Genomic DNA, 57,671 nt, shown 5'->3' with positions numbered 1-57,671 from the left:
TTGACCTATTGATGCTGAAACAAGTGAACCTGGGGATCTTACTTGTCCTGGCATATCATTAGTTGCAAATTGAGCTAATTCTTCTGCTACTATTGTAGCCTGGGAATCAATATTTACGCTTCTTCCAGATATACTTGCCTTATACTCATCAGAATTATTCATTAGGTTTAAAACATCTTTTTTTATATCCTTGGCAAAAAAATCATGGCTTACTGCTTGCTGATTATCAGAATTCTTATCTATAGCATCTTTGACTTTATCTTTGATTGCTTTCTTAGCTGCCTTAACTGCATCATTATCATTATCAGAATCTTTTAAATGAATTGGAGCAAAAAACACTCCGTTGTATTCACCGTTATCTAAAAATGTAATTATGTTATCTGTCGACATTGCTAAGAAATTCTTTTTATTATCAGTAAAATTGTACGTCTGACCAAAGCTTTCTCCAATTTCTATTCCTGTTGACTTCTTTGCATTACTATTTGGATCAACTCCTAATCCAAATTGCCAAGCATATTTAGCAAGAGAATTTAGAGCTTCAACATTATTAGCCTTACCTCCTGCTTGTATATACATTCTAGTAGCAGTTTCATAGAAGTAGAAGTTAATAGATTTTGCTATAGCTGTTGTTAAACTTATGTTCCCTTGTGCAGCTTCTAATCCTCCTGGCTTAAAAGCTTTACCAAAAATCTCTGGATGAATATTAAATACTCCTGTATCATTTATCATTTCACCTGGAGTTATTACCCCTGATTCTAAACCTGCAACAGCTGTAAGAGGCTTGAATGTAGAACCCGGTGGAATTAATGACTGAGTTGCATAATTAAATGTTGCTTTTGGGTATAAATCAAATTTATCCCATCTAACTCCATTTCTTACTGGGAACAAATCATCAACAGTTTTATTAAGTCCCATTCTTTTAATAAACTCCTGTCCAAACTTTTCTAGATCAGGATTAAAATAATCTTTATACTGCTCAGGAGTTAACTGTCCTGGAACTGTAAATAAATTTGGATTCAAATTAGGATAACTTGTTAAAGCTAATACCCTTCCAGTTTTAACTTCAACAGCTACCAATGCACCTCTGGTTGCATTCAATAGTCTATTTCCTTTATCATCTCTTCCGGTAGCCTGCATATCAGCAATTTTATCTGCCAATGCTTGCTCTGCTGCATATTGAATATCTCTATCTATTGTAAGATGAACATCATCTCCCGGATAAGGTTCAAGTTTAAATAATTCTTGCGAAACACTTCCTTTAGAGTTAACTTTAACAGTTGTTCCACCCTTAACTCCTTTTAATTGTTCTTCGAAAGCCGATTCTATTCCAGACTTTCCTACAGAATCTGATGAAACATCATATCCTTTAAGTTCATATGTTGATTTTTGTGTATCATTAATTGAAGATACATACCCTAAAACTGAAGATGCTAAATTATTATATGGGTATGATCTTATAGGTGCCGAACTCACATTTATTCCTGGCAAATCGTATTTCTTTTGCATTACTATTAATGAAGTATCTTTCTTAATATTCTCTGCAATAGTTACTGATTTATATCCTTTAAAACTTTGCATTTTTATAGCATCTTTTACAAGCATAAATTTTCTAATATCATTTAAAGAATACCCTTCTTTTAAAATCATATCTGTTAAATCCTTGCCTTCCATTTTAGAATAGACATTCTTCTTTTCTTTTGAGTCATAATCTGGATCTACAAGGCCAATTAAATTATACGATTTAACTAATGCATAAAATGCATCATCAGGAGTTATTTTCAGAAGTTCTTCATCTAGTTTTGCATTTTGTTCATCCGATAATTCTTCAACATCCTTGAACATTTTGTTTTTTAGAGTGTCATTCAGTCCCCTATCCTTTTTAAATCTCAATTCCTCTATATTTTGGGATTGTTTCTCATTAGTTTTATACTCAAAATATATATTATTATTACCATCAATTTTTAAAGGTAACGAATCCTGAATGCTTTCTCCATTTTCATCCAATATTTTAAAAAGTTCTTTCATAGTTATATAAAACTGTTTATCAGCATCTTTTGTTTCCGTATATGTAATAGTGTATGTTTGAATATTAGTTGCTAAAACATTTCCTTTGTCATCATATATTTTACCCCTTGGGGCTTTTTCTGATATAAATCTTGTTGATGTTACATCTGCTTTATCCTTATATTCATCATAATTAAATACTTGAATATATAACAATTTTAGAATGATCACTGAAAATATAGCTATCATAATTATAGATAAAACTGTATATCTAGAAATCTTCTTTTTCTTTTTATTAGTTGGTTTATTTACTATCATCTAAACCTCCATCTTTGCTTTGAATACTCATCATCATAAACATTCATTACTAATTTATACACAAAAAACATTATTACTCCGTTGTATACCCCCATAATGATACTTTTAGAAAATTGTATTTCAATATTAAAAAAATTAAATATCAACATAACTCCTGCGTATTTAATTATTGTTATAAAAAAAGCCGAGATCACAGGTATCAGTCTCTTAGTCTTTATTATTCCTGCTCCAATAAAACTTGCTAGAAGACATAGAAATAAATTCAATAATGAATTTACACCAAAACCATTAAAAAAGAAAATATCTTGAAGTATCCCACTCACAACACCCATAAATACAGCTCGTTCTTTCTTATTGACTAATGAATAAGCTATAGCAAAAGTAAATAGTAAACTGGGATAAGCTCCCTTTATTGAAAAAAACGGAATTAGTGAGTTATCTAATATAACCAATCCTATAGAAATCAAAATAATAATTAATTTTTCCATTATAAACCTCTAATTATATTTAATTTCTCTCGTATCCTTTGGAGAGACAATAAATAATTCTTCTAACTTATTAAAATCTACATATGGTTTTACAACTGCATTCTTCATTACTTTTACTTTATCTTCTTCTACTGAAATTACTTCACCAATTCTAATTTCCTTTGGATAAAGCATTCCTACTCCAGATGTCATTATTACATCGCCTTCCTTAACATCTGAATTCATTGGAAGATCATATACCTTAGCTAAGTTTTCTCCCGTACTATCTTTGAAACCTTTTATATAACCTGTAGCATCTCTAGTACTTTGATCCATAACACTTACTGCTATATTTTCATTAATCAGAGATTGAACTATGCACCAATTACTTCCAACACTGGTTACTTGTCCCACTAGACCTTGAGCCGCTATAACAATCATACCCTTTTGTATATTGTCATTTTTTCCTTTATTTACCACATAACCATCTAAAAAGTTTCCACCACTATATCCTATAATATCACATGCTACATAGTTATAATTGTTTCTTTCTTCCTGAAAATTCAACACTTGTCTTAATCTATCATTTTCTTCTTTTAAATCTGAATAACTAGCCAACTCATTTTCAAGTTCTTGATTTTCTTTAATTAATTCTTTATTTTGCGCTTTTACTTCTGAAAAATTCAAGAAAAAATCTAAGGTCTCTTTAATCCTACTAGTTCCTGAATATAAGAGACTTTGCACTGGATTTAAAGTACTACCGGCACCACTTTCAATAATACTTCTATTTTCCTTTCTAACTGTATAAACTATTAACCCTAAAAAGCTAACTGACAGTACTATAATAGTTACTGCCAGTTTATTCTTAAGAAGCTTCATATTTAACCTCTTTGATCTCTGCTAATTTTATCAAAATCTTCTAGTGCCTTCCCTGCTCCAAGTACTACGCAATCAAGAGGTGCCTCCGCAATATGTACAGGCATGTTTGTTTCTTTATTTATAAGTATATCTAATCCTTTTAGATATGCCCCGCCACCTGCTAACATTATACCTTTTTCCATAATATCTGCTGAAAGTTCTGGTGGAGTCTTTTCCAATGTTGTCTTAATTGATTCTATAATAGCATATACTGGTTCTTTTAAAGCTTCTCTAACTTGAGTTTCTGAAATTTCAACAATCTTTGGAAGCCCAGTAATCATATCTCTTCCTTTAATCTCCATGACTGTTTCTTCATCTGAAGTCCTATAAGCTGAACCTATTTCCATTTTAACTTGTTCAGCTGTTCTTTCTCCAACCATTAAGTTAAATTCTTTTTTAATATAAGATATTATTGATTGATCTAACTCATCACCAGCTATTCTAAGTGACTTACTAGTTACTATACCGCCTAATGAAATAATAGCAACTTCTGTTGTTCCACCGCCAATATCAACTATCATACTTCCTGTTGGTTCGCTTACTGGAAGCCCTGCTCCGATTGCTGCTGCCATTGGTTCTTCCATTAAAATAACATCTCTAGCTCCTGAAAGTTTTGTAGCTTCTTCGATAGCTCTTTTCTCAACTTCTGTAACTCCTGATGGATAACAAACTATTATTCTTGGATTTTTAAATGCATTCTTAGTTGATACTTTTTCTATTAGACTTTTCATCATTGTTTGAGCTGTATCAAAATCTGCAATTACTCCATCTTTTAATGGTCTTATAGCTACTATATTTCCTGGGGTTCTACCAATCATAAGCTTAGCTTCTGATCCAACCGCTAATGTCTTTTTAGTCATAGTGTTCATTGCAACAACAGATGGTTCTCTTAAAACTATTCCTTTACCTTTTACAAATACTAGGGTGTTTGCAGTTCCCAAATCTATCCCCATATCTTTTCCTGATCCAAAAAATCCCATTTATTTTTCCCCTTCCAATTCTATATTAGTCCTCTTTCTTTGAGGCTAACAAATTTATTATTTCCTATTATAATATGGTCTACTAATTGAATTCCTATAATATTTCCACATTCTTTAATTCTTAGTGTTATATTTATGTCTTCTCTGCTAGGCGTCGGATCGCCTGACGGATGATTATGACATATAATTATCGATGCGCTATTCTTACTTATAGCTTGCTTAAAAATTTCTCTCGGATGCACAACCGACGTATTTAAACTACCCTTAAAAACATCTTTAATACCAACAACTATATTCTTGGTATTTAATAAGACAACTTTTAATACTTCTTGATTTAATTCGTTCATTTCTCCCATGAGAAGACTTGATAAGTCTTTTGGTGAAGTTATTTTGATGTCATTATTTATTGCTTTCAATGTTCTAAATCTCTTAAAAAGCTCAGCTAAAGCTAAAATTTGTGAAGCTTTTCCTTGTTTAATACCTTTTATAGATACTATATCATCAAAACTTGCATCTAAAATACCATTTAGCCCTTCTAGCTCAGATAAAAGCCTGCTACACAATTGAAGAACATTCTCTCCTTGTGTTCCAGTCCTAATTATTATTGCTAATAATTCCGAATTACTTAAAGATTCTGCTCCATAAGTTAATAATTTCTCTTTAGGTCGTTCATTTTGTGGTATATCTTTGATTTTAAGGCTACTTTCCATATAATATATTACCTCCAAATATATGATTTCCCCTCTATCCCTAAAATATAATTATTGTATCTCTTTAAGCATAAACTTTAGCTTATTCAGTGGCAGTCCAACAACGTTGTAATAACATCCTCTTATCTCTTCAACAAATATTCCACCTATCCCCTGGATTCCATAAGCGCCAGCTTTATCTAAAGGCTCACCAGTTTTTATGTATTCTAATATTTCATCGTCGCTTATTTCAGAAAAAGTAACTTCAGTAGATAAACTCTCTTGAATCGTCAAATTTTTAGCTGTATTAATCACAACAACACCAGAATAAACCAAATGTTTTCTACCTTGAAGTGATTTTATAATATTAAAAGCATCTTCTTCATCTCTTGGTTTTCCTAGTATCATATTGTCTATGGTGACTACAGTATCAGCTGAAATTATAATCGCATCCTCATCTAGCTTATTCTTAGCATTCAGTGCCTTTCCTAAAGCTATGTCTTTAACATATCTATCTATAGAGCCCTCAAAAATAACTTTACTCTCATCAAAATTACTGACAATAACATCAAAATTCTTAATTAATCTACTTAAGAGTTCTTGTCGTCTTTCTGAAGCAGAAGCTAATATTACTTTCATATATTCACATCCTAAAATAAAGAATTTTGGCACATGAAAAATAATAGGCGAGCATAATGATCTCCCATTCTTTGAATGTACCTTATTATATATCATTGACAAATAATATATATTGTAGACATGTTAATTTTTTAACCAAAAACTATTAAATTTTAAAGGTGTAGAAATGATATTCTACCATTTCTACACCTTATAGTTTATCATTTAAGATGTTCTTAAACAAGTGTGTTATATTAAGTTATAAGTTTTTTTATATAAATGTAATTTTGTTGTAATAATTATTAACTAAATCTTTCAGTTTTTAATAAGTTTATATAACTCCTGCATATCATTGCTGCTGTTCGTTTTATCCATTTCATCAGGCAGATTTTTTACATAATCATATAATTGGCTTATCTTATTTGATTTGGCTGTGCTTCCTTCATTTACAATTCCATCCGTCCAGGCTTTAAATTCTGCTGTTTTTATACTTTTCACCTGATTATCTTGTAACTTATTCACAATTGTCAAAAATCCATTCATAATTTCTATGAGCTTTTTATTTTCCAAGTCATCACTAGAAGCACCTAAACTAATTTTAGCGACATCAATATTATTGGACTTGAATTCTTCTATCTTTTTTAAGCCATCTTCCTCATTATATATTCCTGCTAAAACTCTATATTTACCATCATCTTCTACTATAAATGGCTGACAGTATTTTGATATTGCAGATAGCGACTCTTTTGCATTCTCCTCTTTTGAATAATAACCACATTGCAGTGCGATGATATTTTTTATTGTACCGTTATAGTCACCTTGAGTTGAAGATTTTGAACTATTTATGCCTACGTTTTGTACACTCTTCCCATCAAAGATAACATTGCTAATAAACACTCCTCCAACTATAGATATCCCAACGATAACGACAACACTACATAAGAATTTCATCCTGCCTGATTTTTTATATTCATATCTTGTGTATCTCATAATCTCCCCCCTTTTGAACATTCTAAAAATAGCGTGTCAAAAGTTAAGTTTTATATGTCATCAAAACTTATAGAAAACATTATAAAACAGAATAATATTATATATATTTGACCTGCTATTTTTTCAGATTTCTTATATATTAATATTTATTCTGTAAGTTACACATATATGAATTATGTTAAATAAAAAAATATTATATAGGGCATATTTTAAAAATCTAAACTTATATATTTGCAATATTAAGGCTATAGAAAGTCATATTCCTACACTCCTAAGCATACTTATATATCATTTCTAACTATATTATATTTACATTTAGCATCTTAAGTTAACTATATCCATTAGCAAAAAATTCTTCTTGCAGTAGCATATCTTTCTGAATAGTATCCATCACACAATGAACTTACCATTACTGGTTTTCCAGACCTTGGCGCATGTATAAATTCTCCGTTTCCAATATAAATTCCCACATGGCTAATTGATCCTTCTGTATTAAAAAAAACTAAATCTCCAGCTCTTAAATTACTTTTATCCACTTTAGTCCCTACATTTACTTGTGTATATGTAGTTCTTGATATATCTACACCAAATTTATTATAAACATATTGTGTTAATCCTGAACAATCAAAAGCATTTGGACCAACCGCTCCATAAACATATGGCTTTCCTAAAAACTTATATGCATAATTTACGACTTCATTTCCCTTACTAATTGCTCCTCTTGATACTGAATCTTCACCATTTGATACTGTTTCTGAATCTGATGGTGCTTTTATCACTTTAGCTGTTTTAAGTTCACTAGTCTTAATTGTAATTCCTCTATTATGTGTTAATGTAGTATCAGCTTTGGCATGTTGCATATTAATAAGAAAAACTCCCGAAAAAATAAAAGTTGTAATTACACATTTCATAAGCCTATTATTTTTAATTTTCATCTTAAATTCCTCTCCATACCTAATCTATATTACCATAAAAGGCACCTTAGTTATCGTTTACACTTTGCTGTAAATTTTAAAACATGTATCTAGTATAGTGATAAGCTAGGTAAAGGTCAAACCTTTTATACTTTTATATTCTTATTTATACCGAAATATCTCTAATTTCCTCAATATTACTATCAATAATGGTCATTTACTGTAAATTTATAATTTTCTGACTTTTGTTTTACATTTTGTTATTTCTTACTCATTATCTTTTCTATAAATAAACCTAAAACTCAAAATTTTGAGAGTAACAAAAAAACAGTAAGTTATCCAATAAATTTTCTGGTTAACTTACTGTTCTAATTAATTTTTTATACTAATTTCTAATTTCCTTAAGAACTTCTAATAAATATTCAAAGCATCTACAAGCAGATGATATACTTAAATGTTCATTTGGAGTGTGTATATCAATTATATTAGGACCAAAACTAATCATATCTAAATCTCCAAGTCTTTCCTTAAGTATTCCACATTCTAATCCAGCATGGATAGCTACAACTTCTGCTTCTTTTCCATACATTCTAAGATATACATCTTTGCATATATCCCTTATTTTTGAATCACTTTTATATGGCCATTCTGGATATCCTGCCGCAGACTCAAATGTACCACCCATAATTTCAGTTAAACATTTATTTCTTTCAACTATTTCTTCTTTTAATGAAAACACAGAACTTCTGACAGCACTATGATATTTTATATCACTTTCATCAGTTGTTACCACTCCAAGATTTGATGAACTCTCCACTAATCCTTCTATTTCAGAACTCATTGTGTTTACACCATTTGGATACAAATATGATAAACTAATTGCTTTAGTTGTAGTATCATCTGAAAATACTTTTTCTATTTTATCTTTACTTTCAGATAATTTTATCTTAAGTCCTGGATCTTTTGTGCTAAATTCTTTAGAAATATCATTATCTACCTTTGTTTTAGCGTCAATTAATTCTTTTTCCTTAGACTGATCAATTGAAATAACCGCCATAGCTTCTCTTGGTATTGCATTATCTTTTGCTCCACCATTTAATGAAACTAAATTAAAAGCTACTTTGTTAAAGATTTCTCTTAATACTCTTGCCATTAATTTGTTTGCATTTCCTCTTTCTAAATGAATTTCAGCTCCTGAATGTCCTCCAATTAATCCCTTAACTTCAATTACATATTCTTTTGTATTTTCTTTTTTCTTCATCCATTCAATAGGTAAAGTAGATTGAGTTCTAATTCCACCAGCACAGCTTACCCAAAGTTTTCCTTCTTCTTCTGAATCTAAATTCAAAACAATTTTTCCATCTAAATCTTTTGATTGTACAGCTTTAGCTCCAGTCATTCCTGTTTCTTCATCTGTTGTTATTAATACCTCAATAGCAGGATGTTCTATCGATGTGTCCTCTAATATTGCCATCGCATAAGCAACAGCAATTCCGTCATCTCCTCCAAGAGTTGTATTATCTGCATATATATAATCATCTTTGACCACTAAACTTATTGGATCTTTTTCAAAATCATGAATTTTATCGCTATTTTTCTCACACACCATATCCATATGACCTTGGATTATAACTGTTGGAGCTTTCTCATACCCTTTTGATGCAGGTTTTTTAATAATAACATTTAGGGCATCATCTTGAATACATTCTAATCCTAAACTCTTTCCAAAGCTCAATAAATAATCACTTATTTGTTTCTCATTTCCAGAACCTCTTGGTATCTTACTTATTTCATTAAAATGATAAAAAATTCTTTTCCCCGTAATATTCTCTAAATTTTTCATTCTACTCTCTTCCTTTCATCAATTATATGATAGAATATGATTATACATATCTTTTCTTAGTTTATCATAAAATATTGCTATATTATGTATATTTTTATTATTTTATGATTAATTATTTCACACACTATAATATATATACAAAATTTTAATGTGAGGTGTTTATATGCAAAAAACAAAAATGATTTTTACTATTGGTCCAGCAAGCGATAATGAGAAGACTTTAAGAAAGTTCATTGAAATTGGGATGAGCGCTGCAAGATTAAACTTTTCTCATGGTACACATGAAACACACAAAGAAAAAATCGAACTAATCCAACGTCTAAGTAAAGAAATGAATTCTGCAACAGCTATAGTTCTTGATATTAAAGGTCCAAAAATCAGAACTCATAACTTTGTAAACGATGGTGTAACTCTTAATGACGGTGACGATTTCGATTTCATATGTGGCGAAGAAATTCTTGGTGATGAGAAAAGATGCTCAATCTCATATGATGTGCTTTATCAAGATATAAAAGTTGGCGGAAAAATTCTTGTTGATGATGGTCTTCTAAAATTTAAAGTTACTGGTGTTGAAGGTAAAACAATTCATACAAAAGTTGTTGTAGGTGGTGAAATTAAAAATCATAAGGGTGTAAATGTACCTAATGTAGTTATTAAATTACCATCAATTACAGAAAAAGATATAGAAGATATAAAATTTGGATGCAAAATGGGCGTTGATTTTATTGCTGCATCTTTCATAAGAAAAGCCAGTGATATCTTAGATGTAAAGAAAGTTCTAAAAGAAAACCATGGGGAACATATAAAGGTAATAGCTAAAATTGAAAACCAAGAAGGTGTAGATAATATAGATTCTATCATCGAAGTAACTGACGCTGTAATGGTTGCCAGAGGAGATATGGGTGTTGAAATTCCAATTCAAAAAGTGCCTATAATACAAAAAATGATAATTAGAAAATGTAATGAAGCTGGTAAAGTTGTTATAACTGCAACTCAAATGCTTGATTCAATGATTAGAAATTCACTTCCAACTAGAGCTGAAGCAAGTGATATTTGTAACGCTATTTTTGATGGAACTGATGCAATCATGTTAAGTGGAGAAAGTGCTTCTGGTTGTTTCCCTATAGAAGCAGCAAAGACAATGTCAAAAATTGCTCAAGAAGCTGAAGAATACTTAGATTATAATCACTTAACTGCAAGACTTAGAGAACCATCACTTACTGACTACGCAGCTGCAATAAGTTATTCAGCATGTAGAACAGCTAACATATTACATGCAAAAGCTATAGTGGCAGCAACTAAGAGCGGTGCTACTGCAAGACTACTTTCAAGATACAGATCAAAGGCTCCAATCATAGCTATAACACCTTATGAACAAGTAAGAAAAGGATTAAGCTTAAACTTTGGAATCTTCCCAATGCCTTGTAAAATGTTTAACTCAACAGATGAAATATTAACAGAAGCTAAAAACACAGTATTTAGTTTAAATTTCACACAACCTGGAGACGATATAATAGTTGCTGCTGGAATGCCAACAACTCAAACTGGTGGAACTAATATGTTAAAAATAGAAAAGATTTAATCAAAACATTCAAAATAAAACAAGTATGGATTATTATCCATACTTGTTTTTCATATTTAAACTTCTGTTAATTTACTCAAATTTAAACCCTTTAAGTAAGTCTCCTAATGAAGTTCCACTTTCATCGCTATTGTCAATGTAATCAAGATATTCTTTATTAGTTTCTACAGCTTCCTTTATGCTCAATGCTATTCTTTTTTCTTCCCTATTGATACTTAGCACCTTAACCTTTACTTTTTGATTAGCTTCCAATACATCTGAAGGCTTTGCAATATGTTCGTCTGTAATCTCTGTTATATGAACTAAGCCTTCTATACCATCAAATAACTCAACAAATGCACCAAATGTAGTAAGACGTACAACCTTTCCTTCAAATATATCGCCTTCATTAATATCTTTACCATGAACTATCCATGGTTCTTTAGTTACATCTTTTAATATTAATGATAGTCTTTCATTTTTTCTATCTATATTACCTATAAATACTTCTACCTTATCTCCCTCTTTAACTATATCTTCCGGCTTATTTACTCTTTCCCATGATAAATCCGAAAGGTGAATTAATCCTTCTACTCCCCCAATATCAACAAAAGCTCCAAACTTAACTATTTTCTTGACAACTCCGTTTCTTTTCTCTCCCTCTTTTAAATTATCCCATATATTTTTCTTATTTTTATTATATTCTTCTTCTTCAATAATTCTTCTTGATGCTATAACTTTTTTGTTCTTAAAGTCTAATTCAGTGATTCTAACATCTAAATCTCTTCCTATTAAATTATTAAGTTGAATTCTTTCTCTGCTTGCAAGAGAGCCTGGAATAAACACTCTTACGCTGCCATAGTATGCAATTACTCCACCTTTGGTTTCTTCTTTCACATGTACTTTAACATTCTTTTTTTCTTTGAAACATTCACTTAATTCTTCTCTTTCCTTTATTTCTAAGGCTTTTATTAAAGAAAGTTCAACATACCCCTCACCATCATTTGGAGATATGACATAAACATAAATTTCATCATCTTTGCTGACTACTTCCCTTGGATCCCTGCCATCTATAGATACTTCTTCTTTAGCTATTAATCCATCGAAAGCATAATCTATATTAACCGAAACCTCCTTATCGTTTACATCTATAACCTTACCTTTTAATACATCTCCTCTATTTAGTCTTTTTACATCGTATTGATTTAAAAGTTCACTCATATTGCTTTCTAATTCTTCATTGGACATAGTATAATTCACTCCTCATTATAATTTTTCTTACTTACAATAATAGTCTAATAGAATCTTTTACACAAGTACGGTTTGCTGTGCTACAAATATAATTATAATATATATGTTACCAAAATAATTCTTCATGATAATTCTAAAAATATTGCAAGAAATTTAGCCTTAATTGTTAATTGCAACATATATACAATCATTTTAAAATTTAATCCTCATATTATCTTAATATAAAAATACACATTGTTTTAATCTAATTATTATCAAAATTATTTACAATTTTGATATGCAGTATATAATACCATTTAAAAAGATAAGAAATAACCATTATAAAAGAGATATAATAACCTTTGTTGCGATATACAATTATAATCATCCTTTTTAGTCTTTTTTCATTGCTTTTCCATATTGTGTATAAGGAATCTTTTTTATATAATAAGTACATAATCTTTTAAGGGGTGATCACTATTCGTAAGATTAAAAAAAAATATGCTTTAACTATATTTTTAACATTCATATTTATATTTTCTAATTTATCTTTAGATGCTATGTCATTTATAGGTATAAATACATCTAACAATACTACAGTCGCCTTTGCTAAATCAACTGGTAGTAGCAGTCGATCAAGCTCTAGCGGCAGCAAATTTAGTTCTAGCAGTTCAAAATCAAGTAGTGGATTTAGTTCAGGATCTTTTAGTGGATCAAGTTCATCTAGTAAATCCTCAACAAGCACAAGTGGTGATTCAAGTAGTTCAAAGAACGGTGAAGGATTTAAATCTGGTAATTTTTCGAATAGTGATTCTTCAAACTCAAATTCAAAGAATTCTTCTTCATCTTCAAGTAGTGGTGGATCACAAGGATTTAGTAGCGGTTCTTATTCTACAACTGATAAAAGTAGAACCACTGACCCCTCAACTTCTTCTAATACAAATGATAATAAAAATACTAATACTCAAACATATAATAGTGGTTCCAACAGACATTCATTCTGGCCGTTCTTTGGTGGAGGATACTTTTACAGACCATTTTATTTTGGTTCACCAACAAGCTCATTAATTAACACCTTAGTTTTAGCTGGAGTATTCGTACTAGCTATTATATTAATAAAAAAATATTTAAATAATAAAAGAAAATAATAATTATTTGGAGGTATAGGCATGGGAATTTTTTCAAGGATGTCAAATATGATCAAGGCAAAAGTAAACAACTCATTAGATGAAATGGAAAATCCAGTTGAATTATTAGATCAAAAACTAAGAGATATGGATGAACAATTCAATAAAGCAAAATTGAGTTCAGCTCAAATTTTAGGTAATGTTCATGAAATTGAGAAAAAACTAGATTCTGCTAAAAAAGAATCTGAAGATTATGATCAAAAGGTTAGATTAGCACTAAGCAAGGGAAATGAGGAATTAGCAAAAAGAGCATTAGCTAAAAAAGTTGAAACAGATAAAAAGGCTGCTTCTCTACAAGCAAGCTATGATAATGCTAAAATACAAGCAGATACTTTAAAGGCAAATTTACGTGCTTTGGAAGAAGAAATAACAAAGACTAGAAGTTACAGAGATGAGGCAGCTGCAAGATTTGCAAATGCTGAAGCCTCTCAAAAAGTAAATGAGGTTCTAGCTAATGTTCAAACTAAAAGTAACTCAATACAAATTGATAGTATAGAAAGAAAAATTCAACGTAAAGAAGCTCTTGCTCAAGGTTTAGGTGAACTAAGAGACCTAGATGATTTTGATAGTGAATTTAAGAAATTAGATGAAGTTGATTTAGATCTTGAATTAGCAAAATACAAATCTAATTAGGTGATAAAATATGGATAGTGATAAGGACCTAAATTTTATTAACGAAGAACGAAGGTATTGGGGAAAGATTTATACTGATATAGCTTATGCCATAAGTGAAATATCCCCATTTATTTCAGAAAGAGATTCAAAAATAAGAAAATATTTCTCTAAATCACCTATTCTTAAGGAATATATGAAGCTTTTGGATTCTGCAGAAACTGACTGTAAGAAAAAATCTTTATTTTCAATGTTCAAATCTAGTCCTAGCATAAGCTTACTTCAAGATTTCAAAACTAAAAATAGAGAAAACTTTAAACAGTTAGAAAAATGTTCTCATTGTGAATGCTTAAACTGTGCATTTGATTGCAATTTCAAAAAATGTTCAAGCTGTAGAAGCGGTTCTTTAATTTGCTCTTGTGATAAAGAAAGAGTCAATGTAAGAAAGTTTGATAATTTTACGCTAGATCTTACTAACAACGATACTCGAGTTTCTTCAAAATATAATGTTTTAGCTGTCGTTGAAGACTGTACTTTAGATAATTTATATATTCTTCTAGAAAATTTCAACAACTCTAATGATAAGCTAGTACTATACTATTACCCTGGAATAAAAGAAGATAGTTACGGAGAGATAACTGATCCCAACGAGTTTGATTTTGTAGTAGAAACTTATCAAAATGCAGAATAGATTATTAAAAACCTATTATCTAATAATATAAAAGTTATAGCCCGAAATTTATTCATAAAAGCAAATCTTTCTCAGAGTCAGAACCACCGGTCTAACCGGTGGTATTCTTTATACAAATAAAAGGAGATACGGATCTTTACTATAAAAGATGCGTATCTCCTTTTTTACCAGTTGAGTCGCTCATACATTTAAATTTTCAAAATAAATGCGATCTTATATTTATAATACTTTAACCTTCATCATACATTGAAAATTGTTGTATTTCTAATTCTTTTCTCTTTTCCATCTCATTGAAACAATAATTGATTATATCACTTCTTTTTATTATCCCTATAAAAGTACCATTATCATCGGTTACAGGCACAAAATTCTGACTTACAGCTAAAGATATTAAGCTTTCTATATTTGAAGTTATAGAAACAGACCTATGAGTTGTTTTTCTATAAATGTCTTTAACTTTAACAGATTCTATGTTTTTAAAATTTAAATTATGTGTATTTTTCAACTTCCACAATAGGTCGCCTTCTGTTAGCGTACCAACATATTTTCCTTCTCTATCTATAATAGGAATCGCTGTGTATCCGTAGCATTCCATTTTCTCCATAACTTGTTTCATAGTTGCATCTTGATTTTCACATACAACTTCATTTTTTGGTGTAAGAAAAAAGGCTATATTCATAAATAAAATCCTTTCATTCAATGTATTCGTTTTGTTCTTCTTCACAAAACTATTTTATCATATCTCGGATTAAATTTCTTTAACTAAATTCTTACTTATTTCTGAATATATACTGAAATCACCTTTTTTTCTCACTATTCTCTAACTTATAGATATAATTTAAGTACGCTTCATCTTTCAATACACTATTAACTTCGTTATATCCATTCTCTCCTTGAAGAGTCTTTTTAACCAAAACTTCGCATAAAACATTGCACTTACATTTCGGACAAGTGCCTACAGCTGCAAATCTCCAATTTAAAAGCTTTATAGGAGTTTGTAAATCAATTTTTTTTCCACACTTAGGACACTTTAGCATTAATTTTTCTTCTTCTATTTCTATACTCTCAAGATCTGATACCTGTATAGCAGGCATATTATATATATCTTTAACTATATAATTTTTTATCACTCTAGAATTATATACTCTCCTAAATACTTCGACGGTATATTTTGCATCATTTAAAGCATCATGTAATTTTGTATCATCTACTTTAATTTTTAATTCATCTAAAGCTGACTTAAGCCCCAATGCTTTTTTATGAGCTAAAATTTTAGTAACATATTCTTGAATATCGAGATATTCATTTAACCATCTTAAATCATTATAATTATAATAATGGGCGTTAATAATTAATTCTGCAACATCATCCTTTGCCCATGAGCATAAAACATCTCCATCTTCAAACATATCCTTTAATTTACTTATAGCATCTTCAAAAGACACTCCTTTTTCATTAAGTATATCCATATCTATTTTAGTGATTTCTGTTACTATTGGATTAATTACAGGAAATATTTTAGGCTTAATATACTCCCTAATTTCTTTTATAGGTTTCATATATTTATCTACTTTTACTGCACCTATTTCTATAATTTCATTTTCCAGACTTACTGAATCAAACTCGCCATATTTTTCAAAAAAATCTTTTTGATAATTAGTTATATTTTTTAAATTATTAAATTCTAAGTCAATAATAATGTACCCCATGCTTAATCCTTTCTAATGCTAATTTTAATTCTTTAAACTTAATTATTTATACATCTATCCCTGCAAGCTTCATTAAATGAATTGCATTTTGCGTTGTGCTTCTTCCTTCTCTAAGAATATAATCAAATTTGATTTTATTATTTTCATAAAATTCTCTAAAATTATAATTTATTATCTCTTCACTTTCATTTTCTAAATCACATAATTCAAAGTCATGAGTAGAAACAAGCCCAGCCCCTCCGTATTTAATTAACTGTTTAATCAATACAGAGGCACCAGTATGCCTATCTCTTGAATTAGTTCCCTTAAATATTTCATCTAGTAGAAAAAATACACTTTCTCCTCTTTTACATGCCTCTATTAATATTTTTATTCTTAAAATTTCTGCATAAAATGATGAAATATTCTCTTCTAAATTATCTTTTGTTCTCATGCAAGTGTATATCTTCATAATTCCACAAGAAAATTTATCCGCATGCACTGGTGCTCCGATGTAACTTAAAACCAGATTAATACCAAGTGTTCTTAAAAATGTACTTTTCCCAGACATATTGGAACCTGTGATTAGAGAAACCTTTTGATTACCCGTCATTGAAAATGTATTTTTAACTGCTTTTTCTCCTAATAAAGGATGACCTATATTCACTGCACTTATTTCATTTTTATCTAAAATAACAGGATACGTCCAATTTTCATTTTCAAATGAAAAATTGCATACACTAGCTAATGCATCTATTTTATGCATTACCTCTAACCAGCCTTTAAGCTTATTCCCATTCTTTTCTCTCCACTTTTCTAAACTTCTTAATAGGAATACATCAGAAAATAATAGTATATTAAATAAGAGATAATATGCATTATATGAACTATTTCCTATCCAATCTAAGATATTAGAAAAAGCTTTCATCTCTTCCTTACAACTTAATTTATCACTTTTCAACTTTCCTTGTAAGTTCTTTAAATACTTTGAATCAAAATTTTCTTCTTCTATTAGAAATAAAATTTTACTATACCCATATATGCTATTCTTTATGGATTCAAATAACTTAATCTCTGAGCCCATGCTTTTAGATAACACTTTAACAACGATAAAGTTCACCATAAAATTTAAAAGTAGAAATGATTGTGGTATTACCTTTGCTATTGCTAAATATATCGAAAAAATTGTTACTAAAATAAAAGTACATGCAATAACAATTCTCAGTGGACTTGATGATTCTGCATCTTCACTCCAATTAATTAAACTATCTAAGTCTATATCTCTTGATTTTTTCAAACTACCTTCAAGAATTAAACTTTGCCTCCATGTAGCTTTTTTGCTCAGTTCCTTTACAGCTTCTTGTCTTTCAGCAATATCAAGCTTATTCAAATTTCCTTCATTTTTTAATAACTTTACTAGTTCTTCTCTTCCTCCTTTAGTTACTGTATCATTAATATATTGAAAAATCGAGTTATTGCCAAATACATCCAAATCATCTACAAATGGATGCTTATAATCTAAATACTCTGAACCAGAATCCTCGAAACTCGTAAAATCTCCACTTAATCTTTTTATTCCCTTCTCATTAATTTTCATTATCATATTGATCTTTTCTCTGTATTGAATTATATTATTGTGATAAAATATCAAAACAATAAAGATACCAATAAAAAATATAGTTGAGATTAATATTAGACTTAATTTATTCTGACTATATAAAATGTAATCAGTTAATAAACCTAAAAATACTACAAACAACCTGCTCCATCCAATAATATTTACCTTATAGTTCAGGTCTTTTGTTTGTCTTAAACATCGTTGCATGTTCTCTTTATAAAATTCTTCTGCTAAACTCATAATTCCTCCTAACATAATAATTTTATTTTTATAAGCAATCTTCTTATTGACTATAAACTAAACTTCGTAATTTAAAATTAAACAAAGCTCAAATAATTAATATAAATTAAACTAATGTTCCAATTCTATATCATAAATAAAATAAAGTACATTAAGATATCTTATTTTTAATTCAGGATATTTTAATCTACCTTTTATCTTGTGTAATCTATTTTATTATTACCTTATATCTATTTTAGCTGTATGTAGTGAGTTCATCTATAAAATACATATTCTATAAGTATAATATTACCATAATAAATTCGATTTATATTCCTTTGTTTAAATTATTTTTTCATTAAACTTATATATATTGTTAAAACACTAAGATAATTTTTTTATTTAAGTCAGAGAAATCTACCTAATATGTGATTTTATTAACTCCAAGGATTAAAATTAAAAGGATTATTTCCAATATAACCTTGAAAATAATCCTTAATCTTTATTAAAATTAATCTAGTTTATTCTTTAGATAAGCACTTGTATATCTCATCCAAATTGTATCTCATAGCTTCTATATAATTTTTGTCATCTTCTTTTGATTCTAATGTAAGTATTGGAACTACATCAGCTTGAACTTCTTTTGCTAAAGTTTCCGAAACTTTAGGGCTCGCTAACGACTCTGAGAAAACAGTCTTTATATTGTTATCTTTACAAAAACTTACTAAGTCTTTTAATTGCTTAGGAGTTGGCTCACCCTCTGCAAATAAATTTTCTACTGATTTTTGAGTTAATCCGAAGTCTCTGCATAAATATCCAAATGCAGCGTGACCTGTTATGAAATTTTTCTTACTTAATGTATCAAATTTAGGTTTATATTCACTATATAAACTCTCTAATTCCTCTTTAAATTTATTGTAGTTTTCTTCATAATAATCCTTATTTTTCTCATCTAACTTTACTAGTGTATCTTTTATATTGCTTGATTGGATTTCAGCATTTTTTAAACTTAGCCAAGCATGTGGATCAACCGCATCCCCCTCTTGCCTGGTTTCTATACCAGTACTTGAATCTACAACAATTACATTAGTATTCTTAATAGCTTCATTTACTTGACCTACCCATTCTTCCATGCCTAAGCCATTATAAATAAACGCATTACTCTTTGTTAATTCCTGAAAATCTTTGGTTTTAGGCTCATAATCATGTGGCTCCATATTATCAGGAACTAGACATATAACATCGGCTTTATCACCAGCTATCTTCTCTGCGAATTCTTTTAATGGATATATTGAAACTGCAATTTTTAATTTATCTTCAGTTTTGTTTTGTATTCCAGTATTTGCATTAGCTCCACATCCTATTAGCATAAAACTTACTAATACCGCTAACGCTCCCGAAATTATTTTCTTCTTCATATTACACCTCCAGTTTGCATCTGATTTGCATTTGCAACTCTGTTTATAATATTACTGTTAAAGTTTAAATATGTCAAGATTAGTTAAATATTAATTTAGGATAGTATTATCAATTCAGATTAATTAAATTATAATCATACTTATTTCTATCAAGAATAAGCTTTTCTATTTTTTGACATGTAAAGAAAATTACTTGCTCAAAATTTTCATCCATAAGAAGATTTAATGCCCGCTCTCTTCTCTCATCATCATATTGGACAAGAGCATCATCTAAAAATATTGGGATTCTTTTATTTTTAAACAACATATTTATAAATGATAACCTTAATGCTAGATAAAGTTGATCTTTAGCACCATTGCTTAGTATTTCCCCTTCGAATAGTATTCCTTTATTTCTAATCTTTAGCTTATAGTCTTCTGATATCTTAGCTTCTTCATAATCATCATTTGTTAAGAAATTAAATTTCTTTATAATTTTCTTATTCATATCTGGTCCAATATTCTTTTTTATCTCATCAAATGCTTCTTGAATCAAATTACTAGCTAACTCTAATGCTTTAAATTCTTTCTCCAACTTTTTAGTTTTTTCTTCATTAATTAATATTTCTTCTTCTATCTCTGAAATTTCCCTTTTACCTAAATACCTTTTTTCTATAAGGTGTTCTAAATCCTTTATCTCCTTCTCGATTTTCAACAATTCATTAGACTTCGCTCTAATCTCTGAGTCTATTTCTTCTTCAGATTCATAGGAATAGTTTATGTCTTGACTAATAATTTGTTTCATTTCTTCCTTTATTTCATCTATATTTCTATCTTTTATTAGAACCTTATATGTTTCCTCTACACTTTTCAATGCATTTTTAATTTCATTCATTTTATTTATTTTTTCTTTATACTCTCTCAACTTAACATGCATATCTACTATTTCTATATTTTCTAATCCAAGTACATGAGTTTTTTTTCTTATCTCATCATCTTTATCGGCTAATTGTTCATTTGTATTTTCTATCTCCTGATTAATTGTATTAATCTCGTATTCCTTTATAAGTATTTCTTCTTTTTGTTTTTCATAGAATTCCAATTGTTCTAGCACCTCATCTAAAGACTTGCATCCTAAAACATTATACAAAGATGCTATCACACCTTTATTTCTATTATAATTTGATTTTAATTTAGTAATATCGTATCTGTTAATCTCCTCTTCCTTATTTTTTATTAATAAAATCATATTATCTTTATAACCTATATACTTATCATATTGATTTATCTTACTAATAAAATCTTCATAAGATACTGAATTAGTTTTCTTTATATAAACATCTAATCTTTTTTCATATTCTTCTATTCTTTCTTTTAGCTCATCAATTGATATATTATTTTTCCTAACAATATCTGAACTTTTAATTAATAGCGAATATTTGAAATATACTATTCCTATTATAATAAATATAGGTATAAACATAATCATAATGGGAATTATTTGCTTCAACATACTGTATATAAAAGTAGAAATACAAATTGCTCCAATAAAATAAATACAATTTATTTTTTTATTTAAGCTATTTAAGTCTCCTTCCGACTTACTATAATCCTGATTCTCCATTTTATATTTTAATTCCTTTAATCCTTCTTTATAAGAATTAAGCAATTTCTCTATTTCTTCTCTATTATTTTTTATAAAATCTAAGTTGCTAATGCTAGAAGCCTGCTTGTTTATATCCATCTTGAATCCAGCTATTGAATTTTTTATATTTATGATATCATTGAGTTTTTCTTCTAAATTCCTCTGGTCAACTTTTAATGTGTATATTTTTTCTTTTATATTACTTCCCATCGAAGAAAAAACTTTATAATTTATTATTTTTTCGTTTTTCACTCTTAATTCTTCTTCTAATTTATAAAGTTTATTTAACTTTTCTTGTTTTACGTCTAATAGACTTAGATATCTCGCACACCTTTCATTAATTTCATCCAAATATTCAGTTGTTATATATTCATCACCCTTTTTAAGTTCTTCGATTATTGCATCCTGTTTTCTTTTAAGCTGCTCTCCCTTAACTAAATAACTACTTATTTCTTTGTAGTCTTTTTGAAGTTTTATCTTCTTAATATACTTTTTATATAAATCCAGCTTTTGAATTTGTTCTTTTATATTGCTTTTAATATCTTTCTTCCTTAATAAATTTTCCTCATTTTGCACGTTTTCTTCAGCTAATTTATATGCTTCCCATAATTCTGTTTTTAGTGAATTATTTTTCTCTTTTAATAAATCAATCTCTCCACCTTTTCTTATTCCTAGCAATTGCTTCTTCTTCTTTTCTAATTTCTCAATTACTTTTTTTACAGAAGTATTTTCATCTCCCACATTGTAAACATTAGTTAGCTTCTCCATTATTTCTTCTTCTTTATCTTTTGATATAACTACTCCTAATTGTCCTATAAATAATGTCTTTATAAAAGTAGATAAATTTATATCGAAGAAATACCTTCCAGGCTCATTTTTATATTCTATTTGCAAACTCTCTCCCGTTATTTCATCTAAAATTTCGCATTCATCTTCTTTTTTTGTTGTACCAAATCTTCTTTTTATAATATAGCTTTTTCCTTCATGTTCTATTATTAATTCTCCAGAAATATTCTCTCCAGATAGAGGCATGTATCTTTTTCTATCGTTTAGTTTACTTCTAGAATTTTCAATCCCATACAGCCATATCTTGATAAAATTCTCGATTGAGCTTTTTCCCTTTTCGTTTTTTCCATAAATTAAATTGAATCCTCTACTTAAATCTAAGCTTTTATCTTTAATCCCTGCAAAAGCTTTTATATTTATTTTTTTAACTATCAAAAGCTTTCACCTCTTTCATAAAATTTACTTCAATACAATTTCTTCCAATACTATTTTCGAATGTATTAGTTCTATAATATCTAACTCTCTCTTTTATCAATTTACATCTCATTAATTCTTACCTCTTCACCTGAGATGCTTTGAATTCCTATCTTTAAAGCCAAAGAAATAATTTCCCTTTCTTCCTCCGTTTTCACGTTCTGTAGCTCCTCATATATTTTTTTTGCAAATATGCTTTTTAATGAGTATCCTTTTATCAATTCGGTTATATCTAACTTAATTTCACTTTTGTCAATAATCTTCACAAAATAGAATTCATCTTTAAGTAGTTCTTCTAGAAACTCTTCATTTAATGAAAATTCATCAGATATTTGTCCTTTTAGAATAATTTTATAAAAATTATTCTTTCTATCATCCTTAGGGATTTCTGATATAATTCTATTTTTTACTTCATTATATCCAAAGCACCCTTCAATATTTATTCCTTTCTCATAGTAATTTCTTACTGATGTTCTAATAAACCGACTTTCTACAAATCTATTCTTAATCTCTAATAATACTATCCCTTTATCTTCAAGCTCATCAAAACCTCTTCCTTGAGGACATCCGCTATAACTGTAATATGTATTACCTATCTTCTTAACTTCTGAAAACTTATGTCTATGTCCTAATGCTATATAATCTAAATCGCTTTTAACTATATCTTCTTCCGTAATTGGATTGTAATTATTTCCTTCCTTTACGCTAGAAACTTCTCCATGTATAACCATTATATTGTTATATTCGTTGATTCTCTCAACATCTTTTAATAAGGATTTACTAACATGTGTGGTATTAAACCCAGCTCCCCAAACAACAGTCTTTAAATCCTCTAATATTACTTTTTCAACACTTCCCTTAAAAATATGAACATTACTTGGCCAATCTACAATACTATAAAAAGACTTTTCATTAAAAGGATCATGATTTCCAGGGCTTATAAAAACTTTTACCTTGCTAATATTTTCAAAACAGCTTTTTATAAAATGAAGTGTAGTTTTCTTTACAGATAAATTATCAAATACATCTCCTGCTATTAGTAAAATATCTATTTCTTCATTTAAAGTTATTAGCATTATGTTCTCAAAAACTTGTTTCAATTCTTCCTTACTCTTTAGTGCTAGCTTTGGTGTCATTCCACTAAAAGGAGTATCAAAATGTATATCTGCTATATGTAAAATTTTAATTTTTCTCATAATATCACACCTAAACTTTTTTATATAACGAACTTTTGTTCTAATTTTACCACGAAATTTGCGAACAGTCCAAAACGATTATTATGCACGTTTATAATTAAAACATCTATATAATATTAGGATAAAAAACAGGAGATGTACCATACCTTTGTATAATACATCTCCCATTTTTTAGAATATGATTAGACTATCCTAACATACATAGAAACAATATTAAATTATAAAATTTCATTAGATTCTATGTTCATATTCTTCTACCATTCTTTTTACCATTTCTCCGCCTACTGAACCACATTGTCTAGAACTCAAGTTACCATTGTATTCTTTAAATGGTATTCCTAGCTCTTGAGCTACTTCGTTCTTGAATTTTTCCAAGCCACGTCTTGCTTCTGGAACTAATGTCCTATTATTGTTGTTTGACATAACGATCCCCTCCTCGGCTAATTGGTAGAATCAGTAAACAAAACTCTAAAAATTTTATCTACCGATTAATAGTATTTTAACCTTCCGATTATTTATTATTCTCATTAATATAAGGACATTCTTCAATATTTATCCTCTTATTAAATATTAAAATCGAGATCTCTACGCAATATAAATTTATTCATTTTACTATTGCACTACAAAATTGAGTTTATTCTATACAACTATCTCTTTAAATGTTGTCTCTATATCTCTTTTTATATCAGCAAATATATCACTCTTATCTTTAATAAAAGAATTTAGTAAATCAATTGTTATTAAATTCAATTCACTAATATCTTTATCTGTAATTAAATTATCAGCCTTACCTCTTTGTAAATATTTATTCATATCCTTAAAGAATCTATACATTTCATCTTTAATTAAATCCTTTGACATTAAGTCTTCTTTCATATTTAATAATCTTTTTCTAATATCTAATGCTTTTAATGGAAATAATAAATACATATTTTTTTCGCTTAATTGCTTAAAATCATATTTCCATCCTTTGATTATATTAATTTTATAATCTAGACTTTTTTCCTTAGTTTCTGATTTAATTGGATAGACATCAGGAACTTCAATATTAGAGTTCAGTATTATCATAGATTTAGAATAGTTCTCCTTCAAAGCATATTCACTTTTATTTACACTCTTCCTCTTTTTGGCATTAAGGCTTATTACATTGTGATTATTCGATAAATTTACCTTATTTATTATTATTGCTATATTTTCAGCATCGTTAACGTGAAACTGTACCCTGTATTCAAACTTCCTATACTCATCTTCTGCTAGTATCCTCAAATCATAATTTGAATCTTCTAACTTAATATCTTCATTTATATCTATATTTTTTTTAGTCTTATTATATTTCATTCTAGTATTAATATTTAAATCATCATTATATAATGAATTAACAAGCTCAATTATTGTTGTATTATTTAGCAAAAAAATTCTCTCAATAATTTTATTTAGGTTCTTTCTACCAGTATTCTTATTGAATTCCTCATTATATCTTATTTTTGAGTTATTAGCTTCATCATCTTCTTTGAAGCAATTAAACTTCTCTCTAAAAGATATATAGGATTTATTGCTTTCTTTTTCATTAATAGTATTATTAGTTGATTTTGCCAATCTATTTTTATTCTCTATTCCTTTTTTTCTAACTTCATTTAGCAAAACTAATTTATTCATATCGTATTCCACCTCACAATGGATTATTACCATAATATGTCTTCAATATTCAAATATTGAATGTATTTTATAATAACTCATTCACAAGACACAAAATAGTTTTTATAAATACATAATTATTTATGTTTACATATAATTCATTATATTAATAAAATTATATACTTTTTCTGGGAAAGGTCAAGTTATTTTCTACATTTTATACTAAATTATTCTCTTTTTACTTATTTTTAGCTAATTATTTACACAGATATATAAACCAATCAGATGCATTTCTGTAACTCTAAAATATATTTTTTTATAAGCCATACATTTTTGCACATAAAAAAGCCGTAGTACAACGTACTACGACCTTTGTGGCAGGGGCAGTAGGATTTGAACCCACAACCAATGGTTTTGGAGACCACTACTCTACCGTTGAGCCATACCCCTAAGACATTAAGTATTGTATCATGTGTTTATCATTTATGTCAACAATTTTATTATTTTAATTTTTAGTAATCATTCAAATGAGTAAATTATTATAATAATCTTAACACCCCAATGCAACAAACAAACTTAACTGAATAGTAGTTTTTTTAAATACTTCTTGTTTAACTACTCATATTATTTTATAATAAAATATAATACTTTGATAGTCAAAATATTTTATTGTCGAATTTTTCGTGAAAGGATATATGTAAAATGAATTTTAATTCTCTTAAAATTGGAAATTTAGTTGCTCCTATTCCTATTATTCAAGGGGGTATGGGAATTGGTGTTTCATCTTCTAATTTAGCTGCTGCTGTTGCTAATGCTGGTGGAATTGGAATCATCTCTGCTGCGCAACTTGGTTATAATGAAGATGACTTTGAAAAGAACCCTTTAGAGGCGAATTTAAGGGCTTTAAAAAAACATATTACTATTGCTAAAGCTAAAGCGGTAAATGGCATTATAGGTATTAATGCTATGGTAGCAACTAATAATTATGAAGATCATATAAAAACTGCAATAGAAGCTGGAGTTGATTTAATAATCTCTGGTGCAGGACTTCCTACTATGTTACCTAAAATAGTAAAGAATTCCTCTGTAAAGATTGCACCAATAGTTTCTTCTTTAAAAGCAGCAAAAGTAATTTTGAAACTTTGGGATAAGCACGATAATGTAGCTCCAGATCTTGTTGTAATTGAAGGACCAAAAGCTGGTGGTCATTTGGGCTTTAAAGTTGAAGAGTTAGAAGATGAAAATTTAGATTTTGATAAATCTGTTGTAGATATAATAAACGAAACAAAGAAGTACGCTGAAAAATATAATAAAGAAATCCCAGTAGTAGTTGCTGGCGGTGTTTTTGATGGATATGATATTGCTAAATATTTAAAATTAGGTGCTAGCGGCGTTCAAATGGCAACGAGATTTGTAGCAACTGAAGAATGTGATGCTTCGGATGAGTTTAAAAATGCCTATGTTAACTGTAACAAAGATGATATTCAAATAGTAAAAAGTCCCGTTGGAATGCCAGGTAGAGCTATGAAGAATACATTTGTAAAAAGAACTAGCTCTGAGAGAGAGAAAATAACTCATTGTTATAATTGTTTAACACCTTGTAACCCTGCTAACACACCTTATTGCATAAGCAAAGCTTTAATAAATGCAGTAAAGGGTAACCTTGATGAAGGTCTAATATTCTGTGGCGAGAATGCAAGCAGAATAACAAAAATCACAACGGTGAAAGAACTTATGGATGAATTAGTATCTGAAATTAAGAAAGCTTAAAAAATAGACTATTTCAAAGAACTTCCTTATTACGAGGATATCTTTGAGATAGTCTATTTTATTTACAATAATATTATTTTAGCATTTCATCTATAAACTATACATTTTTGAAAGCTATTGCTTCAACCTCGCATAATACTCCTTTAGGAAGCTCCTTTACAGCAACGCATGAACGTGCTGGATTACTAATAAAATACTTAGCATATACTTCATTAAAGCTAGCAAAATCACTCATATTTGCAATAAAACAAGTAGTCTTAATTACATTTTCAAAATTAATATCATTAGCTTCTAATATAGCTGATATATTTTTCATTACCTGAGTTGCCTGCTCTTCTATATTACTTCCTACAACCTCACCAGTTGATGGATCTAACGGTATTTGTCCTGATGTAAATAATATATTTCCAAATCCTATTGCCTGAGAATATGGCCCAATTGCTGCTGGTGCCTTTTTTGTATTTGTTACTTCTAACATTTTTAATTCCTCCACATCAAATTAATTTAATAATTTATTTATTTAAAACCTTAAAAGAAAATTTAAGAATGATCTTACATTTTCATTAAGTTTTATCTCTTATTTACAATTAAACTCATATTATGCTATGCGTTTAATATATACACTCTTAATACATATGATTAGCCCATACTCAACTATTTTGTTATAGTCAAATCAACAATATTATTATCACATAAGTTTTGTATTTCATCACGTAAAACTTTTTTGTTCATCTGTAAGGATTTTATAAACTTTAATCCTATATCCTTATTTCTTTATTATTTCTGCAGTGGCTTTTCCACTTTTATCTTCTCTCTGACCAGTATATCCTTTGTCACTTGAAGTTATTATTCCTACTCTATACAACCTTCATCTCATCTCCACATCTTATTTTTCCTCCGACAATAACTTTTGCAAACACACCATTTCTAGGCATAATACAGTCTCCCATTTTCTTATAAATCTCGCAGTGATTGTGACACTCTTTCCCTATTTGAGTAATTTCTAAAACAACATCGTTGCATCTTAATGTTGATCCAATAGGCAGCTTAATAAATTCAATTCCTTCTACTACAAGATTTTCACCAAAGGCCCCATCTATTACATTGGCCCCCTTATTATTAAATTCTTCTATTTTTTCATAAGACAATAAGCTTACTTGCCGATGCCAATTTCCAGCATGAGCATCACTTTCTATTCCAAAGTTTTCTATAAAATTTCCCTCTTGAATATTCTTCTTTTGTGTGCCACGTTTTTCACTAATACATACAGCTACTACTTTCCCCATAATTATCCTCCAATCTGTGACATTTTCTTTATTTCAATGTTACTAGATTTCTTTTCTTTGTTAAACTCATGCTTTTCTGGTTTACTTAATATGCCTTTTCTTATTGCATTTATTAATTCTTTTTCATTAATTCCATTTTTGATTAAACTTTTTAGATCAATTCCAGTACCATAGCATAAGCATGGCTTCAAGAAACCATCAGCGGTAATTCTAATTCTATTACACTTTTCACAAAACTCGCTACTTATCGCACTTATAAATCCTATATGCCCCTTAAATTGTTCATTCTTATAATATAACGCTGGTCCATTTCCATTATCACCTTTTAATTCATGGAATTTTCCATACTTCTTCTCAAGTATATCTAATATTTCTCTGCTTGATATTCCTTTAAAAGATTCTCCTAATCCAATAGGCATCATTTCAATGAATCTAACATCTATATTTTTATCTTTACTTATCGCTGCAATATTTGCTATTTCATCAAAATTAAAATTCTTAATTGGAACACTATTTATTTTTATTTTTATTCCTACTTTTATAGCCTCTTTTATACCTCTAATAACTTCATCAAATTTATCTCTTCTAGTTATATCGTTGAATCTGTCTTTTATTAACGTGTCTAGACTAACATTTATACTATCAATTCCTGAACTTTTTAATTCATGAATTTTATCGTAAAGAAATACTCCATTTGTAGTTAATGTAACATTTTTTACAAGCGGTAGCTCCTTTATTGATTTTATTAAATCTGTAACATCATCTCTAAGTAACGGTTCTCCACCAGTTACTTTAATCTTTTCAATTCCTAATTCGGAGGCACTTTTGCAGATTTTAATAATTTCATCAAAAGTTAAAATCTCATTATTCATCAAAGTGTCAACTCTTTCTTCTGGCGTACAATATTTACACCTAAAATTGCATTTATCAGTTATAGATATCCTAAGATAATCTATATTACGTCCATATAAATCTAACAAAATCAGTATACCTCCTTATATACTTAAATTGACCCTATACTTAATTATCTTTAAAATTTTATCTATCTATTGTTTTCTATATCTCCACTTTTCCCTCCTGTTTTTTTATGTAAATAAACTTGATTTATTTCCATACTCTTATCCATGGCCTTACACATATCATATATAGTAAGAAGTGCTACAGATACTCCTGTTAATGCTTCCATTTCAACTCCTGTTTTGCCACTTACCTTAACAGTACATGTAGCTTCAACTTCGAATCTTTCTTCAAAAATTTCAAAATCAATACTACTTTTTGTAATCATTAGAACGTGACACATTGGTATTAACTCTGATGTTCTTTTAGCTGCCATTATTCCCGCAACTCTTGCAACACCTAAAACATCTCCTTTTTTAGATGTCCCATTTTTTATTGCTTCAAATACATCTTTGTTTACTTTGATTCTTCCTTTCGCAGTAGCTGTTCTTTCTGTCACTTCCTTATTTGTTACATCTACCATTATTGCATTTCCCTTATTATCAAAGTGAGTTAAATTCATTAGTATTCTCCTCCTTTTTTACATTCCCTTTCCGAATCCACAATTAGGATAAGTACATATATCACATGATAAGCACAAACCGCCATGACCCATTAAAGCTAAATCCTTACTACTTAACTTTATATCTGCCATTATTCTTGGTAGTACTAAATCAAAGATAGTTCGCTTAGAATACATTACACAACCTGGTAGTCCAATTATAGGAATATTATCTTTATAATATGACAATAGGAACATTGCTCCTGGCAACACAGGTGCTCCATATGATATAATTTCAGCTCCTGTATTTTTTATTGCACTTGGTGTTAGATCATCAGGATCCACGCTCATACCTCCTGTACAAACTATCATATCTGCACCTTTTTCTATAAATTTGTTTATGGCTTTACCAATATTTCGAAGATCATCATTGACAATCTCTTGTCCTAAAATCTCAACATCATATTCTGATAATTTTTCTATTATAACAGGCCCAAAAGAATCCTTAATTCGTCCATAATGCACTTCATTCCCTGTTGTAACAATCCCAACTTTCTTACGCTTAAACTTTATAATATTGAGCAGCGGCTCATTTCTTCCTATTTTTATAGCTTCATCCATCTTTTCTTTTTCTATAATTAATGGAATAATTCTAGTTCCAGCTAATTTATCTCCTTTTTTAACCGAAAAATTATTATGGCGTGTGGCTATCATCATTTCGCCTAATGAATTAACCATATTTAATCTATCCACATCAACCCGTAGAAGTCCATCAACGTCTGCTATAAGATCAACTTTTCCTTCCCTAACATCACTTCCACTTATGTTCTTTCCTTTACAGATGTTGAATAAAATATCTGCTGCTTCATTTTCATGAAGCATATCTTCACTTTTTTCCCATATATAAATATTATCCTTACCTAGTGAAAGCAATATTGGTACATCTTCTTCCCTAATGATATGCCCTTTTTTAAAAGCAATATCTTTAGTTACATCTTTTATTATCCTAGTAATATCATGACATAAAACATGCCCAACAGCCTCTATAGTTTTTATCATCTTCATTGCTATGCTCCTCCTCTCCAATCACATTTCTTATATATAATAAATCTAATTCACTTTCTTTAGTTTTGTATTATAAATAAGTATTTTATATATCAATAAACTCAAATAAAACTTTTATTGTTCCTCCACAAGCCATACCAAGTTTTGAAGCAGCTGAATTTGATAAATCATATTTCTCTACTAATGACTTTTTACATTTAACTAAATCTAACGCTTGTTCATACACTGCATTTTCTACGCTTCCTCCACCTACGGTCCCTATGAATTCTCCATTCTCATATACAAGCATCTTAGCTCCAACCCCTCTTGGAGACGACCCATGTTTTTCAATTATTGTCGTAAGAACCATAGATTCTTTTCTATTGAGTATTTCATTTAAAATATTATCCTCTATATTGCTGCTTTCTTTTTTATTCTTCTCTAAAATTATTTCTCCAGCTATACTTACAGCTATTTCAGCCGGAGTTTGTCCTCCTAAACTAAGTCCAATTGGGGTATGAACTTTGTCTATTTGTTCCTTTGTATATCCACTTTCTAACATATTATTGATAACAAAAGCAACTTTACTTTTACTTCCGATCATACCAACATAAAAGAAATCATTTTGTAATATCTTTTCCAAACATTTTCTATCATCTTTATGTCCTCTAGTAATAATCACAAAGTAAGTACTTTTATTAGGCTTTATTTCTTCTATTGCTTCATTGAAATCATTACAAAAGACTTTATCTGCTATTGGAAATCTTTCATTATTCGCAAATTCAATCCTATCATCTATAATAGTCACATTAAAATCTAGCATCTTAGCAATATTGCATAAAGGTAATGCAATATGTCCACCACCGCAAATAACTAAATGAGGTTTACCTACAACATACTCTATAAACAATTCTATATTGTTTTCTAATTTGACTACACAAGTTCCTTTAGTAAAATCTAATGTTTTCAACACAAAATTCCAAAAATCTTTTAAACTCTCATCCTCTATAATAATGTCATTCTCACTTTTAAGAAGCTTCTGACCCACAATATCTTTCCCATTGTAAATCCCGTTAATTATAGTAACTACATTGATTCCGCCTCTTTCATGTAGTACATTGACTAAATTACCATAAAAAATTTTTTTCATATTAGATCACCTCATATCTTTATTTATTATGCTTAGTTAATTGCGTTAAATATCCACAAAAGTTCAACTTACACTGAACGCATACTTTTATTAATATTTTTATCCTTATAAAAAATTCTTTAATTCTTCTCTAGTATCGATATCTGTCAATTCAATTTCATTCATTATTCTAACCCGCTCTAAATCATCAAGGTGTTTTTTCATAATGGACTTACCTCCAACATCTCCATTTAAACTTAGTAGCTCATTTTTATATTTCTTAGAGAATATAGTTGGATTTCCGAGGTTGTCCTCATATTCTAAACAGGCCATTCCCTTATTACTTTTTATAAATCTATTAATTAATATTTCAATACTCCGCAATGATATAAACGGCTGATCACATACCATAAACATATAAGCATCAGCTTCCATATCTTCTTCAATTCCAAGTCTTATAGAATGGGATATCCCAAGTTCACTATTCTTATTCATAACAACTTCAATTTTTTGCTTCAATAAATCTTGCACTATTTCTTCATATTGGGTAACTAAAATTATCTTATTAAAATTTATTCCTAATACTTTTTCTACCACATTCATGTACATAGGCTTATTGCTTACTATAGCTAATAATTTATTTCCTTGAAATCTACTACTATTTCCTGCAGCTAGTAAAATTAAATTTATCTTCATAACTTCCATTCTCATTTATACCTATGATTTTTTTTGCATAACTTTCCTTTCATTACTTCATTTAATTTTTTTATATCCAATTGCAGCCGCTCCAATTGCACCTGCATATTGACACAACTCATTAGTTATCACTTTTTTGTTAAGATAACTTTCAAGAGTTGTTCTAAATGTTTCCGATAATGCTAATCCTCCGCTAAAAAATATGTCTCCTTGCAAATTTAATTTTTGTGCAAAGTTAGCTGTTCTTTTGGAAATTGAATGAATTATTCCAAGGGCAATATCACCTCTATGAATATCTTTTGCAAGAAGACTAATAATTTCACTTTCAGCAAAAACAGTACACATGCTAGATATACTTACTGGATTTCTATCTCTTACAAAATCATCGATATTCTTCATATCTTCTTCTAAAATTCTCATCATAACGTCAACAAATCTCCCCGTCCCAGCAGCACATTTATCATTCATTAAAAAATCCACAACATTTAATGAGTTATCTAATAAAATAACTTTAGAGTCCTGCCCTCCTATATCTATAACTCCTCTAATAGTAGGATTAAGAAATACTGCACCTTGCGCATGACAAGTTATTTCAGTGATGGTTTTATCTGCTTCCTCTAATAAACCTCTACCATACCCGGTAGCTATAGTATATTTCACATTCTTAGAATAGAGTTCATCATAGACTTTACGAATGCTATCTTTTGGTTTTGCAGATGTCTTTATAATCATAGTCTTAACAATTGTTTTGCCATCAAATAATACACCTTTTGTAGTTGTGGAACCAGAATCAATTCCTAAAGTATATTTACCCATAATCTACCACCTTATATTCTTAGCTATGCTTAAAGCATCTCTATAAACGCCGCCATTCTTGTATTTAATTGGCCTATATCATTAATAGAAAAATCTGTTTCAACACTCATATATGGTATATTTTTTTCATTGTTTACAAATCTCTTAATTGATAAAGTTTCTACACTATACGTATGACAAGCTGTTAATATTATATCAATTACAGCATCTATTTTATAATCATCAATCATTTTATTAAGAAGTTTAATTCTATTAGGATTAGGACTCATACAAGAACAACCAATTGATAAATATTTATGTGAAAGAGCATCGTAAACATCAGCATTTTCTTCATCTACTAACTCATCAATTGCTTTCGCAACACTGCAATTTTCAAAAGCAACTACGTACGCTCCATTATCTTCAATCGCTTTAATAACTTTTTCTGCTGCACCACCAATAGGACAACCAGTAATTAATATACGCGGTCTAGATTCATATTTTCTTTCCATTTCATATTCAGATTTAATCTTTTCAATTAATTCATCCATTTGTTTTGGAATTTGTTCTTTATCAAAACTAAAAGTTGTCCCATTTATAACCTTAAATATATCTTGACCAAGTATTGCAACCGGTTCTTTTTTACCTAATTCATAAAACTTCTTTAAGGCTTTACGTTCGTTATTTTTTATCCTGATAGCTTTTCTTATATCATCTTCACTTATTTCCACATCAAACATTTCTTCTAAATTCGACTTTAATTTTATAATTTCACGCCTCCACAATTGAAGTCCTGATTCACTTTGAGAATTTGGAAGCTCCATAACATGTACTGGTTTAAAATCTGAAAGATATTCATACATTTTCTTTTTCCCATCACAAGTTGTCTCACCAACAATCAAATCTGAAAAGAAAAAGAATGGACATTTATCGGTTTTAGCAAAACCATAGCTTGATTTAATTAAAGGACATAAATTACGTGGGAGATCTTGTTCAGCATCGGCAATAGTTTCATCTGATGTTGCACATAATGAAACAGTAGCGGCCCCCATAGCTAATGCTATTTCTTGTGGAAAGTAAGTACAAAACACACCTATTAGTGGTACATCCTTATCCTTAAGCTCCTTAGCTTTAATAAAGGCATTTCTCCTTCCTTCAGCAAATTCTTCAAATATTTCAGGTAATTTCTTTTGTAATTCCATAATTGCCTCCATTTATTTTATATAACTTCTAAATAAATACTTTTCCTTTAAATGAAGCACCTACTTAATCACTATAGATTTATCGCCTTTATCAATTACTTGGCCAATAACTCTCGCATATGGCGTAAACTCTTCAATTCTTGATAAAAATTCTTTAACATTTTTTTCTGGAATTGAGAGTAGCAATCCACCTGATGTTTGTGGATCTATCAACACATCTTGCAGCTCCTGTGTAACTTTTGAAGCTAAAGTGAATTTATCTTTTAAATAATCAAGATTATTGTACATCCCTTCAGGTATAATTCCCATTTTGGCATAATCTAACGCTCCATCTATAATAGGTACAGACTGACTAAAAATCTCTATTGTTTTGTTGCTGCCACTTGCCATTTCATAACTATGACCGATTAAACTAAAGCCAGTTACATCAGTACATGAATGTATATCAAGTTTAGAAGTACATTCTTTAGCATACTTATTTAATGTAGACATTATCCATATAACTTCTTTAATCTTACTTTCATTCAATAATTCTGCTTTGGCAGCAGTATTCATTATTCCAATACCTAAGGGTTTTGTAAGCACAAGCATATCTCCAGTTTTAGCATTACTATTTGAAAGAATATCACTTGGATGTGCAAATCCACTTACGCAAAGACCATATTTAGGAGTTGGGTCCGCTATTGTATGACCACCAGCAATTACTGCACCAGCCTCTTTAACTTTGTCATATCCACCAGCAAGTATATCATGCATGATTGATATATCTAAACAAGAAGGAAAGCAAAGTAAATTCATAGCCGTTGCAGGATTTCCACCCATTGCATAAATATCACTAAGGGCATTAGCAGCTGCAATTTGACCAAATATATATGGATCATCAACCATTGGTGGAAAAAAGTCTACTGTTTGAATTGCTACTGTATTATCATTAATTTTATATACACAAGCATCGTCATTAGTATCAAATCCAACAATCAAATTGGGATTTTCAAACTTAGGTAAACTATTTAAGACATTATGAAGTACACCAGGTCCTATTTTTGCAGCACATCCTGAAGTTCTAGTTAAACTAGTAAGTTTTACATTTCCAGGCAAATAAATCTCCCCCTTCTTAATTAGTTGACAATTAAGAGTTAACTATAAATGTTTATAAAATTAGTTGTCTTTATATATTTTAATTCCTTTAAAGCGTAATAACCTTTGATGCCTCTTTCATGCAGTTTGTTATGTAATACATGTTACTTACTTTTCCTACCTTTAACTTTTCTTCAAGCCCGTAAAAGTTCAGGCATGCGCCACAAACTAGTATTTCAACACCTTTAGTTTCTAAATCTCTTAAGTGCTCTGCTGCTTGATGATTTAATGTTGGTACCTTTACACCATCATTCATAAACAAGATTGATTTTGGTAAATTATCAGACTCTGAAATTGTATAAAGATACATTTTTATTAGAGACTTTCCAAGCTCTTCATTACCTGCTCCAATAATTTCTTTTCCAATAAATACTGACCAGTTGCCTATTTCCGTTTTATTTTCTTCTAATTTGTCAGATGTTTCATTAAACACTTCAACTTCACTCAACTTATCTAAATCTTTTGAGAAATATACTTTAAATAAAGAATTCTCTTCTTCAACTGATACTGCAAAACCTTGATTATTAGCTAATTTCTTAAGATTTTGCACAGCAATATCGTTGTCTACCTCAACTACAAAACTATTATTTCCACTATCTATCTCTTTCTTTGCCATTATTACTGGCATTGGGCATTCTTTTCCTTTTGCATCAAGCACTTTATTCATTTAACATTCTCCTTAATCATTTATGATAATTCAGTATTTTTTTAATATTCATAAATAAACATTCTATACTTTCTTATAACTCTACCTGAAATGACACGTACTCTTTTGTGCAGAGTTACACTGAGAAAATTGGTATAGAATTTTTCTTTATTAGAAATTCATAGCCATTTTCTCTATCAATCGAAACAATAGAGTATTTGTTATTTCGGCTAATTAACCCTAAAGCCCAAATATGCATTGTTTATCTATAACATGGATTTTAAATATAAAATTGCTTCCAGTACGCCTCCCCCAATAGATCTGGCTTTATCTGAAATTGTAAAACAATGATTTTTTTCACACCTAGGATCAATATCTCCACTTTTCATTCCTTTAAATACATTAACATCCTTTTGAAGCATTCCACGAACTATCCCGCTTATTTCCGCAAATATTGGAATTCTATTTACATAAGCTACAATATCACCTTTTTCTACATAGTCTCCTATTTTATATACCGGAAATATCTTTCCATCACTTATAGCTCTAATTATTCTTTCACTAGTATATCCTCCAATATCTCCTGGTACACCAGTATTAGGGATAGCACTTCCGCTATATATTGCCTTTCCTAAATAATGACCTCTTTGAGTCTCAACAACACAGTGACAATCAAAACCAGCTGTAAATCCTGGTCCGAGAGCAATAACAATCGAAGCATCATTAATCCTTGTTCCTAAATTTTCTTTCGCAATTATAGCATCCACTACTACATCTGGATTAAGATCCTTTATAATTTTTGCTTTTTCATCTACTAATACAGGAATATTCCCTTCCTTAATAACCTTGTTGATTTCTTCCATTTTAGAGACAAGGATTGCTTTTATCCCTTCAACTTCTACAGTATTATCATATACGGTTTGTGAAAATGCTACTGTTCTTCTGACTGTAGTAGGTTCTGAAATCTCTGTCATAACTATGTCTAATCCACATCTTTTCAATCTATGAGCTACCCCTGTTGCTATATCTCCAGCACCCTTTATTAATACAATCATTATTACTCCACCTTCTCATTTAAGACATATAAAATACTCTCCAATGATGACTTGTTATTTTTTAATATGCCTAAAGTAATTATTGACTTTATATTATAATTTATCTTTAAATGTTGTTATTATTGTTTCATTTATTCCTAAATCAGATAATTCCTTAGATATTTTCTTGGCATTCTCCAACTCCATTATTGTATCTGCTTTATTTATGATAACTTTGTAAGGACATCTTACATCTTTCCTTTGACCTTTAGTACTTGCTAATATTTTCGCAACATCCCAAGCATTAATGATATGTTCTTCATCTGTATTCAAAAATCTTGAAACTAAATTTGACCTATGGCATACTTCTTTAATTTTCTTTCCTACTGCATCAATGCCACATACTCCTATAACTAAATTACTTTTTGTTAAAATTACAGGCTCATGCTCAGCTGGAACCTTTAATGGTAATCCTTTTGCTCCATCAGCCTCCACTAGTACGAAATCAGCTATTTCTATAAAACTCTCAGCTATTTCTTTTGATACTCCACTTATTTTTCGTGGAATATGTTCTTCACAACTCTCTAGACTACCCCTATCTTTCAATTTATTATAGTCAAATTTTTCATTCTTCTCGTCACATAACAACCCAACTGTAATCATATCTTCATCATTTAATGATTTAATAATATCCTCTTTTTTTCCCGTAATAACCGTATTGCTCTCGGGCATAAACATACGAGTAGTTGTAGTTATAATAACTTTCTTACCTAGAGTTTTTAATTCTTCACCCAATTTATATATTGAACTTGTTTTACCTCCTCCTCCAACAAATGAAATTATGTTCTTCTTATTAATATCTATTTTTAACGCCTCTATTAATAATATTTGTTCTCCTATTTTTCCATTACTATATTTAAAAATCTTCATAGATTAACCTCAGCAACTTTTGAAGCAAAGTCTACAGTTTAACTTTGCTTCATGATATACCTTTCAAAGTCAATTCTTATTTCACTTTTAAAGCAGCAGGTTTTGGTTTACGGTAATACGTATTTTCCAAAGGATAACTATATCTGAATATACCATCTTTTTTGTAGTATGCATTTTGACATGCTGGTGCACCCATCACACATACTATCTCACCAATTCCTTTAGCGCCAAATGCAACACTGTCAGGATTATTCTTTTCGATTAATTGTACTTCAACGGTCGGCATTTGATTTGCTCTGAAAACGCCTAAAGTACCAAGCTTTGCTTGTGGAATACCATCTTTCAGTGGAAAATCTTCTGTTAACCCGTATCCCAGTCCCATTGCTACACCACCCTCTACTTGACCTGTCGCAGAAAGAGGGTTAATTATCCTGCCAATATCATGAGCCGCAACAACTTTTACTAATTTACCATCCTTATCAATAACAACTAGTTGTGTTGCATATCCATACGCAATATGGCTCACCGGATTTGGTTTTGACGAACCGATCGGATCTGTCTTAAATTCAAATTCTCCGATATACTCTTTTCCTTCTAATTCTTCCAATGTATGTCCATTATCTAAATCAACTTTTAATTTTAATGATGATTGATGTGCTGCCTCCCCAGCAAATGTTGTTTGGCGAGATGCTGTTGTCGTTCCTGAGTCAGGTGTATATTTAGTATCTGGATGCTCAACAATTATCTTATCTGGTGTTAACCCAGTTGTTTCACAAATTATCTGAAGCAGTACAGTTTGTATTCCTTGACCTATTGCACCAGCAGAAGACCTAGCATGAACTTTTCCTTTTAATATCTTTAAATTACAACGTCCTATATCTTGAACCCCTACACCAACACCGGCATTTTTCATTGCAGATGCTATGCCCACATAGTAATTAGGATCTGCTTCATATTTTTCGAATTCTTCTTTAACTGCTTCTAATGTTTCTACCATGGCGGTCCCTTCATCAGCAAGTTGTCCATTTGGTAGTGATTGGCCAGTTCTTATGGCATTACGGTAACGAATTTCCCATCCCGAAATCCCAACTTTTTCAGCCAATTTATTTATCAGAGGCTCCACAACTGCACAGGATTGTGTTACTCCGAAGCCACGAAATGCACCAGCTGGTGGATTATTTGTGTAATAAGCATTTCCTTCAATATCTACATTTTGATAATTATAAGGACCTCCAGCATGCGTACAAGCTCTTTGGAGAACAGGCCCTCCTAAGGAAGCATATGCACCAGTATCAGATGTAAGCCTAGCTTTCATCCCTTGTAATATACCATTTTCATCGCATCCTATTTTGCAATAAATCTCCATGGCATGGCGTTTAGGATGATAATTAATGCTTTCTTGACGACTAAAAAACACTTTTACTGGTCGTTTGGTTAGATACGCACAAAGAGCTGCTTGATGCTGCACGCTCATATCTTCCTTGCCTCCAAATCCACCTCCAACAACTGCACTTTGTATTCTAACCTTTTCCATTGGAATTCCTAGGTAATTACTAATCTCATGATATTCATCATATATACCTTGAGCTCCTGTAATAACCATTACTCCATCTCCATCAGGCAGCCCAATAGCAGTTTCAGGTTCCATGAAAGCATGTTCAGTCGGCGGAACGTAAAAAGTGCCTTCTACTATAAATTTAGAATTTGCAAGTGCAATTTCTGCATTACCTCGTTTTACTTCCTCATGATCAAATACATTGTTCTCTGGAATTCTAAACTTTCCAAATTGCATAAAACCTTCCCCATGGACTTGGTGTGCACCATCAACTGCAGCCTCTTTCGGATTACGAATAGGCTCTAATTCCTCATATTCTATTTCAACAGCCTTTACTGCAGCCATAGCCTCTTCTCTTGTTTCCGCCACAACCATTGCAAGAGTATCTCCACAACACTTTGTTTCTTCTCCCACATCAATCATTCCTGGCCAATCTTGTGCTAAGTGGCCAATATATCTCTGACCTGGAATATCCTTTGCAGTATATATGGCAACAACTCCTGACATTGTTAAAGCCTTATTTATATCAATAGATAATATTTTTGCACGCGCATATTTACTAAATACATTCTTTCCATATAGCATATCATCAAAAGTATAATCATCTACATACTTTGCTGTTCCTAGTGTTTTATCACGAGCATCCACTCTACATGTTCTCTCTCCAACCCTACCAGTTTGCTTTAATTCAGGTATTTCTAAGTTTTCTCTTAGCATTTTTGCTGCTAAAAGAATGCCATCCTCAATCTTTGCATAACCCGTACAACGGCAAATATTAGTACGGATTGCTTGCTTTATATCTTCTCTTGATGGATTCGAATTTTGGTCTATTAAACACTTACCACTAATAACCATTCCCGGAATGCAAAACCCACATTGTACAGCTCCTGCAGCTGCAAAAGCATATGAAAACACATCCCTTTCTCTCTCTGTAAAGCCCTCTATAGTCTGTACCATTTTTCCTTCAAGTCTAGAAAGTTTTTGGATACATGCACGTGTTGTCTTTCCATCAATAATAACAGTACACGTTCCGCATGCACCTTCTTTGCATCCGTTTTTCACTGACGTTATCTTAAGCACATCTCTTAGAAAGTCCATTAATGCCATATCCGTTTGCGACTCATATTCTTTTCCATTTATACTTACTTTAAACATTTAAAGCACCTCTCTCATAAAACATTGATAATTCAACAGCTATAAATTCATACAGATCAAATTGGATTAAACTCTAAACGAAACTTCTAATTATGTATATTTAAAGAAAAGCCCATATAGGCTTTTCTTCATTTATTATTAACTGTTAGTTATCAGATTCTAACTTGATTTTTTACCTGTCTTCTCTAAAGTATGCTTCTCCGAGAGCCTGTGGTGATGAATTTAAATTATTCTTCTTTAATCCGCCTAAGACCAATACTATTATTGTAGTTGCATACGGAAGCATTGTTATAAAATATTGGTTTACTTCTATTCCTGTTCCTTGCAATCTTAGCCCTAGTATATCTAATCCACCAAACAAAATAGCCCCAAAAATAGCTTTTACAGGACTCCATCCGATAAAAATTACTAATGCTACAGCAATCCACCCTCTACCTGCTGTTACATTTTCCTGCCATGAAGGTATGTAAACTAAGGATAAAAAGCTTCCACCAAGTCCACATAAAGCCCCACCAATTAATAAATTAATATATTTATATAGTGAAACATTTATTCCAGCTGCATCTGCTGCATAAGGATTTTCTCCAATCATTTTCATATTCAGCCCATACTTTGTAAAATTAAGATAAAAATAAATTAATATAGCGCATATATATCCTAAGTACACAAACATGCTTTGATTAAATAAAGCTGACCCTATAACAGGTATATCACTTATTAAAGGTATTTTTATAGGTGCCAAAATATTTTTAAGATTATCTGATAATACTTGTCCAACATAATCTTTTCCAATAAAACTTGAAAATCCACTCCCGAATATTGTTAATGCAAGACCTGTAACAACTTGGCTTGCTCTAAGCGATACTGTAAGAATAGAGTATATTAGTGATCCAATAGCACCAAGTAACATACTAAATAAAAGTGCTAAAAACACATTTCCTGTTGTGTAACCCAATATAAATCCGCCAATAGCACCCATTAACATCATGCCTTCAATTCCTAAATTTAAGTTTCCAACCTTTTCTCCCAAAATACATCCAAGTGTGGCGAAAAGCAATGGTGTTCCTGCTATAACCGCTGATGATAAAAACAAACTAATGTCCATATGTTTCACCTCCCTTAGTCACATCTACTTCACTTTCGGATTTAGTTGAAATTTCAATTACAACTTTATATTGTAAGAAGAATTGACATCCTAATACACAAAACAAAATCATAGCTTGTATGATATCTGCTGCAGCTTGAGGTATTTGAAATGCTGTTTGTATATAAGATGCCCCCTGAATCAAAACAGCAAAAGCTACGGAAACTAATAGAGTCCATATAGAATTAAGCCCTGAAAGCCAAGATATTATTATTGCAGTGTTACCTACATTAGAAGTCAATTGGGTACTAAGTGTATTTGTAACAGCAGAAGCTTGGATAACACCCGCAAGTCCAACTAATGCACCACTTATAAAAGTTGTTAATAGTATTATCTTTTTTACACTCATTCCAGAATATTTAGCGGTATTTTCACTTTCTCCAAGTACAGAAATTTCATATCCCTTCTTTGTGTAATTCAAGAATGCATGTACTACTATTACTAAAATAAGCGCTATTACCCACCCTATATGAATGCCAAATACCTTTGGCAAGGTTGCATTATCACTAAAATTAGCTATCTTTGGAAACCCGAGTGATGCTGGATCTTTCCAAAGTTCATATTGAAGATAAACAATCCATTTTAAAGCAATATAGTTCAACATTAGTGTTATTATAGTTTCATTTGTATTAAATCTTGACTTTAAAATTCCTGCAAATAAAGCCCATAAACCTCCGCAAATCATCCCCACTATTATCATTAAAATTATTACTAGAAATTTAGGAGAATCCTTAAAATTTAAAGCTATAAAAGTTGCGCCAAATCCTCCCATGAGCATTTGTCCTTCTCCTCCAATATTCCAAAATTTCATTTTAAATGCTATTCCGATACCTAATCCAGCTATAACGAGAGGTATTGTTTTTACAATCGTCTCCTTAATTCTATGTCCACTTCCAAAAGATCCATCTAACATTGACACATAAACTTTAATAGGATCATGACCCATAAGCAAAATGAAAATACCAGTTAATACTAAAGCCAGTAAAACTGCAAATACTTGAAGCAATATCTTCTTTTTCTTACTTAGCTTCTTTGCTTTTACTATTCTCATTCTAATCATATAAGCCTCCTCCTTTCACACTCGTTACTTTTTCAATTTTATTATCTTTAAAATCCAAAGCTGCTTCTTCCATATGTCCTGCCATCATCATACCAATTTGTTCTTTTGTTGCATCTTTTGTATTTACAATACCTATTAATTTTCCGCCACATAAAACCATTATTCTATCACATAGTTCCAAAAGAACATCTAAGTCTTCTCCCACAAATAATATAGATACTCCTTTTTCCTTTTCCTTATTTAAAAGATCATATATCTGATATGTAGCCCCAATATCTAATCCTCTTACTGCATATGAAGTAATAAGTATATCTGGGCTTAAACTTATTTCCCTACCTAATAATATTTTTTGTATATTTCCACCTGATAATTGCTTTACTGGATGGTCTATGCCTGGCGTTTTTATCTCTAACTGTTCAACCATACTTGTAGCAATATCTGTTAATTCATTTCTTTTTAAGAACAATCCTTTTTGATCATAATATTTTCTAAGTAATAAATTATCAACAATACCCATACTTCCAACTAAACCCATACCTAATCTATCTTCTGGTATAAGTCCCATTTTAATTCCCTTTTTATAAACTTCTCTTGGAGATTTATTAGTAATATCTTCTCCTTTAAATATAAGATTTCCACTCTCAACTTTCTGTAATCCAAATAAAGCTTCGCAAAGCTCTTTTTGACCACTTCCCGCAACTCCAGCTACTCCTAAAATTTCTCCTTCATTCATACTGAAGCTAATATTTTTAAGTACTTGTACTCCTAATTTATTTCTGACTGAAATATTTTTTACATCGTATATCAATGTATTTTTATTTGATGATACTTTATCTATCTTCAAATCGCTTTTATACCCTACCATAAGCTCTGTTAATTCATTTACGTTTGTATCAGCTATATTTAAAGTCTTTATGTTTTTTCCTTTTCTTAATACTGATACTTTATCACATATAGCCATTACTTCATGCAGCTTGTGAGTTATTATTATAACTGCACATCCTTGTTCTTTCATTCGTTTTACTATATTAAATAGTCTACCTACTTCTTGAGGCATTAGTACCGCTGTTGGCTCATCTAGTATTAAAATATTTGCACCTTTATACAATACTTTAATTATTTCTAGCATTTGTTTTTCAGCTATAGACATTTCACTTACTCTTTTTTTTAAATCTATTTGTAGATTATATTTCTCGCATAAGCTTAGTATGTTTTGATCTACTTCTTTATTTTTGGTAAAAAATTTTCCCTTATTACCAGCAATTATATTCTCTTTTGCCGTAAATCTCTCAACTAATTTAAAATGTTGGTGAACCATACCTATTCCACATTCAATGGATTCCTTTGGAGATTTAAACTGAACTCTTTTTCCTCTTATATAAATTGAACCACTATCAGGATTGTAAATTCCTGATAGCATGTTCATTAGAGTACTCTTTCCAGCCCCATTTTCTCCGAGGAGTGCATGAATTTCTCCACTTTGTACCTTTAAATCTACATCTTCATTAGCTATGACAGATCCAAAAGTCTTTGTTATTTTTTTTAGTTCAACACTCACACATTGTTCCATAAAGAGACCTTCTTTCCTCATTATTATTTACTAATTTGACCTTCTACTCCTTCAACAAGCCAGTCAAAGCTTAGCAATTCCTTATCTGTCATTTTTTGACCTTCAGCAACCTTTATAGCTCCTGATTGATCTTTGATTGGTCCTGTAAATACATCCCAAGATTTGCTTACCATTTTAGCTTTAGCTTCGTCAACTTTTGCTTGTGCTCCTTCTGGTGCATTCTTAGTTAATGGTGCTATGTCAACTATTCCTGTATCTATACCACCCCAGTAGCTTTCTGATTTAAACTTTCCATCCATAACAGTTTTAACAGCTTCTACATAATAAGTACCCCAATTCCAAACAGCACTTGTCATATTAGCCTTTGGCGCTGATGCTGACATATCTAAATCAGATCCAATAGAGAACGCGCCTCTTTCTTCTGCTGCTTGTTGTGCAGCTGTAGTATCTTGGTATTGCCCAATTACGTCTACACCTTGATCAAGCAATGATATAGCAGCTTCTTTTTCTTTTGCTGGATCATACCATGTGTTAGTCCAAGTTACCTTTACTACTGCATTTGGATTTACTGATCTTACCCCTAAAGCAAATGCATTCGTTGCTCTAACAACTTCTGGAATAGGGAATGCTGCTACATAACCAATTTTACCGTTTTTACTCTTCATCCCTGCTACGATTCCTGTAAGATATCTAGCTTGATATTCTCTACCAAAATATGTGCTCATATTATCAGTTGTCTTATACCCCGAGCAGTGGAAAAACTTTACGTCTGGATATTCTTTTGATACTTTTTCTATATAATCCATATATCCAAAAGAGGTTGCAAAAATCACCTTAGCACCTTGGTCAATCATATCTGTAGCAACTTTTTCTACTTCTTGACCTTCCGGTACAGATTCTTTAACTATAGTCTCAACATTTGGAAGCTTTTCTTCTAAATATTTACGACCATTATCGTGTGCTTGGCTATACCCTCCATCCGAAGCTGATCCAATATAAATGAATCCTACCTTAAGCTTTTCGCCCGAAGCCTCTGTCTTTGTTTCCTTTCCATCATCTTTTGAAGTTTGTGTAGATGCTGACCCACATCCAACTAGCAGCATAGTAGAACATGCTACTGCAGCAATTACTGTTAGTAATTTCTTTTTGATGTTCTTATTCATAACTATTTCCCCCTTTAAAATTAATTTGCTCTATATCCTAATATTTAAAAAATATTGAATAAGCCTTAAAGCTACTGTTTTTCTATAAACAGCTGTGGATCTTTGATCATCAATAGGGATTATTTCTTTAGAATAAATGTTGCGTATTTCTTCCATCTCTGATTTTATATCCTCTAGATTTTTTTCTTTTATAAAATTTTCTGCCTCTATTACTCTGACTACCTTAGGAGCCACTGAACCTATTGCAATTCTTATGTCTTTTACTTTTCCATCTTTTACTTCTGCAAGACCAATAAAAGAAAGTTTTGATATAGCAGAAGCTTTTCTAGCTCCAACTTTTTCATAATATACTTTATTGAATTCTGCTTTTGGTATAATTATGCTTTTTAAAATTTCAGTTCTTTCAAGGATAATTTTCCTTGGTCCTAATATAAAATCTTCTATATGAACTTCTCTTGATGAACTTTCGCCAACCAATTTAAGCTTCGCATCTAATGCATATAGTATAGGTAAGGTATCCCCAGCCGGAGATGCATTACATATATTTCCTCCAATAGTCCCCATATTTCTTATAGCTGGTGATGCTATTTGTCTTATGGACTCTTTTAACACTTCTGGAATCCCTTTTGCTCTTAAAAGCGCTGATAGAGTACAGGCTGCTCCTATTTCTAAGCTATCATCCGACTCTTTAATTCCTTTTAGTTCTTTTAAATCTCCTATATATAACAAGTCTTTATTAAATTTTGGGAGAAGTGATGCAGCATTTTTATTCCTAACCATTAGGTCAGTTCCTCCGGCATAAATAGTTACATCTTTTTCATTTAATATTTTTAATGCTTCATCCAAATCTTTTGGTAAATATCCATTTACCATAACCCATCACCTCTTTTAGATGCCATAAGTATTGCATTAATAATCATGTTATATCCTGTACATCTGCATAAATTTCCTGAAATTCCATTTCTGACATCATCTTCTGTTGGCCTTGGAATTTTAGATAACAGTGCATGTGCTGCCATTATCATTCCTGGTGTACAGAAACCACATTGTACAGACCCTGCTTCTGCAAAGCACCTTTCCAAGACACCGAATTGTTTTGTCCCTTTTAATCCCTCAACCGTTATAATCTCTTTTCCTTGTACAGAGCCAATTGTTACTAAACAAGAATTAATTAATTCTTTATCTATAATTACAGCACAAGCACCGCATTCCCCTTCACCACAGCCTTCCTTTGGACCCGTTATATCCAAATCTTCTCGAAGGAAATCTAAAAGTCTCTTTGCAGAACTCTCTTCTGTAGCTATTGTTTTATTATTTATCTTTAATGTAATTGTATTACTCATTTACTATCGCCTCCATTATCCATTCTGGAGTTACAGGCAATCTATTCACTTTTACTCCTAGTGCATTTTCTATTGCATTTGCATAAGCTGGCGCAGTTCCTACTAAAGTTAGCTCCCCAGCTCCCTTAGCTCCAAATGGGCCAAGATCACATGGATTATCTACTAATTCATTTTTAATATTTACAACATCCTTTGCAGTTGGGATAATATAGTCAGTTATGCTATGTTGCCTAACTTTTCCCACCTTGTCGTATTCCATGTTTTCGCAAGAACCATACCCAAGGCCTTGTATAACTCCCCCTTGTATTTGTCCTTCCATTATAGTTTCATCAATTGGAATTCCAATATCAAAAACTGTATATATTCCAGTTACTTCAGTAACAGCTGTTACCGTATTAATCTCAACTTCTACAACATTTATTCCCCATGAATAACTTGGATAAGCATCACCATTAAATTTCGTTATATTCCAAGGTATTAAATCTGGGTGTTTATAATTTTCTTCTATTATTTGTTCTTTTCCATCAACCCAATTTTCTTTTAGTCTTAAAGCAGCTCTTTCAAGCAGCTTACCTACTACCATAATTGATCTTGAAGCTACAGTTGGCCCTGAATCTGGAACTCTATCTGTATCTGGATTTTCATAAATTATATCTTGATAATTCTTATCAAGAGCCTTTGCTACAATTTTCTTAAATGTTGTTTGTAGACCTTGTCCCATATCTGTGTTAGATACTAGAATCTCAATAACTCCACTTTCATATTTTAATAACTTTACCTTGGCTTTAATAAAATCCCTCTCTCCGCTTCCAGTAAACCCGCATCCATGTAGAAATATTGACATTCCTATTCCCTTTTTCATAATCCCTTGTTCACTTGAATACTTTTTATATTTTCTGCTAAAATCACTTATTTTTTCAGCTTTTTCTAACATTTCTTCAAGCTTTACATCATAAGTAAACTTTCCGCCAGTACAAGTATCATCACCAGTTTTTACAAAATACTTATTCTTTAACTCTAAAGGAGTGAATCCTAATTCTTTCGCTAAATGCGCCATATGTGTTTCAATTCCAAATATACTTTGTGGACCACCGAAACCTCTAAATGCTCCAGTAGGCACAGTATTTGTTTTTACTACACGCCCTTTAACTCTGATATTAGGTATGTTGTAAACACCTATAGCACATAACAAAGCCCTTTGGAGAACCACACTAGAAACAGTCGCATATGCCCCACCATTCAATATAATATCTACATCCATCCCAATTATTTTGTTATTTTCATTAAGAAGCGTTTTGTATTTCAGTAAAGCTGGATGCCTCTTAGTTGTAAATGCCATATCCTCAGCTCTATCTAAAATTAACCTAACTGGCTTTTTAGCCTTATAAGCTGCCACTGCAACCTGTGCTCCGAGTAGAGAAGGATAATCTTCTTTACCACCAAAGCCACCTCCAGTTGTAGTTTGTACAATTCTTACTTTATCTTCCTCAAATCCTAATGCTTGAACAACAGCACCTTTAACGTAATATGGGCATTGCATAGTTCCATACACGGAAACCTTGTCATCTTCATAATCTCCAACTAATCCTTGAGTTTCTAAGTAAGCCTGTTCTTGATATCCTGTATAAAATTCTTCTTCTATTACCTTTATAGATTTTTTAATTGCATCCTTTATATTGCCTTTTTCGTATTCATATTTATCAAATGATTCCGTAGAATCTCTCATGTCAAAAACAGGAGTTCCCTCTTCATATTCAACCTTAATATCATTTAAAATACTTATAACTTCTTCAAGATCCGGCCCTAACACTAAAAGGATTGGCTCTCCTATATAATTAACTTCTTTGTCGGAAAAAACCGGCATGTCATTTTGAATTATCTTCACCTTGTTTAAGCCAGGAACATCTTTTCCTTCAACTACATAATAACCATCTTTTAACTCAGGAATAAAAATTCTTTTTATAACAGCCTTTGATTTTTCTGAACGAAGAGTCTTAGCATATAAACTATTTTTAAATTTAATATCCGCAATATATTTAGCACTTCCGTCTACCTTAATTTTATGATCAGCTTTTATAACTGATTTTCTTATACTATCCATAATCTTTCCTCCATTTCATAAGGAGCTAAAATTAAAATACGTTTTTGATTGCTTTCTTTGGACATTTAGATTCACATAATCCACATCCAAAACATTTACTCTTGTCCATTTCTACTTTTTCATTTTTACTGCTAATTGCAAAGTATGGACATATATTTTCACATAATTTGCAGTTAACACATTTATCGTAATCAATAGATGGATAAATAGGATCATACTTTACATTACCAGTTTGTAATTCAGTATCTAGTACTTCTTCAATAGAGTTAAATCCATACTTTTCTAAAGCACTTGGAAGATCTTCAACTATCTTTTTATATAAATCCTTTCCTTTAAGCATAGCAGCAGACAACATTTGAACTGCAGTTGCTCCAGCAAGTAAAAATTCTATTACGTCTTCTGCTGAAGCTACCCCACCTACACCAATTATTTCACATTGTGGAAGGGCTTTCTTAATTTTGTTGATAAGTGCTAAAGCTATTGGTTTTATTGCTGGCCCTGAAGTCCATACTTCTCCTTCTTTATTCCCTATTAATACTTTTCTTGATGCTACATCTATTTTCATAGTTGGTCCTAGAGAATTAATCGCTACAACTCCATTACCACCGTTTTCTATAACCATTTTCGCAAATCCTACTGGATCAGGTATATGTGGACTCATTTTCATATAAACTGGCTTTTGGGTATGCTTTCTTATAGTCATTAACGTTTCTTGTATTGCTGATAAATCTTTTCCTACATAATGAGTTGATATTTCAAAGGCATCAGCATACTTATCTAGCTTTGGAATTAAGTTTTCCATGTCCTCTTTTGAATACCCTACACTTATAAATAATGGTTTATTTATCTCTGCCTTTATTTCTGGTAGAAATTTATCTAACCATACTTCTGGCTCATATTCTGACCATAACTCAGCATTCATAACAAAGTCTTGTCCACCATATATGCATGGCCTAACTACTTCTGCCCCTTTGCTAGATATTGTTTTTGTGACAATTCCTCCAACTCCAAAGTCAGATATTATTTTCATTTTTTCGCAATCTCCAACTAATGGGCCTGATGCCGGCATTAATGGATTTTCCAAATATATTCCGCTTAAACTTGTACTTAAATTCATATATTATTTCTCCTTACACTTTTCCCAAATCTCATGTGCTATTTGAGTTGATTCTTTGTATATTTTCTCTTCATCCTGCAATACCTTATAATCTTTTAATCTAATTTCACCATTGCACCAAACATTCTTAGGCTTAAAATTATCTAACATTCCATAAAAAAAATGACCGAATAAATTATTTTCTGTTATTGGCGTAGGTGCATTATATTCTAAAGTCAAAAAATCTGCTTCGTACCCTTCTTCAATTTTTCCAAGCTTGCAGCCTAAAATGTTGCTTGCATACTCGTAGTTGTTCTCTATAATCTTCTTAATGTTCCCTAAAGCATATGCTGTAGGATTCTTATACTTCAAATGCATTCCAAACATTAAATTAATCATGTCTCTAGTTAAATTAAATCCAAGCCCATCATTACCTAAAAGACATTTTATTTCCCTCTTCTCAAGTTCCAATACATCTGCTAAACCCACCGCATTATTAAAATTGGAAGTAGGATTTAATGCTACATAAACCTTATACTTTTTTAAAATATCCATATCATTTTCACTTAAATAGACACAATGTGATAAAATCGAGTTTTCTCTAAGCAATCCATGTTCCTCTAATCTTTCGATAGGTGTTTTTTTAAATTTCTCAATACTTTCTATATTATCCTCATCACTTTCACCAACATGAATGTGTATCGGCATTCCTTTACTTCTATCTGCTATTTTCTTCAAAGACTCATCACTTAATGTCAAACATGCATGCATTCCAAATAATCCACTTGTCATAGTTGAATGAATTTTACTAAACTCGATGTTTTCTTCGATACATTCATCTATTGGGAATCTATCGCTACTTTCGAAGCAAAATACTCCTCGAATTCCTATATAATCACATAAAGCCCTTTTTAATAAATTTAAGCTGCCTCTTATTTTTCTCCCACTAGCATGATGATCTACTACTGTAGTTACTCCATTTTTTATAAATTCAATTCCACTTACAAGAGCACTATAATAAATATCTTTTTCATCAAGAACCTTATCTAATTTCCACCACATTTGCTCTAATAAATCTACAAAACTTTTGGGATCAAATTCGGTAATCCATCCTCTAGCAAAGGTTGAATATATATGGCTATGGCAATTTACAAGTCCGGGCATTAATATTTGATTATTACAGTCATATACTTCATCTGCTCCCTTAAAGTTTTCCATGGAACCCACTTCAATTATTTGTTTATCAAATAACACATAAGATTTTTCCTTTAATGAATCAAAATTAAATATATTGACATTTATTAATGCTTTAATCATACTTGTAACCTCCTTGGTAAATACTCACCTTGTCCGCCTAAAAACTCACCTTCACTAACTACAATCTTTCCTTTAGATATAGTTGCACTTATTTCACCTTTCAAAATTTCGTCATGATAAACAGAATTATCATCCGCTATTTTAGTTGTCTTATTTGGGTCAAAAACCACTATATCTCCATCACTTCCCGGCATTATCGTTCCTTTTTTAGGATATAATCCATGAATCTTTGAAGGTTCTACTGTAAATTTAGAAATTATACTTTCTCCAAAAAGAGTAAACATATTTAAAAATGAATATTTTACTCCATCTATTCCCATGGGAATTTCACTTGTATATTTCTTATTTTTTAATCTTTTAGAAAACGGACAATGATCTGTACCTATTACATCAATTGCATCTATATTATTAATCATCTTTAATCTTTCTTCTTCACTTCTTAAAGGTGGCGTCATAGTATATAAATATCCATCTTCTTTTTCATATAATGAAGAGCTAAATCTAAAATAATGAGGTGCGCTTTCTAATACTATCGTTGAATGTAATTCATCTAAATAAACTTCCTTTAGTCTTTCAAGGGTAGTTCCACAATTGGTATGAACAATATATAAAAGGCCATCTCTATATCTTGCCATTTCAGCTAATTTTAAAACTTCTGTAATTTCTGATAGTGCTGGTCTTGCTTTTTCATGATCTTTTACCAAAATATTTTCTTCTCTTATCATGTCATTATTTTCTGCATGAACTAATACTCTAGTTTTCGTTTTCTTTGAATACTTTAGTAATTCATCTATGTAATAATCCTTTGTTTGTCTATTAGTTGATGCATATGTTGTAAATAATTTTATAGTTGGCATGCCAAGTAAAGAACTTTTGTTTAGGAGTTCTTTAACATCTCCATCTGGATTTCCAAGTGTCACATGAAAACCATAATCAACAACACTTTTTTTTGCTAGTTCATATCTTTTATTAAAAGCTTCATCTAACTGATCAACATTATTAATTGGATCTAAAAAATCTATAAATGTTGTTATCCCTCCCATAGCTGCCTTTTTTGAACCTTCAAAAAAATCATCAATTGAAACATTTTCTCCAACACCTAAATTAAAATGTACATGTGCATCTATGAAACCTGGTAAAACCATTTTTCCTTTAGCATCATATTTTTCTTTACAATCTAAAATTGATGTAGATACTGTATCTATAATTCCATTTTTTATATATAAATTGCTGTATATAAAATTTCCTTCTAAATATAATCTTCCATTTAATATCCCCAAATCAAAAATAAAATCTCCTCCTTTTAGATAAGTTTAAAATTTTCTTTTCATATCTGTTATCCTTTTAAGTAATAATTAGCCTATAAATTTTCCATATATTTAATATAACTTTTTAAATTTAAATTCTAAATTTTTATATTATACTTATCTAAAATTCTTCTTAATTTAGCCTTATTAGAATTTTTGAGTAATAAAAACAAAAAGAGGCCTTACTTCTGATTTTGAAATAAGACCTCTTTGTCTATGCTTAACTTTTATTAAATTTTTTTATTTTTATTAAATATTATATATCGCCCTTCTCTAATAAGTCAATAATATTGAAAATAATTTATTATTATAATTATTTTTCAATAATATTTTTCACATTTTCGTAATCTTCCATAGTATCAACATCCAACAATATTCCTTTATCATCTATATTAAGGTATGAGCACTGCTTCTTACTCAAATATTTTTTTAAATTAGAATCATCAGGTTCTTGTAATATTTCTCTTATTAGATTTCTACCTAATAAAATCGGATGTCCGCCTCTCATATTAAAGCTTGGTATAACTATTTCCTTCTCTTCACTTAGTAATTTCTCTATTATATCTTTATTTATTAACGGATAATCTCCAGGAGTAAGTAAGAATTTTGATGCTGTAACATTTTGTATTCCCTTTTTTATAGAACTAAACATTCCTTTATAAAATTCATCATTGTATACTACTTTTGCCTTTGTATAATTTTCTACCAATCTATTTATCTTCTCATGCTTATACCCACTAACTACTATTATATTATTACAGTTATCATATAAAGCCTCTATGCATCTCTGTAAGATTGGCTTATTATTAATTTCAAGTTCCATTTTAAAAGCATTAGCTCTACTTGAATATCCCCCTGCTAGTATAACTCCATCTACATCCATCATTCTTCGACCCTCTTCATCTAATATGTATCATTCTTAACATATTAATAATATAATGAAAGTTCATTCTAAGTTTCTAACTTTATGATAGCTCCATAATTGCCAGGAGAGTAATTTTCATTTTCTACAACAATATTTCCATTTACAATTACATATGATATTCCTTCTGGATATTGCTCAGGTTCTATAAATGTACCTTTATCCATTATCTTATCTTTATCAAATATTACTATATCTGCCTTAAATCCGACATCAAGGCATCCTCTATCCTTTATTCCCATTGTGACCGCAGATTTACTAGTCATTTTATATATTGCTTCTTCCAATGTTAAAGCATTAAGCTCTCTGACATATCGACCTAATACTCTTGGGAAAGCCCCATATACCCTTGGATGTGGCTTTCCTCCAAGCAAACCATCAGTGCAAAAATTTTGTTCTGGCCTTTTCATAAATTGGATTATATGATCTTCTGATCCGTAATAATCAATCATGCCAACTGCATTTTCTTCTTCTATTAATAAATCTAACGTTGCTTCTATCGGATCTTGATTCCTTATTTCACCTAGCTCTTTTAAGTTTTTCCCTATTATCTCTTTATTCTTATATGTTTTTACTGAAGTAATATATATTCCATCTATACCTGCAAATTCAATAAAATTATCCCAATTACAATTTGTTTCATATATTTCATTAATAATCTTTTGCCTTAAATCTTTTGATTTTATTCTTTCCAGCATTTTATTAGTTCCACCATTATGAACCCATGGCGGGATTATGACACTAAGCATCGTACTTCCAGCATCATAAGGGTATTGATCAAAAGATATTTTTACTCCTTCTTTTTCTGCTTCTTCTATAAGAGAAACTATATCATCTATTTTATGCCAATTATTTTTCCCACAAATTTTAAAATGAGAAAAATGTATTTTTACACCACTTTCTTTACCAATCCTAATTATTTCTTTCATTGAATCAATAATTTCATTTGCTTCACTTCTTTGGTGTACTACAAAAATCTTATTATATTCCGCAACTACTTTGCAAAGCTCAATTAACTCTTCTGTATCACCATAAGCGCATGGAATGTATATAAGTCCTGAAGATAGTCCAATAGCACCTGACTCAAGCTCTCTTCGTAGAATTAATTTCATACTTTCTATGTCCTCTTTGTCCGCTTTATTTGAAGAAAGCCCCATTGCCTCCATTCTAATATTGCCGTGAGGCACAAGATAACATACGTTAGATACTAATCCTCTATCTTCAATTGCATTAAAATAGTCTTTTACTGTTTTATAATCCCACGAAATCTCATCACTGTCACCCTCAAGGCCACTTAGATTTTTTCTCCAATCCTTAACGAATTTACTTGGCAGCGGGGCCATAGATATACCATCTTGTCCCAAAACCTCAGTTGTTATCCCTTGGTAAATCTTAGGCCTTATATTTTGATTACTTAAGATTTCTAAATCTGAATGACTATGTGTATCAATAAATCCTGGAGCAACAGTCAAGCCACTTGCATCCAATACATAATCCATGGCTTCCTTTTTACTTTCTAAATCACCAATTTCTATAATTGTATCGTCACTTATTATTAAATCTCCACTGTACGCTGGTTTATTAGTTCCATCAACTATAGTTCCATTGCTTATCATCCATTTCATCTTCTTATTCCTCTAATCCTAATAATGTTTCCATTATCTTATAATAACCTTCACATGACTTGGATAACTGCTCTATTTCAATATATTCATCAATAGTGTGTGCTATGTTTTCTTTTGATGGACCAAATCCTATAGTTTTTATGTTAGCTTCTCCAGCATAATGACTTCCATTTGTACAGAAAGAATAGTTAGTTATCTTTGGATTCAACCCTATATCACATAAACCTTTGAAAGTATTTTGTACAAATGCTTCATTCTCTTTATAACACCATGCTGGAAAGAATCTTTCTCCTTTAATCACTTCTCCTGTATGACATTTCTCTGTTCCTTTAGCATAAGAGACCTTGTAATTAACATTAGATGATTCATTTTTCAACTCATCTATTAATTTTATTATTGGCTCTAAAACACCTTCTTTAGTTTCACCAACTAATAACCTTCTATCATAGGTTGCCTTACAATAACTTGGTACAACAGATGCCCCTGGATAAGGTGATGATTTAATATCTGTAAGTTCTAGAATTCCTTTTCCTAAAAACTCATCTTCTTCATATTTAATTTCTTGAAGCTTATTTATTATTTTAGATATGCTATAAACTGCATTTACTCCTTTTTCCGGATTAGCTGAATGAGCAGGAACTCCAAAGGTCTCAACTACAATTTCAGCACGTCCGCGTTGCCCTATTTTAAGATTAAGTTCAGAGGCTTCCCCTATTACCACATAATCTGGATTTACAAGTTCGCTTATATTTCTCGCTGCAACTCCTTCGAAACATTCTTCATGAACTACTCCAGCAATATATATTTCTCCTGGGAAATCCCTGTTATTGTCCTTGGCGAAATATTCTGCTGCAATTATCATAGCTGCTAAAGAACCTTTCATATCAGACGTGCCTCTTCCATAAATCTTATCTTCATCTATTTCAGCTCCAAAGGGATCATGTTTCCATTCTTCTGGGTTATTTACTGGAACTGTATCAATATGGGCATCAAAAAGTACTTTATTACCTGGTCTATTCCCTTTTATTTTTCCAATTATACTTCCATACTTATCTACAATAATTTCATCGAAGCCAATACTTTTCATATGCTCTTCCAAGCACCTAACTACCTCTCCTTCGTTACCTGAGTAACTCTGAATTCTAATAATATCTTGGCAAAGTTTTATTAATTTTTCTTTTCTATCCTTATCCATAAATAACCTACCCTTCTTATATTTCATTTCCACATACGTACCTATTTGTTATATTTTTCTTATCACCTAGATATACTAATCTTTCTAATCTTTCTTCAATTGTTCCTTTATCAATTTTCCATAGGTTATCATCATCTATTACTAAGGCATCAAATTCATATCCTTTTTCAAAGCTTCCAACCTTTCCGAAAAAACTTCCTCCACCTTTTGTTGCTAAGTAAAAAACTTCTTGAAGTGTTAAAGATTTTTCATCTTCCATAGAGCATGTTTT

52 protein-coding genes and 1 tRNA gene (2 of these 53 running past the window's edge) are annotated in these 57,671 nt (G+C 30.4%); 5 read left to right on the top strand and 48 right to left on the bottom strand.

Going from position 1 to position 57,671, the window contains the following annotated elements:
• From ACJDTP_RS08245 to ACJDTP_RS08205, 9 genes are all read right to left on the bottom strand, one after another.
• On the bottom strand, nt 1-2,322 hold the 5' portion of the coding sequence (locus ACJDTP_RS08245; RefSeq protein WP_078115858.1) for a penicillin-binding transpeptidase domain-containing protein. 573 nt of this gene lie to the left of the window's left edge; the window shows 2,322 of its 2,895 coding nt (coding positions 1-2,322); it begins with the start codon at nt 2,320-2,322; its stop codon lies off the left edge, out of view.
• On the bottom strand, nt 2,319-2,810 hold the full coding sequence (gene mreD, locus ACJDTP_RS08240) for a rod shape-determining protein MreD (RefSeq protein ID WP_011967842.1): 492 nt from the start codon (nt 2,808-2,810) through the stop codon (nt 2,319-2,321). The genes ACJDTP_RS08245 and mreD overlap by 4 nt, the downstream gene beginning before the upstream one ends.
• 9 nt (nt 2,811-2,819) lie before the next feature.
• Nucleotides 2,820-3,668 (bottom strand): rod shape-determining protein MreC, encoded by an 849-nt coding sequence (gene mreC / locus ACJDTP_RS08235; RefSeq protein ID WP_077868989.1) that lies wholly within the window; start codon nt 3,666-3,668, stop codon nt 2,820-2,822.
• Between the two features lie 2 nt (nt 3,669-3,670).
• Nucleotides 3,671-4,687: a rod shape-determining protein gene (locus ACJDTP_RS08230; protein ID WP_011967840.1), complete on the bottom strand. Its 1,017-nt coding sequence runs from the start codon at nt 4,685-4,687 to the stop codon at nt 3,671-3,673.
• Nucleotides 4,688-4,707: 20 nt separating this feature from the next.
• Nucleotides 4,708-5,397: a RadC family protein gene (gene radC, locus ACJDTP_RS08225; protein WP_077868990.1), complete on the bottom strand. Its 690-nt coding sequence runs from the start codon at nt 5,395-5,397 to the stop codon at nt 4,708-4,710.
• Nucleotides 5,398-5,448: 51 nt separating this feature from the next.
• The gene (locus tag ACJDTP_RS08220; protein ID WP_406760909.1) at nt 5,449-6,015 is read right to left on the bottom strand and encodes a Maf-like protein; all 567 of its coding nucleotides are present in this window, start codon (nt 6,013-6,015) and stop codon (nt 5,449-5,451) included.
• 294 nt (nt 6,016-6,309) lie between these two features.
• The gene (locus ACJDTP_RS08215; RefSeq protein ID WP_077868992.1) at nt 6,310-6,984 is read right to left on the bottom strand and encodes an RNA-dependent RNA polymerase family protein; all 675 of its coding nucleotides are present in this window, start codon (nt 6,982-6,984) and stop codon (nt 6,310-6,312) included.
• 341 nt (nt 6,985-7,325) lie between these two features.
• Nucleotides 7,326-7,919 carry a C40 family peptidase gene (locus ACJDTP_RS08210; protein ID WP_011967836.1) on the bottom strand — a complete coding sequence of 198 codons (594 nt, stop codon included), beginning with the start codon at nt 7,917-7,919 and terminating at the stop codon, nt 7,326-7,328.
• Nucleotides 7,920-8,283: 364 nt separating this feature from the next.
• Nucleotides 8,284-9,741 (bottom strand): aminoacyl-histidine dipeptidase, encoded by a 1,458-nt coding sequence (locus tag ACJDTP_RS08205; protein ID WP_078115857.1) that lies wholly within the window; start codon nt 9,739-9,741, stop codon nt 8,284-8,286.
• 163 nt (nt 9,742-9,904) lie between these two features.
• On the opposite strand from ACJDTP_RS08205, the gene pyk reads away from it, so the two are divergent.
• Nucleotides 9,905-11,323 (top strand): pyruvate kinase, encoded by a 1,419-nt coding sequence (pyk, locus tag ACJDTP_RS08200; RefSeq protein ID WP_078115856.1) that lies wholly within the window; start codon nt 9,905-9,907, stop codon nt 11,321-11,323.
• Between the two features lie 72 nt (nt 11,324-11,395).
• Here the strand turns inward: pyk and rpsA are convergent, their stop codons facing one another.
• Entirely contained in the window at nt 11,396-12,550 is a 1,155-nt protein-coding gene (gene rpsA, locus ACJDTP_RS08195) for a 30S ribosomal protein S1 (RefSeq protein WP_078115855.1), read from the bottom strand.
• Between the two features lie 542 nt (nt 12,551-13,092).
• On the opposite strand from rpsA, the gene ACJDTP_RS08190 reads away from it, so the two are divergent.
• The 3 genes from ACJDTP_RS08190 to ACJDTP_RS08180 are packed head-to-tail and all read left to right on the top strand — an operon-like array spanning nt 13,093 to nt 15,022.
• The gene (locus ACJDTP_RS08190; RefSeq protein ID WP_406760908.1) at nt 13,093-13,680 is read left to right on the top strand and encodes a hypothetical protein; all 588 of its coding nucleotides are present in this window, start codon (nt 13,093-13,095) and stop codon (nt 13,678-13,680) included.
• 21 nt (nt 13,681-13,701) lie between these two features.
• On the top strand, nt 13,702-14,352 hold the full coding sequence (locus tag ACJDTP_RS08185; RefSeq protein ID WP_077839239.1) for a PspA/IM30 family protein: 651 nt from the start codon (nt 13,702-13,704) through the stop codon (nt 14,350-14,352).
• Between the two features lie 10 nt (nt 14,353-14,362).
• Complete coding sequence (locus ACJDTP_RS08180) at nt 14,363-15,022, top strand: DUF1292 domain-containing protein (protein ID WP_078115853.1); 660 nt, start codon at nt 14,363-14,365, stop codon at nt 15,020-15,022.
• Between the two features lie 229 nt (nt 15,023-15,251).
• Here the strand turns inward: ACJDTP_RS08180 and ACJDTP_RS08175 are convergent, their stop codons facing one another.
• The 10 genes from ACJDTP_RS08175 to ACJDTP_RS08130 all read right to left on the bottom strand — a co-directional run bounded on the left by ACJDTP_RS08175 (nt 15,252) and on the right by ACJDTP_RS08130 (nt 26,130).
• Nucleotides 15,252-15,701 (bottom strand): CBS domain-containing protein, encoded by a 450-nt coding sequence (locus ACJDTP_RS08175; protein WP_077839237.1) that lies wholly within the window; start codon nt 15,699-15,701, stop codon nt 15,252-15,254.
• Between the two features lie 118 nt (nt 15,702-15,819).
• Nucleotides 15,820-16,731: a 3'-5' exonuclease gene (locus ACJDTP_RS08170; RefSeq protein ID WP_078115852.1), complete on the bottom strand. Its 912-nt coding sequence runs from the start codon at nt 16,729-16,731 to the stop codon at nt 15,820-15,822.
• Nucleotides 16,732-16,777: 46 nt separating this feature from the next.
• Nucleotides 16,778-18,568 carry a MutS-related protein gene (locus ACJDTP_RS08165; RefSeq protein ID WP_406760907.1) on the bottom strand — a complete coding sequence of 597 codons (1,791 nt, stop codon included), beginning with the start codon at nt 18,566-18,568 and terminating at the stop codon, nt 16,778-16,780.
• A 500-nt stretch (nt 18,569-19,068) separates the two neighbouring features.
• Nucleotides 19,069-19,965: a metal ABC transporter solute-binding protein, Zn/Mn family gene (locus tag ACJDTP_RS08160; RefSeq protein ID WP_011967826.1), complete on the bottom strand. Its 897-nt coding sequence runs from the start codon at nt 19,963-19,965 to the stop codon at nt 19,069-19,071.
• 109 nt (nt 19,966-20,074) lie between these two features.
• Nucleotides 20,075-22,810: an AAA family ATPase gene (locus ACJDTP_RS08155; protein WP_406760906.1), complete on the bottom strand. Its 2,736-nt coding sequence runs from the start codon at nt 22,808-22,810 to the stop codon at nt 20,075-20,077.
• Nucleotides 22,800-22,922, bottom strand: a complete 123-nt coding sequence (locus tag ACJDTP_RS08150) for a hypothetical protein (RefSeq protein WP_406760905.1) — start codon at nt 22,920-22,922, stop codon at nt 22,800-22,802. Before ACJDTP_RS08150 ends, ACJDTP_RS08155 begins: the two co-directional genes overlap by 11 nt.
• A complete protein-coding gene (locus tag ACJDTP_RS08145) occupies nt 22,912-24,045 on the bottom strand; it encodes a metallophosphoesterase family protein (RefSeq protein WP_406760904.1) in 1,134 nt (377 codons plus the stop codon). Before ACJDTP_RS08145 ends, ACJDTP_RS08150 begins: the two co-directional genes overlap by 11 nt.
• 231 nt (nt 24,046-24,276) lie before the next feature.
• A complete protein-coding gene (locus ACJDTP_RS08140; RefSeq protein ID WP_077839231.1) occupies nt 24,277-24,468 on the bottom strand; it encodes an alpha/beta-type small acid-soluble spore protein in 192 nt (63 codons plus the stop codon).
• Between the two features lie 216 nt (nt 24,469-24,684).
• A complete protein-coding gene (locus tag ACJDTP_RS08135; RefSeq protein WP_078115848.1) occupies nt 24,685-25,701 on the bottom strand; it encodes a hypothetical protein in 1,017 nt (338 codons plus the stop codon).
• Between the two features lie 354 nt (nt 25,702-26,055).
• A tRNA-Trp gene (locus tag ACJDTP_RS08130) sits at nt 26,056-26,130 on the bottom strand.
• Between the two features lie 252 nt (nt 26,131-26,382).
• Here ACJDTP_RS08130 and ACJDTP_RS08125 point away from each other — a divergent pair.
• Nucleotides 26,383-27,450, top strand: coding sequence for an NAD(P)H-dependent flavin oxidoreductase (locus tag ACJDTP_RS08125; protein WP_039770335.1), 1,068 nt, complete (start codon nt 26,383-26,385; stop codon nt 27,448-27,450).
• Nucleotides 27,451-27,547: 97 nt separating this feature from the next.
• Here the strand turns inward: ACJDTP_RS08125 and ACJDTP_RS08120 are convergent, their stop codons facing one another.
• From ACJDTP_RS08120 to guaD, 28 genes are all read right to left on the bottom strand, one after another.
• Nucleotides 27,548-27,928, bottom strand: coding sequence for a RidA family protein (locus ACJDTP_RS08120; RefSeq protein WP_077839229.1), 381 nt, complete (start codon nt 27,926-27,928; stop codon nt 27,548-27,550).
• A 379-nt stretch (nt 27,929-28,307) separates the two neighbouring features.
• A complete protein-coding gene (locus ACJDTP_RS08115) occupies nt 28,308-28,736 on the bottom strand; it encodes an MOSC domain-containing protein (protein ID WP_406760903.1) in 429 nt (142 codons plus the stop codon).
• A 2-nt stretch (nt 28,737-28,738) separates the two neighbouring features.
• Nucleotides 28,739-29,716, bottom strand: a complete 978-nt coding sequence (gene moaA, locus ACJDTP_RS08110; RefSeq protein ID WP_406760902.1) for a GTP 3',8-cyclase MoaA — start codon at nt 29,714-29,716, stop codon at nt 28,739-28,741.
• A 62-nt stretch (nt 29,717-29,778) separates the two neighbouring features.
• On the bottom strand, nt 29,779-30,255 hold the full coding sequence (gene moaC, locus ACJDTP_RS08105; protein WP_406760901.1) for a cyclic pyranopterin monophosphate synthase MoaC: 477 nt from the start codon (nt 30,253-30,255) through the stop codon (nt 29,779-29,781).
• An 18-nt stretch (nt 30,256-30,273) separates the two neighbouring features.
• Nucleotides 30,274-31,299 (bottom strand): molybdopterin-binding protein, encoded by a 1,026-nt coding sequence (locus ACJDTP_RS08100; RefSeq protein ID WP_406760900.1) that lies wholly within the window; start codon nt 31,297-31,299, stop codon nt 30,274-30,276.
• 85 nt (nt 31,300-31,384) lie between these two features.
• A complete protein-coding gene (locus ACJDTP_RS08095) occupies nt 31,385-32,428 on the bottom strand; it encodes an XdhC family protein (RefSeq protein ID WP_406760899.1) in 1,044 nt (347 codons plus the stop codon).
• A gap of 105 nt (nt 32,429-32,533) precedes the next feature.
• Nucleotides 32,534-33,103, bottom strand: coding sequence for a nucleotidyltransferase family protein (locus tag ACJDTP_RS08090; protein ID WP_406760898.1), 570 nt, complete (start codon nt 33,101-33,103; stop codon nt 32,534-32,536).
• 57 nt (nt 33,104-33,160) lie between these two features.
• Nucleotides 33,161-33,919 carry an acyl-CoA dehydratase activase gene (locus ACJDTP_RS08085; RefSeq protein WP_161223471.1) on the bottom strand — a complete coding sequence of 253 codons (759 nt, stop codon included), beginning with the start codon at nt 33,917-33,919 and terminating at the stop codon, nt 33,161-33,163.
• Nucleotides 33,920-33,948: 29 nt separating this feature from the next.
• Complete coding sequence (locus ACJDTP_RS08080) at nt 33,949-35,100, bottom strand: double-cubane-cluster-containing anaerobic reductase (protein WP_406760897.1); 1,152 nt, start codon at nt 35,098-35,100, stop codon at nt 33,949-33,951.
• Between the two features lie 60 nt (nt 35,101-35,160).
• Entirely contained in the window at nt 35,161-36,198 is a 1,038-nt protein-coding gene (gene selD, locus ACJDTP_RS08075; RefSeq protein ID WP_406760896.1) for a selenide, water dikinase SelD, read from the bottom strand.
• An 88-nt stretch (nt 36,199-36,286) separates the two neighbouring features.
• On the bottom strand, nt 36,287-36,904 hold the full coding sequence (gene yedF, locus ACJDTP_RS08070) for a sulfurtransferase-like selenium metabolism protein YedF (protein ID WP_078115838.1): 618 nt from the start codon (nt 36,902-36,904) through the stop codon (nt 36,287-36,289).
• Nucleotides 36,905-37,149: 245 nt separating this feature from the next.
• Nucleotides 37,150-37,938 carry a selenium-dependent molybdenum cofactor biosynthesis protein YqeB gene (gene yqeB, locus ACJDTP_RS08065; protein WP_406760895.1) on the bottom strand — a complete coding sequence of 263 codons (789 nt, stop codon included), beginning with the start codon at nt 37,936-37,938 and terminating at the stop codon, nt 37,150-37,152.
• Nucleotides 37,939-38,031: 93 nt separating this feature from the next.
• Complete coding sequence (gene yqeC / locus ACJDTP_RS08060) at nt 38,032-38,847, bottom strand: selenium cofactor biosynthesis protein YqeC (protein WP_406760894.1); 816 nt, start codon at nt 38,845-38,847, stop codon at nt 38,032-38,034.
• A gap of 76 nt (nt 38,848-38,923) precedes the next feature.
• The gene (gene xdh, locus ACJDTP_RS08055; RefSeq protein WP_406760893.1) at nt 38,924-41,557 is read right to left on the bottom strand and encodes a selenium-dependent xanthine dehydrogenase; all 2,634 of its coding nucleotides are present in this window, start codon (nt 41,555-41,557) and stop codon (nt 38,924-38,926) included.
• Nucleotides 41,558-41,729: 172 nt separating this feature from the next.
• Nucleotides 41,730-42,662: an ABC transporter permease gene (locus ACJDTP_RS08050; RefSeq protein WP_078115834.1), complete on the bottom strand. Its 933-nt coding sequence runs from the start codon at nt 42,660-42,662 to the stop codon at nt 41,730-41,732.
• On the bottom strand, nt 42,652-43,761 hold the full coding sequence (locus ACJDTP_RS08045) for an ABC transporter permease (protein ID WP_078115833.1): 1,110 nt from the start codon (nt 43,759-43,761) through the stop codon (nt 42,652-42,654). The genes ACJDTP_RS08050 and ACJDTP_RS08045 overlap by 11 nt, the downstream gene beginning before the upstream one ends.
• Nucleotides 43,754-45,331, bottom strand: coding sequence for an ABC transporter ATP-binding protein (locus ACJDTP_RS08040; RefSeq protein ID WP_078115832.1), 1,578 nt, complete (start codon nt 45,329-45,331; stop codon nt 43,754-43,756). The genes ACJDTP_RS08045 and ACJDTP_RS08040 overlap by 8 nt, the downstream gene beginning before the upstream one ends.
• A gap of 23 nt (nt 45,332-45,354) precedes the next feature.
• A complete protein-coding gene (locus ACJDTP_RS08035) occupies nt 45,355-46,494 on the bottom strand; it encodes a BMP family ABC transporter substrate-binding protein (RefSeq protein ID WP_078115831.1) in 1,140 nt (379 codons plus the stop codon).
• Nucleotides 46,495-46,524: 30 nt separating this feature from the next.
• Complete coding sequence (locus tag ACJDTP_RS08030; RefSeq protein WP_078115830.1) at nt 46,525-47,367, bottom strand: FAD binding domain-containing protein; 843 nt, start codon at nt 47,365-47,367, stop codon at nt 46,525-46,527.
• A complete protein-coding gene (locus ACJDTP_RS08025; protein ID WP_406760892.1) occupies nt 47,361-47,837 on the bottom strand; it encodes a (2Fe-2S)-binding protein in 477 nt (158 codons plus the stop codon). The genes ACJDTP_RS08030 and ACJDTP_RS08025 overlap by 7 nt, the downstream gene beginning before the upstream one ends.
• Nucleotides 47,830-49,938 (bottom strand): xanthine dehydrogenase family protein molybdopterin-binding subunit, encoded by a 2,109-nt coding sequence (locus ACJDTP_RS08020; protein WP_406760891.1) that lies wholly within the window; start codon nt 49,936-49,938, stop codon nt 47,830-47,832. The genes ACJDTP_RS08025 and ACJDTP_RS08020 overlap by 8 nt, the downstream gene beginning before the upstream one ends.
• Before the next feature lie 31 nt (nt 49,939-49,969).
• Nucleotides 49,970-51,055 (bottom strand): 4Fe-4S binding protein, encoded by a 1,086-nt coding sequence (locus ACJDTP_RS08015; protein ID WP_406760890.1) that lies wholly within the window; start codon nt 51,053-51,055, stop codon nt 49,970-49,972.
• 3 nt (nt 51,056-51,058) lie between these two features.
• Entirely contained in the window at nt 51,059-52,351 is a 1,293-nt protein-coding gene (locus tag ACJDTP_RS08010; protein ID WP_406760889.1) for an amidohydrolase family protein, read from the bottom strand.
• Complete coding sequence (locus ACJDTP_RS08005; protein WP_192927421.1) at nt 52,348-53,631, bottom strand: amidohydrolase family protein; 1,284 nt, start codon at nt 53,629-53,631, stop codon at nt 52,348-52,350. The genes ACJDTP_RS08010 and ACJDTP_RS08005 overlap by 4 nt, the downstream gene beginning before the upstream one ends.
• 340 nt (nt 53,632-53,971) lie before the next feature.
• Complete coding sequence (locus ACJDTP_RS08000) at nt 53,972-54,544, bottom strand: nucleotidyltransferase family protein (protein WP_406760888.1); 573 nt, start codon at nt 54,542-54,544, stop codon at nt 53,972-53,974.
• Nucleotides 54,545-54,609: 65 nt separating this feature from the next.
• Nucleotides 54,610-56,205 carry an N-acyl-D-amino-acid deacylase family protein gene (locus ACJDTP_RS07995; protein ID WP_406760887.1) on the bottom strand — a complete coding sequence of 532 codons (1,596 nt, stop codon included), beginning with the start codon at nt 56,203-56,205 and terminating at the stop codon, nt 54,610-54,612.
• 4 nt (nt 56,206-56,209) lie between these two features.
• Nucleotides 56,210-57,400, bottom strand: a complete 1,191-nt coding sequence (locus tag ACJDTP_RS07990; protein ID WP_406760886.1) for a YgeY family selenium metabolism-linked hydrolase — start codon at nt 57,398-57,400, stop codon at nt 56,210-56,212.
• A 16-nt stretch (nt 57,401-57,416) separates the two neighbouring features.
• On the bottom strand, nt 57,417-57,671 hold the 3' end of the coding sequence (gene guaD, locus ACJDTP_RS07985; RefSeq protein WP_406760885.1) for a guanine deaminase. It continues 1,023 nt past the right edge of the window; 255 of the gene's 1,278 nt are visible here — the last part of the coding sequence; the start codon falls outside the window, past its right edge — the gene reads right to left on this strand; its stop codon occupies nt 57,417-57,419.

The sequence above is a fragment of the Candidatus Clostridium helianthi genome (assembly GCF_045310795.1).
Lineage (GTDB): Bacteria > Bacillota > Clostridia > Clostridiales > Clostridiaceae > Clostridium > Clostridium helianthi.
This window is presented reverse-complemented; position numbering and strand designations above follow the sequence as displayed.

Bases quoted from the DNA above. Each gene is read 5' to 3' on its own strand.
- mreD (WP_011967842.1), bottom strand. From the start codon at position 2,810: ATGGAAAAATTAATTATTATTTTGATTTCTATAGGATTGGTTATATTA.
- mreC (WP_077868989.1), bottom strand. From the start codon at position 3,668: ATGAAGCTTCTTAAGAATAAACTGGCAGTAACTATTATAGTACTGTCA.
- ACJDTP_RS08230 (WP_011967840.1), bottom strand. From the start codon at position 4,687: ATGGGATTTTTTGGATCAGGAAAAGATATGGGGATAGATTTGGGAACT.
- radC (WP_077868990.1), bottom strand. From the start codon at position 5,397: ATGGAAAGTAGCCTTAAAATCAAAGATATACCACAAAATGAACGACCT.
- ACJDTP_RS08220 (WP_406760909.1), bottom strand. From the start codon at position 6,015: ATGAAAGTAATATTAGCTTCTGCTTCAGAAAGACGACAAGAACTCTTA.
- ACJDTP_RS08215 (WP_077868992.1), bottom strand. From the start codon at position 6,984: ATGAGATACACAAGATATGAATATAAAAAATCAGGCAGGATGAAATTC.
- ACJDTP_RS08210 (WP_011967836.1), bottom strand. From the start codon at position 7,919: ATGAAAATTAAAAATAATAGGCTTATGAAATGTGTAATTACAACTTTT.
- ACJDTP_RS08205 (WP_078115857.1), bottom strand. From the start codon at position 9,741: ATGAAAAATTTAGAGAATATTACGGGGAAAAGAATTTTTTATCATTTT.
- pyk (WP_078115856.1), top strand. From the start codon at position 9,905: ATGCAAAAAACAAAAATGATTTTTACTATTGGTCCAGCAAGCGATAAT.
- rpsA (WP_078115855.1), bottom strand. From the start codon at position 12,550: ATGTCCAATGAAGAATTAGAAAGCAATATGAGTGAACTTTTAAATCAA.
- ACJDTP_RS08190 (WP_406760908.1), top strand. From the start codon at position 13,093: ATGTCATTTATAGGTATAAATACATCTAACAATACTACAGTCGCCTTT.
- ACJDTP_RS08185 (WP_077839239.1), top strand. From the start codon at position 13,702: ATGGGAATTTTTTCAAGGATGTCAAATATGATCAAGGCAAAAGTAAAC.
- ACJDTP_RS08180 (WP_078115853.1), top strand. From the start codon at position 14,363: ATGGATAGTGATAAGGACCTAAATTTTATTAACGAAGAACGAAGGTAT.
- ACJDTP_RS08175 (WP_077839237.1), bottom strand. From the start codon at position 15,701: ATGAATATAGCCTTTTTTCTTACACCAAAAAATGAAGTTGTATGTGAA.
- ACJDTP_RS08170 (WP_078115852.1), bottom strand. From the start codon at position 16,731: ATGGGGTACATTATTATTGACTTAGAATTTAATAATTTAAAAAATATA.
- ACJDTP_RS08165 (WP_406760907.1), bottom strand. From the start codon at position 18,568: ATGAGTTTAGCAGAAGAATTTTATAAAGAGAACATGCAACGATGTTTA.
- ACJDTP_RS08160 (WP_011967826.1), bottom strand. From the start codon at position 19,965: ATGAAGAAGAAAATAATTTCGGGAGCGTTAGCGGTATTAGTAAGTTTT.
- ACJDTP_RS08150 (WP_406760905.1), bottom strand. From the start codon at position 22,922: ATGAGATGTAAATTGATAAAAGAGAGAGTTAGATATTATAGAACTAAT.
- ACJDTP_RS08145 (WP_406760904.1), bottom strand. From the start codon at position 24,045: ATGAGAAAAATTAAAATTTTACATATAGCAGATATACATTTTGATACT.
- ACJDTP_RS08140 (WP_077839231.1), bottom strand. From the start codon at position 24,468: ATGTCAAACAACAATAATAGGACATTAGTTCCAGAAGCAAGACGTGGC.
- ACJDTP_RS08135 (WP_078115848.1), bottom strand. From the start codon at position 25,701: ATGAATAAATTAGTTTTGCTAAATGAAGTTAGAAAAAAAGGAATAGAG.
- ACJDTP_RS08125 (WP_039770335.1), top strand. From the start codon at position 26,383: ATGAATTTTAATTCTCTTAAAATTGGAAATTTAGTTGCTCCTATTCCT.
- ACJDTP_RS08120 (WP_077839229.1), bottom strand. From the start codon at position 27,928: ATGTTAGAAGTAACAAATACAAAAAAGGCACCAGCAGCAATTGGGCCA.
- ACJDTP_RS08115 (WP_406760903.1), bottom strand. From the start codon at position 28,736: ATGGGGAAAGTAGTAGCTGTATGTATTAGTGAAAAACGTGGCACACAA.
- moaC (WP_406760901.1), bottom strand. From the start codon at position 30,255: ATGAATTTAACTCACTTTGATAATAAGGGAAATGCAATAATGGTAGAT.
- ACJDTP_RS08100 (WP_406760900.1), bottom strand. From the start codon at position 31,299: ATGAAGATGATAAAAACTATAGAGGCTGTTGGGCATGTTTTATGTCAT.
- ACJDTP_RS08095 (WP_406760899.1), bottom strand. From the start codon at position 32,428: ATGAAAAAAATTTTTTATGGTAATTTAGTCAATGTACTACATGAAAGA.
- ACJDTP_RS08090 (WP_406760898.1), bottom strand. From the start codon at position 33,103: ATGAAGATAAATTTAATTTTACTAGCTGCAGGAAATAGTAGTAGATTT.
- ACJDTP_RS08085 (WP_161223471.1), bottom strand. From the start codon at position 33,919: ATGGGTAAATATACTTTAGGAATTGATTCTGGTTCCACAACTACAAAA.
- ACJDTP_RS08080 (WP_406760897.1), bottom strand. From the start codon at position 35,100: ATGGAATTACAAAAGAAATTACCTGAAATATTTGAAGAATTTGCTGAA.
- yedF (WP_078115838.1), bottom strand. From the start codon at position 36,904: ATGAATAAAGTGCTTGATGCAAAAGGAAAAGAATGCCCAATGCCAGTA.
- yqeB (WP_406760895.1), bottom strand. From the start codon at position 37,938: ATGATTGTATTAATAAAGGGTGCTGGAGATATAGCAACAGGGGTAGCT.
- yqeC (WP_406760894.1), bottom strand. From the start codon at position 38,847: ATGAAGATTTTTAAATATAGTAATGGAAAAATAGGAGAACAAATATTA.
- xdh (WP_406760893.1), bottom strand. From the start codon at position 41,557: ATGTTTAAAGTAAGTATAAATGGAAAAGAATATGAGTCGCAAACGGAT.
- ACJDTP_RS08050 (WP_078115834.1), bottom strand. From the start codon at position 42,662: ATGGACATTAGTTTGTTTTTATCATCAGCGGTTATAGCAGGAACACCA.
- ACJDTP_RS08045 (WP_078115833.1), bottom strand. From the start codon at position 43,761: ATGATTAGAATGAGAATAGTAAAAGCAAAGAAGCTAAGTAAGAAAAAG.
- ACJDTP_RS08040 (WP_078115832.1), bottom strand. From the start codon at position 45,331: ATGGAACAATGTGTGAGTGTTGAACTAAAAAAAATAACAAAGACTTTT.
- ACJDTP_RS08035 (WP_078115831.1), bottom strand. From the start codon at position 46,494: ATGAATAAGAACATCAAAAAGAAATTACTAACAGTAATTGCTGCAGTA.
- ACJDTP_RS08030 (WP_078115830.1), bottom strand. From the start codon at position 47,367: ATGGTAAATGGATATTTACCAAAAGATTTGGATGAAGCATTAAAAATA.
- ACJDTP_RS08025 (WP_406760892.1), bottom strand. From the start codon at position 47,837: ATGAGTAATACAATTACATTAAAGATAAATAATAAAACAATAGCTACA.
- ACJDTP_RS08020 (WP_406760891.1), bottom strand. From the start codon at position 49,938: ATGGATAGTATAAGAAAATCAGTTATAAAAGCTGATCATAAAATTAAG.
- ACJDTP_RS08015 (WP_406760890.1), bottom strand. From the start codon at position 51,055: ATGAATTTAAGTACAAGTTTAAGCGGAATATATTTGGAAAATCCATTA.
- ACJDTP_RS08010 (WP_406760889.1), bottom strand. From the start codon at position 52,351: ATGATTAAAGCATTAATAAATGTCAATATATTTAATTTTGATTCATTA.
- ACJDTP_RS08000 (WP_406760888.1), bottom strand. From the start codon at position 54,544: ATGATGGATGTAGATGGAGTTATACTAGCAGGGGGATATTCAAGTAGA.
- ACJDTP_RS07995 (WP_406760887.1), bottom strand. From the start codon at position 56,205: ATGAAATGGATGATAAGCAATGGAACTATAGTTGATGGAACTAATAAA.
- ACJDTP_RS07990 (WP_406760886.1), bottom strand. From the start codon at position 57,400: ATGGATAAGGATAGAAAAGAAAAATTAATAAAACTTTGCCAAGATATT.